The sequence below is a fragment of the Vibrio sp. E14 genome (genome assembly GCF_020515785.1).
GTDB lineage: Bacteria > Pseudomonadota > Gammaproteobacteria > Enterobacterales > Vibrionaceae > Vibrio > Vibrio diabolicus.
Window position 1 is genome coordinate 1 of record NZ_JAHPJI010000001.1, and the last position, 57,671, is coordinate 57,671.

General features: G+C 45.1%; 53 protein-coding genes and 1 tRNA gene (1 of these 54 running past the window's edge). 33 read left to right on the forward strand and 21 right to left on the reverse strand.

Annotated elements, in window-relative coordinates; all coding sequences use genetic code 11:
- Window positions 1–97 precede the first annotated feature (97 nt).
- The 3 genes from LIX84_RS00005 (at window position 98) to LIX84_RS00015 (ending at window position 2,362) form a co-directional block, all read left to right on the forward strand.
- Window positions 98–188 (forward strand) — tRNA-Ser (locus tag LIX84_RS00005).
- A gap of 277 nt (window positions 189–465) precedes the next feature.
- Window positions 466–1,227, forward strand: coding sequence for a cytosolic protein (locus LIX84_RS00010; RefSeq protein WP_193448158.1), 762 nt, complete (start codon window positions 466–468; stop codon window positions 1,225–1,227).
- A gap of 103 nt (window positions 1,228–1,330) precedes the next feature.
- A complete protein-coding gene (locus LIX84_RS00015; protein WP_104970313.1) occupies window positions 1,331–2,362 on the forward strand; it encodes a cytosolic protein in 1,032 nt (343 codons plus the stop codon).
- A gap of 156 nt (window positions 2,363–2,518) precedes the next feature.
- Here LIX84_RS00015 and LIX84_RS00020 read toward each other — a convergent pair whose 3' ends face one another.
- Together LIX84_RS00020 and LIX84_RS00025 are read right to left on the reverse strand one after the other, a co-directional pair.
- Window positions 2,519–2,875 carry a YibL family ribosome-associated protein gene (locus LIX84_RS00020; RefSeq protein ID WP_005374274.1) on the reverse strand — a complete coding sequence of 119 codons (357 nt, stop codon included), beginning with the start codon at window positions 2,873–2,875 and terminating at the stop codon, window positions 2,519–2,521.
- 85 nt (window positions 2,876–2,960) lie between these two features.
- Entirely contained in the window at window positions 2,961–3,956 is a 996-nt protein-coding gene (locus LIX84_RS00025) for a 2-hydroxyacid dehydrogenase (protein ID WP_230417831.1), read from the reverse strand.
- Between the two features lie 289 nt (window positions 3,957–4,245).
- Between LIX84_RS00025 and LIX84_RS00030 the strand changes: the two genes are divergently transcribed.
- Window positions 4,246–4,728, forward strand: coding sequence for a L,D-transpeptidase family protein (locus LIX84_RS00030; protein ID WP_048624649.1), 483 nt, complete (start codon window positions 4,246–4,248; stop codon window positions 4,726–4,728).
- A 35-nt stretch (window positions 4,729–4,763) separates the two neighbouring features.
- On the opposite strand, the gene LIX84_RS00035 is transcribed toward LIX84_RS00030, so the two are convergent.
- The gene (locus LIX84_RS00035; RefSeq protein WP_104972991.1) at window positions 4,764–5,474 is read right to left on the reverse strand and encodes a glycerophosphodiester phosphodiesterase family protein; all 711 of its coding nucleotides are present in this window, start codon (window positions 5,472–5,474) and stop codon (window positions 4,764–4,766) included.
- Window positions 5,475–5,713: 239 nt separating this feature from the next.
- Between LIX84_RS00035 and LIX84_RS00040 the strand changes: the two genes are divergently transcribed.
- From LIX84_RS00040 to LIX84_RS00135, 20 genes are all read left to right on the forward strand, one after another.
- Window positions 5,714–6,667, forward strand: coding sequence for a lactate/malate family dehydrogenase (locus tag LIX84_RS00040; RefSeq protein ID WP_226420293.1), 954 nt, complete (start codon window positions 5,714–5,716; stop codon window positions 6,665–6,667).
- 147 nt (window positions 6,668–6,814) lie between these two features.
- The gene (locus tag LIX84_RS00045; protein ID WP_005393531.1) at window positions 6,815–7,480 is read left to right on the forward strand and encodes a response regulator transcription factor; all 666 of its coding nucleotides are present in this window, start codon (window positions 6,815–6,817) and stop codon (window positions 7,478–7,480) included.
- The gene (locus tag LIX84_RS00050; protein WP_005393533.1) at window positions 7,480–8,853 is read left to right on the forward strand and encodes a sensor histidine kinase; all 1,374 of its coding nucleotides are present in this window, start codon (window positions 7,480–7,482) and stop codon (window positions 8,851–8,853) included. Before LIX84_RS00045 ends, LIX84_RS00050 begins: the two co-directional genes overlap by 1 nt.
- Window positions 8,854–9,060: 207 nt before the next feature.
- Entirely contained in the window at window positions 9,061–11,160 is a 2,100-nt protein-coding gene (locus LIX84_RS00055; protein ID WP_193448163.1) for a TonB-dependent siderophore receptor, read from the forward strand.
- A 74-nt stretch (window positions 11,161–11,234) separates the two neighbouring features.
- Window positions 11,235–12,002, forward strand: a complete 768-nt coding sequence (locus LIX84_RS00060; protein ID WP_053807981.1) for a DUF3450 domain-containing protein — start codon at window positions 11,235–11,237, stop codon at window positions 12,000–12,002.
- A complete protein-coding gene (locus LIX84_RS00065) occupies window positions 12,003–13,370 on the forward strand; it encodes a MotA/TolQ/ExbB proton channel family protein (RefSeq protein WP_226420294.1) in 1,368 nt (455 codons plus the stop codon).
- Entirely contained in the window at window positions 13,370–13,924 is a 555-nt protein-coding gene (locus tag LIX84_RS00070) for a MotA/TolQ/ExbB proton channel family protein (RefSeq protein WP_006741219.1), read from the forward strand. Before LIX84_RS00065 ends, LIX84_RS00070 begins: the two co-directional genes overlap by 1 nt.
- Complete coding sequence (locus tag LIX84_RS00075) at window positions 13,921–14,325, forward strand: ExbD/TolR family protein (protein ID WP_005374257.1); 405 nt, start codon at window positions 13,921–13,923, stop codon at window positions 14,323–14,325. Before LIX84_RS00070 ends, LIX84_RS00075 begins: the two co-directional genes overlap by 4 nt.
- On the forward strand, window positions 14,325–14,945 hold the full coding sequence (locus tag LIX84_RS00080) for an energy transducer TonB (RefSeq protein WP_006741220.1): 621 nt from the start codon (window positions 14,325–14,327) through the stop codon (window positions 14,943–14,945). The genes LIX84_RS00075 and LIX84_RS00080 overlap by 1 nt, the downstream gene beginning before the upstream one ends.
- The gene (locus tag LIX84_RS00085; protein ID WP_226420295.1) at window positions 14,942–16,114 is read left to right on the forward strand and encodes a tetratricopeptide repeat protein; all 1,173 of its coding nucleotides are present in this window, start codon (window positions 14,942–14,944) and stop codon (window positions 16,112–16,114) included. The genes LIX84_RS00080 and LIX84_RS00085 overlap by 4 nt, the downstream gene beginning before the upstream one ends.
- A 133-nt stretch (window positions 16,115–16,247) precedes the next feature.
- Window positions 16,248–16,877 carry a PepSY-associated TM helix domain-containing protein gene (locus tag LIX84_RS00090; protein ID WP_085344263.1) on the forward strand — a complete coding sequence of 210 codons (630 nt, stop codon included), beginning with the start codon at window positions 16,248–16,250 and terminating at the stop codon, window positions 16,875–16,877.
- A 21-nt stretch (window positions 16,878–16,898) separates the two neighbouring features.
- Window positions 16,899–17,438, forward strand: coding sequence for a DUF2271 domain-containing protein (locus LIX84_RS00095; RefSeq protein ID WP_226420296.1), 540 nt, complete (start codon window positions 16,899–16,901; stop codon window positions 17,436–17,438).
- 15 nt (window positions 17,439–17,453) lie between these two features.
- Window positions 17,454–18,284: a DUF4198 domain-containing protein gene (locus tag LIX84_RS00100; protein ID WP_114323508.1), complete on the forward strand. Its 831-nt coding sequence runs from the start codon at window positions 17,454–17,456 to the stop codon at window positions 18,282–18,284.
- Between the two features lie 42 nt (window positions 18,285–18,326).
- Window positions 18,327–18,647, forward strand: a complete 321-nt coding sequence (locus LIX84_RS00105) for a hypothetical protein (protein WP_046873904.1) — start codon at window positions 18,327–18,329, stop codon at window positions 18,645–18,647.
- Window positions 18,644–19,198, forward strand: coding sequence for a DUF6162 family protein (locus tag LIX84_RS00110; protein WP_226420297.1), 555 nt, complete (start codon window positions 18,644–18,646; stop codon window positions 19,196–19,198). The genes LIX84_RS00105 and LIX84_RS00110 overlap by 4 nt, the downstream gene beginning before the upstream one ends.
- Before the next feature lie 22 nt (window positions 19,199–19,220).
- On the forward strand, window positions 19,221–20,147 hold the full coding sequence (locus tag LIX84_RS00115) for a metal ABC transporter solute-binding protein, Zn/Mn family (RefSeq protein ID WP_006741228.1): 927 nt from the start codon (window positions 19,221–19,223) through the stop codon (window positions 20,145–20,147).
- Window positions 20,147–20,875, forward strand: coding sequence for a metal ABC transporter ATP-binding protein (locus LIX84_RS00120; RefSeq protein ID WP_005393557.1), 729 nt, complete (start codon window positions 20,147–20,149; stop codon window positions 20,873–20,875). Before LIX84_RS00115 ends, LIX84_RS00120 begins: the two co-directional genes overlap by 1 nt.
- Window positions 20,875–21,750 (forward strand): metal ABC transporter permease, encoded by an 876-nt coding sequence (locus tag LIX84_RS00125; protein ID WP_226420298.1) that lies wholly within the window; start codon window positions 20,875–20,877, stop codon window positions 21,748–21,750. Before LIX84_RS00120 ends, LIX84_RS00125 begins: the two co-directional genes overlap by 1 nt.
- Window positions 21,751–21,772: 22 nt before the next feature.
- A complete protein-coding gene (locus tag LIX84_RS00130) occupies window positions 21,773–22,642 on the forward strand; it encodes a metal ABC transporter solute-binding protein, Zn/Mn family (RefSeq protein ID WP_226420299.1) in 870 nt (289 codons plus the stop codon).
- A 215-nt stretch (window positions 22,643–22,857) separates the two neighbouring features.
- Window positions 22,858–23,853 (forward strand): porin, encoded by a 996-nt coding sequence (locus tag LIX84_RS00135; RefSeq protein ID WP_006741232.1) that lies wholly within the window; start codon window positions 22,858–22,860, stop codon window positions 23,851–23,853.
- A 215-nt stretch (window positions 23,854–24,068) separates the two neighbouring features.
- On the opposite strand, the gene LIX84_RS00140 is transcribed toward LIX84_RS00135, so the two are convergent.
- From LIX84_RS00140 to speA, 4 genes are all read right to left on the reverse strand, one after another.
- A complete protein-coding gene (locus LIX84_RS00140) occupies window positions 24,069–26,234 on the reverse strand; it encodes a S9 family peptidase (protein ID WP_226420300.1) in 2,166 nt (721 codons plus the stop codon).
- A 311-nt stretch (window positions 26,235–26,545) separates the two neighbouring features.
- On the reverse strand, window positions 26,546–27,751 hold the full coding sequence (emrD, locus tag LIX84_RS00145) for a multidrug efflux MFS transporter EmrD (protein ID WP_226420301.1): 1,206 nt from the start codon (window positions 27,749–27,751) through the stop codon (window positions 26,546–26,548).
- Between the two features lie 410 nt (window positions 27,752–28,161).
- A complete protein-coding gene (gene speB / locus LIX84_RS00150) occupies window positions 28,162–29,082 on the reverse strand; it encodes an agmatinase (RefSeq protein ID WP_005393578.1) in 921 nt (306 codons plus the stop codon).
- 1 nt (window position 29,083) lies between these two features.
- Window positions 29,084–30,994 carry an arginine decarboxylase gene (speA, locus tag LIX84_RS00155; RefSeq protein ID WP_226420302.1) on the reverse strand — a complete coding sequence of 637 codons (1,911 nt, stop codon included), beginning with the start codon at window positions 30,992–30,994 and terminating at the stop codon, window positions 29,084–29,086.
- Window positions 30,995–31,317: 323 nt separating this feature from the next.
- On the opposite strand from speA, the gene LIX84_RS00160 reads away from it, so the two are divergent.
- A complete protein-coding gene (locus tag LIX84_RS00160; RefSeq protein WP_046873896.1) occupies window positions 31,318–32,043 on the forward strand; it encodes an MBL fold metallo-hydrolase in 726 nt (241 codons plus the stop codon).
- A 66-nt stretch (window positions 32,044–32,109) separates the two neighbouring features.
- Here the strand turns inward: LIX84_RS00160 and LIX84_RS00165 are convergent, their stop codons facing one another.
- The 4 genes from LIX84_RS00165 to LIX84_RS00180 form a co-directional block, all read right to left on the reverse strand.
- Window positions 32,110–32,538: an ATP-dependent zinc protease family protein gene (locus LIX84_RS00165; protein ID WP_005393584.1), complete on the reverse strand. Its 429-nt coding sequence runs from the start codon at window positions 32,536–32,538 to the stop codon at window positions 32,110–32,112.
- A 62-nt stretch (window positions 32,539–32,600) separates the two neighbouring features.
- Entirely contained in the window at window positions 32,601–33,506 is a 906-nt protein-coding gene (gene rimK / locus LIX84_RS00170) for a 30S ribosomal protein S6--L-glutamate ligase (protein ID WP_005393586.1), read from the reverse strand.
- 299 nt (window positions 33,507–33,805) lie between these two features.
- A complete protein-coding gene (locus tag LIX84_RS00175; protein ID WP_046873895.1) occupies window positions 33,806–34,714 on the reverse strand; it encodes a LysR family transcriptional regulator in 909 nt (302 codons plus the stop codon).
- A 529-nt stretch (window positions 34,715–35,243) separates the two neighbouring features.
- Window positions 35,244–35,489 (reverse strand): hypothetical protein, encoded by a 246-nt coding sequence (locus LIX84_RS00180; RefSeq protein ID WP_226420303.1) that lies wholly within the window; start codon window positions 35,487–35,489, stop codon window positions 35,244–35,246.
- A 167-nt stretch (window positions 35,490–35,656) separates the two neighbouring features.
- Here LIX84_RS00180 and LIX84_RS00185 point away from each other — a divergent pair, with 167 nt between their 5' ends.
- Complete coding sequence (locus LIX84_RS00185; RefSeq protein ID WP_046873893.1) at window positions 35,657–36,523, forward strand: helix-turn-helix transcriptional regulator; 867 nt, start codon at window positions 35,657–35,659, stop codon at window positions 36,521–36,523.
- 631 nt (window positions 36,524–37,154) lie between these two features.
- Here LIX84_RS00185 and LIX84_RS00190 read toward each other — a convergent pair.
- Window positions 37,155–37,493 carry a YggL family protein gene (locus tag LIX84_RS00190; RefSeq protein WP_005393599.1) on the reverse strand — a complete coding sequence of 113 codons (339 nt, stop codon included), beginning with the start codon at window positions 37,491–37,493 and terminating at the stop codon, window positions 37,155–37,157.
- Window positions 37,494–37,759: 266 nt separating this feature from the next.
- Between LIX84_RS00190 and LIX84_RS00195 the strand changes: the two genes are divergently transcribed.
- Window positions 37,760–39,796, forward strand: a complete 2,037-nt coding sequence (locus LIX84_RS00195; protein ID WP_226420304.1) for a PhoX family protein — start codon at window positions 37,760–37,762, stop codon at window positions 39,794–39,796.
- A gap of 99 nt (window positions 39,797–39,895) precedes the next feature.
- On the opposite strand, the gene LIX84_RS00200 is transcribed toward LIX84_RS00195, so the two are convergent.
- The 3 genes from LIX84_RS00200 to LIX84_RS00210 form a co-directional block, all read right to left on the reverse strand.
- Window positions 39,896–41,287: a glycoside hydrolase family 1 protein gene (locus LIX84_RS00200; RefSeq protein WP_226420305.1), complete on the reverse strand. Its 1,392-nt coding sequence runs from the start codon at window positions 41,285–41,287 to the stop codon at window positions 39,896–39,898.
- A 191-nt stretch (window positions 41,288–41,478) separates the two neighbouring features.
- The gene (locus tag LIX84_RS00205; protein WP_006741246.1) at window positions 41,479–42,606 is read right to left on the reverse strand and encodes a conjugal transfer protein TraF; all 1,128 of its coding nucleotides are present in this window, start codon (window positions 42,604–42,606) and stop codon (window positions 41,479–41,481) included.
- 213 nt (window positions 42,607–42,819) lie between these two features.
- A complete protein-coding gene (locus LIX84_RS00210) occupies window positions 42,820–44,892 on the reverse strand; it encodes a sensor histidine kinase (protein WP_164665359.1) in 2,073 nt (690 codons plus the stop codon).
- 169 nt (window positions 44,893–45,061) lie between these two features.
- Here LIX84_RS00210 and LIX84_RS00215 point away from each other — a divergent pair, with 169 nt between their 5' ends.
- A complete protein-coding gene (locus LIX84_RS00215) occupies window positions 45,062–46,411 on the forward strand; it encodes a sigma-54-dependent transcriptional regulator (protein WP_006741248.1) in 1,350 nt (449 codons plus the stop codon).
- 45 nt (window positions 46,412–46,456) lie between these two features.
- On the opposite strand, the gene LIX84_RS00220 is transcribed toward LIX84_RS00215, so the two are convergent.
- Together LIX84_RS00220 and brnQ are read right to left on the reverse strand one after the other, a co-directional pair.
- Complete coding sequence (locus LIX84_RS00220) at window positions 46,457–47,665, reverse strand: GGDEF domain-containing protein (RefSeq protein ID WP_226420306.1); 1,209 nt, start codon at window positions 47,663–47,665, stop codon at window positions 46,457–46,459.
- Window positions 47,666–47,768: 103 nt separating this feature from the next.
- Window positions 47,769–49,079, reverse strand: a complete 1,311-nt coding sequence (gene brnQ / locus LIX84_RS00225) for a branched-chain amino acid transport system II carrier protein (RefSeq protein WP_226420307.1) — start codon at window positions 49,077–49,079, stop codon at window positions 47,769–47,771.
- Between the two features lie 836 nt (window positions 49,080–49,915).
- Between brnQ and LIX84_RS00230 the strand changes: the two genes are divergently transcribed.
- The 5 genes from LIX84_RS00230 (at window position 49,916) to LIX84_RS00250 (ending at window position 55,320) form a co-directional block, all read left to right on the forward strand.
- Window positions 49,916–50,926: a TAXI family TRAP transporter solute-binding subunit gene (locus LIX84_RS00230; protein WP_010453237.1), complete on the forward strand. Its 1,011-nt coding sequence runs from the start codon at window positions 49,916–49,918 to the stop codon at window positions 50,924–50,926.
- Between the two features lie 88 nt (window positions 50,927–51,014).
- A complete protein-coding gene (locus LIX84_RS00235) occupies window positions 51,015–53,138 on the forward strand; it encodes a TRAP transporter permease (RefSeq protein WP_226420308.1) in 2,124 nt (707 codons plus the stop codon).
- 8 nt (window positions 53,139–53,146) lie between these two features.
- On the forward strand, window positions 53,147–54,379 hold the full coding sequence (gene lhgO, locus LIX84_RS00240) for an L-2-hydroxyglutarate oxidase (protein WP_226420309.1): 1,233 nt from the start codon (window positions 53,147–53,149) through the stop codon (window positions 54,377–54,379).
- Between the two features lie 144 nt (window positions 54,380–54,523).
- Window positions 54,524–54,841, forward strand: coding sequence for a GrpB family protein (locus LIX84_RS00245; RefSeq protein WP_226420310.1), 318 nt, complete (start codon window positions 54,524–54,526; stop codon window positions 54,839–54,841).
- Window positions 54,838–55,320, forward strand: a complete 483-nt coding sequence (locus LIX84_RS00250; RefSeq protein WP_226420311.1) for a hypothetical protein — start codon at window positions 54,838–54,840, stop codon at window positions 55,318–55,320. The genes LIX84_RS00245 and LIX84_RS00250 overlap by 4 nt, the downstream gene beginning before the upstream one ends.
- Window positions 55,321–55,360: 40 nt before the next feature.
- Here LIX84_RS00250 and LIX84_RS00255 read toward each other — a convergent pair whose 3' ends face one another.
- The 4 genes from LIX84_RS00255 to LIX84_RS00265 form a co-directional block, all read right to left on the reverse strand.
- Window positions 55,361–55,759 (reverse strand): hypothetical protein, encoded by a 399-nt coding sequence (locus LIX84_RS00255; protein ID WP_046873883.1) that lies wholly within the window; start codon window positions 55,757–55,759, stop codon window positions 55,361–55,363.
- Between the two features lie 75 nt (window positions 55,760–55,834).
- Window positions 55,835–55,933 (reverse strand): DUF2474 family protein, encoded by a 99-nt coding sequence (locus LIX84_RS23545; protein ID WP_074189740.1) that lies wholly within the window; start codon window positions 55,931–55,933, stop codon window positions 55,835–55,837.
- The gene (gene cydB, locus LIX84_RS00260; RefSeq protein ID WP_134645373.1) at window positions 55,933–56,931 is read right to left on the reverse strand and encodes a cytochrome d ubiquinol oxidase subunit II; all 999 of its coding nucleotides are present in this window, start codon (window positions 56,929–56,931) and stop codon (window positions 55,933–55,935) included. Before cydB ends, LIX84_RS23545 begins: the two co-directional genes overlap by 1 nt.
- Before the next feature lie 10 nt (window positions 56,932–56,941).
- Window positions 56,942–57,671, reverse strand: partial view of a cytochrome ubiquinol oxidase subunit I gene (locus LIX84_RS00265; protein WP_226420312.1) — the 3' portion only. Its footprint extends 659 nt past the window's final position; the window shows 730 of its 1,389 coding nt (coding positions 660–1,389); its start codon lies off the right edge, out of view — the gene reads right to left on this strand; it ends in the stop codon at window positions 56,942–56,944.

A 57,671-nucleotide genomic window follows, 5' to 3' on the forward strand; every position in this document is an offset into this window, starting at 1 on the left:
AATATCGCTTTCAAGTTTTCTTTTTAATTAAGATAACTGAAGGCAAAACTAAAAATTAGCATCGATAGTATAAGACTAAGTTTTAGTGACAATTTATGGAGAGATGGCTGAGTGGTTGAAAGCACCGGTCTTGAAAACCGGCATACGTTAATAGCGTATCTAGGGTTCAAATCCCTATCTCTCCGCCACCTTTAAAAAACCGCTGTTCTTACAGCGGTTTTTTTGTATCTGCTGTTTTTTAACAGCTGTTATCGAAAACTTCTAATTGGCTTTTCTCCGGCCCTTTCTCTAAGTTCTTTAGCGTACTCACTTTGGGTGTAGTTTACGCAGTAATATCTTCAATCGAAGACATTTCCATAGGTCATTTGGGCTTTAAGTAGAGCTTTGTTAAGTCTCAACGTGGGATGCTTAAAAGCATTTTGATAGAGTTTCAGTCTAAATACTGCTGACGTACTTGGAGAAAAAATGAAGCTACTTTACTGGTTAGATGAATGGCAAGCGCTTACTCAAAAAGAGCAAAATGCTGCTTTACCAATTTCTGGCTACGATTTACTTGATGATGTTTTTGTGAAGTATGAATTCGTCGATCTTAACAAGCCATTGTTGTTCACATTTTCTCCTTCCGGTACTGATGCTCAGGTACAAGACTTAACTCCGGATTTTTCTCCTTGGGGCTACGACCTCGGAATACAACAACAAGTAAATATTATTGCCTTTCAACATTTAGGTAAAAGCAATTGGTTCCGTAGCCGGAATTTGATTTTCTTTCTGGAGCAGTTGTCTGAGTTGCTTAAGCCCTTCAAATGTCGTTTGGGTTATGGGCAGAGCCGAGGTGGTTTTGCTATTGGCGCATTCGCTGACTTACTGAAGTTGGAGCGTCTTTTGTTGTTTTATCCTGTTAGCACAAAAAATAAAGCGTTAGTGCCATGGGATGATCGGTCGAGCACTGAGCTTGCTCAACAGTTCGATTGGGAAAGCGGCTACCATGATCGAAATTTGGGCAATGCCAAAGGTTACATTATTTATGACCCCACCAATCGTATTGATCGTCTTCATGCTGAACGTTATCCAGAGCTTACTCATTTAAAAGTCGTCGGTATGGGGCACGGCACTCAATCCACACAATTAGATAAATTAGAATTTTTTAATCTGGTGGCGAAGGAGTTTGTTCGTCATCAAACCATAGATATTGACCAATTTAATAAGCAAATTCACGCTTTGTTTTAAAAGAGGACTGATATCAGAGTCCCCTGTAATTAGGGGGAGATGATCACACACTAAAAACTAGATTTTTAACACAATTGCTAGGCGCAATTTAGATGGAGGATTAATGAAGTTACTGTACTGGTTGGATGAATGGCTGGCTCTTTCTCGTGAAGAACAGCAAACCAGGCTACCGATGTCCGGGGAGGACTTACTTGATGATGTGTTTGTTAAGTATGAGTTTGTCGACCGCAATAAACCGCTGTTGTTCACCTTTTCCCCTGCTGGTACGAATCTACAAGTACAGGACTTACACTCAGACTTTGCGCCTTGGGGCTATCGCTTAGCCCAGAAACAAAAAGTAAATATTATTTCTTTTCAGCACCTTGGGAAAAGTAACTGGTTTCGCAGCCGTAATTTGATTTTCTTTCTAGAGCAGTTATCGACATTACTTGAGCCTTTTGAATGCCGTTTAGGTTATGGCCTTAGCCGCGGTGGTTTTGCTATTGGCGCTTTTTCCAATCTATTAAAGTTGGATCAAGTATTGATGTTTCACCCGGTCAGTACAAAAAACAAAGTGCTAGTGCCATGGGATGACAGGCCAAGTACTGAACTTGCCCAACAATTTGATTGGGAAGGAAAGTACCACGACCTCGACCTTGGAGATGCAAAAGGTTACATCATTTATGATCCAACCAATGAAATCGACCGCCTTCACGCCAAACGCTACCCAGAGCTCACTCACTTGAGAGTCTTCGGTATGGGACATGGTACCCACGCGACGTATTTGAATAAATTCGGTTTTTATAAGCAAGTGGCTGTAGACTTTATACGTTATCAGAAGATAGATATAGCGCAGTTTCGTCATCAGACCAAAACGCTGCGATTAAAAGAAGATTACTATCAGTGCCTTAACAAGGCGAATGCGAGTTCACAGCATCGTTTGAACTTACTGAGTACCGCTCATAATGTGTTAATTGAAGAAAAGAAAGAACATGTGAAGGAGCATCAAGCGCAAATCGATATTCAGCCACTTGTTGATATTGCGATGAAGCATGAGCATGATAATCCGCAAGATGCATTACAACTTTTGGAAGTGGCTCAGCAGTTAGTTCCGAATGACCCCGTTGTGGAGCACAAGTTGCAGCAACTGTCGTAGGCGAGTAATGCAGACTGGCATTTTGAATTTGGTCAGTGGCTTTTGTCGCTGGCCTTTTTAAGAGCTTATGGGTTGATATTTCGATGAAATTTAATGAAGCAGTACAAAATAAAAAGCCCAAGCAAATGCTTAGGCTCAACGAGTATTAATATGAGTTTAAAACTCTTTTGGCGCAAAGCCTGTCATGACATCGAGGCGAAGCTCTTTACCAACTTTTGTTAGTGGGTGAACGATTACTAAGCCGCGTACGCGTTTTTTCAGTTTGCCGATGTCCGCTTGTTCTGCTTTGGTGATTTCACGAGAGAATGGCATATCAAGTAAGCTTTTACGTTCTTTGTTCAGCTCATAGTTTTGCTTATGCTTTAACTGATTAAGCTTTTTGGTTAGCTGTTCTACTTCATCCGTGAACTTTGTAATCATTTCGTGATCACCACGAGAACGTGCCGCATCAAGTTTACGTTGGCATGTATCTAAACGGTTGTGCAGCTTTTGAATATCAGTTTTTATGCTCATGGTAATTTGGCTCAAATTTTAAATAGTCGAGAAGTATAGCATAGCTGAGATCACACGCTCTACTATACTTCTCGATTGTCTGGCTTTAGTTAATCAGTTCATTGCCCGATACGTTACCAGAGAAGAAGGTTTCGACGTTATCAAGGGTCACAGAGGCAATATTATTAAGTGCTTCGTGAGTCAAGAATGCTTGGTGGCCAGTAAACAGCACGTTATGACAAGCCGATAAGCGACGGAAAACATCGTCTACGATGACATCGTTAGATTTATCTTGGAAGAACAAGTCTTTTTCATTGTCATACACGTCTAGACCAAGCGCGCCAATCTTACCTTGTTTCAATGCTTCTATCGCTGCTAGTGAATCCAGCAACTCGCCTCGACTAGTGTTAATGATCATCACACCATCTTTCATTTGTGCGAAGGCTTTTTCGTTCAATAGGTGATAGTTTTCTTCACTCATTGGACAATGGAGAGAGATAATATCCGCACTAGCGTAGATTTCTTCAAGCGAACAGTAACGCGCTCCCATTTCTAGTGCTAATGGATTTTCGTAAGGATCATAGCAAAGCAGCTCCATGCCAAGCCCTTTGAAGATACGCATCGTCGCGATACCAATCTTACCTGTACCAATGACACCAACGGTTTTTCCGTAAAAGTTAAAGCCAACTAGGCCCTCTAGCGAGAAGTTGGCGTCACGTGTACGTTGGTAGGCTTTGTGGAGGCGACGATTTAGGCACATCATCAAACCGACTGTGTGCTCTGCCACCGCCTCTGGTGAGTAAGCTGGAACTCGAACTACTTGTAAGCCAAGTTCTTTAGCAGCTTGTTGATCCACTTTATCAAAACCCGCGCAGCGCATGGCAATAAGCTTAGTTCCGCCTAGAGAAAGCTGTTTAAGAACGGGAGCTGAAAGGTCATCATTGACGAAAGCACACACGACATCGCAACCATGTGCCATTTTGGCGGTTTTTTCGGTTAGCCGGAAGTCGTGATAGTGGAATTCAAAATCTCGGTTATTTTTAATTTTATTAAAAGAGGCCTCGTCGTAGGATTTTGCACTAAAAAAAGCAATATTAATCATGGTTCCCTCTCAAAAAGTGCGGACTTTATAAATAAATATACTTATAAAGTAATGCAACTTCGCCGGAATGAATAGAGAAATCTTCTCTTTAACTTTTGCCATATCAAACAACGATAACGATCACGCCTTTCAATGAGTATTATCTTACGATTCTGCACTTGTGCGTTCATCACATTAGCTCCTGGGGTAATACAGGTTTTACTCTAGATACTGTTTGCTTTACGGGCGCTAACTGACTAGCATAATCGCTCTTTTCTTGTTCACTTTAGTTAGGTTAGGCGTTCCGGCAATGTCAGTAAAATGGTGCTCTATGTTCTTGTGTTGCGTATTGGCTTCTGGCGTCCATGCAGCTGTAGATTTTGTTAAAGTCGACAAGTCAAAGCGTCGAATGTATTTAATGGAACAAGGCACAATACTAAAAGAATACCGCATTGCTTTAGGAGCGAACCCTAAAGGGCATAAACAAGAAGAGGGAGACAATCGTACACCTGAGGGCGAATACACCTTAGATTACGTTATAGAAGACTCTGCTTTTTATCGTTCTGTGCATATTAGCTACCCTGATGCGATTGATACGTTGGAAGCGAAGCGCCGAGGTGTGTCCCCAGGAGGGAACATCAAAATTCATGGTTTAAAAAACGGTGAGAGCCAGTTGCCGATTTATATCCAAAGCTTTGATTGGACCAATGGATGTATTGCGATTACCAATGAAGAGATGGATGAATTTATCCAGCTTGTAGAGATGGGGACACCAATTCAGATTGAGTGGTAACGAAATGGTGCCTCTAAAGCTCAAGGTGGTATGTGCTATGGCATAAAGCGTTGTGGATGATCACTGAATATACCGTCTAACTGAGGTAGGTACTTCAGTTTGTTTGGATTGTTCACTGTATAACACATCACTTTGTAACCCGCCTGCTGGAGTTTGTTTATTTGGCGCGAGCGAACCCAGTTAATGTTTAGGTTGCAGCTATAGGCGTTAACTTCTTCCAAAAGGCGTTTATCTTTTCTCGTTAAGAATTCACTCAATACACCTAATCGATACTCATTGCAGTATTTATGCAGCGCTCTAATGACATCATGACTAAAACTGGAGAGTAGTACCTTCTCTTGCGGCATGGGACTTTTTGCTAGTACGTTTGCGAGAATTTGTGCCACTTCTTCTGCTGGGTGGCGATCTACCTTAACTTCAATATTCAAGTTAAGCTTATGCTCAGTAGCTAAAGTGAGCAGCTCATCTAATGTCATGATTTTCTCACCTGAAAAATCTGCGCTGAACCAGCTACCAAAATCCAACGCCTTTAACTCTTCCAGAGTCAGTTCATCTATACGCCCTTGTCCATTACTGCATCGATTTATGGTGTGATCATGGCAAACCACTAAAACATTATCTTTGGTCGGTTGTACATCAACTTCAACCCAATTTAATCCGAGGTCAATGGCGGCCTGAACGCTCACTTTTGTATTTTCTGGGTATGAGCCAGCAACACCACGATGACCAATTACTAATGTTTCCATGTTCTTCATCTTCTGCTTTGTGATGAGCAGATTGTACTCGTTTTTTGCTTTGAAGATATACCTCAAGGTGCATGTTGTAAGATCGTCTTAATAAAAGCTACATCGCCCATTCGTCAAGGTAGGTCGTTGGAAGCACTCCTGTCGAATCATGAACCAAAGTTGGACTTTTATTCTCCTGCCGCTCATTTTTAAAGAGCAAGGTAGTTGCGAGTGCATCATGGTTATCGGGAGAGAGAAATATGAAGATCGGTGTTATTGGTGCAGGAGCTGTTGGTGTGGGAGTATGTAATTACTTACTCACTCTGGGTGGTATTAGTGAGCTTGTTCTACTTGATAAAAATTTAGAACGTGCCGAGGGTGAAGTGTTTGATTTTCGTCACACGATGGCACTGACTTTTTCAAAAAACACACGCATTATGCCGTCGGATGATTACTTAGATTTACTCGAAGCCTCTCTTGTTGTTATCACCGCTGGTACGCAGATTAAACAAGGACAAACTCGTTTAGATATTGCTGAGGTTAATGCTCAAATTGGAGTTGATATTGCGCGTCAAATAGAACGCGTAGCGCCAAATGCGGTGTTGATTGTTGTGTCAAACCCATGTGATATCGTGGCGCACTTTATTGTCACCAACACCGGTTTTGAGCCTAGTAAAGTTATTAGCAGTGGCTGTGTAGTTGATACCGCTCGTTTAATGAGTATTGTTGCTGGCCGTGTAGACCTAGACCCGAAGAACGTGTTTGGTTATGTATTAGGAGAGCATGGTAGCCATTGCTTTACTCCTAAGAGCTTAATTTCTATCGCTGGGCAACCGGCCGACTATTACTGCGATACCCATAACATTGAGAGAATTGATCCGCACGCACTTCTTGAGGCGGTGAAACAGGCGGGATACGAAATCTTTCGGCGTAAGCAGAACACCGTTCATGGCATTGCCGCCAGTGTCTTTCGAATCATTCAAGCTGTGACGATTAACGAACGATCGGTGTTGCCCGTCGGTACGATGATGTCGGGGCAATATGGTTTGCATGATGTTGTTCTCAGCCTACCTATGGTTATTGGAAAAAGCGGAGCAAATTCAGTTCTGATGCATCCCTTCACTGAAGAGGAGCTTGTCACATTAAAAACGATCAGCACCCATTTAAAACACATCGTGGAAAATGTCGCTAAGCAGACGAATCTAATGCCCTGATCTACCCTCATTATCAGGTGCTAGTTAACTTAGCACTCCGGTCTACTGCTATAGAGCTATTTGTACTAAAGCCCTAGGATGTGTAGTTGTTTAATTTGTAAATGAGTAATAGAATGCGAACCATTTTTATTTGAATGGTGAGTGGTAATGTCTCGAGTTTTGATAGTGGATGATGACGTTCCTTTGTGTGAGCTATTAGAAGCAGTTTTGCAAGAGGAGGGCTATATTGTCTCTTCTGTACATTGCGGTGAAAGTGCTTTGCAATATATGGAAAAAACGCCGGTAGATCTTGTACTGCTTGATGTCATGTTACCAAACCTTAACGGCATGCAAGTTGCCCGTAGAATCTGTCAACGCTTCGCGACACCTATTCTAATGCTTACTGCTCTTAATGATGAAAACTCGATGCTTGATGGCTACCAAGCGGGAGCCGATCAGTACATAGGAAAGCCTTTTAATGTTGCTGAGCTTCTGATGCGCATCAAAGCGATTCTTCGTCGTGTTGGTTTAGAGCGCCAACGTCAGGCGATGTGCAGTACCGTTCAAACGATCAGTGCTCAGCTCAATAGCTTACCACTCACAAGCACGGAAGCCGAATTACTGAGCTATTTAGTCAAAAACCAAGGTGTGGTGATTTCAAAAGCGGAACTCCAAACCGAAGTATTAAAGAAAGAGCTAAGCCCTTTTGACCGCAACCTTGATATGCACATCAGTAATATACGTCGCAAGCTAGTAGAAGCAGGGCTCTCTAAGCAACATATCAAAACCTTCCGTGGCAAAGGTTACAGCTACCTAGAGGCTGTAAACAATTAATGAAGCTCACGTGCCCACCTTTTATCGCGAAACGTAAAGATAGCTTAGCGTTTAAGTTGTTTAGTTATATGACTGCAATTGTGATAAGTATTTTGGTCGTACAAGCAATGGCTGAGCAAGCTCTCGTGAAAGCCATGCTAAAAGTGCCGGACAGTGTGCGAGAAGAAATGCTCGATCTTGCACATCAAGCCAATGTGCTGATTGAGCACGGAGATATGGACGAACTTGCGGATTGGGCGAACGCGCAAAACTTTTATCTGTTTGTGTTGAATGAGCACCAGCAACCCGTCACTCACCGTTTAATGCATCCACACTTCGAGTTCAAACTTCAATTTAAAAGAAGTATTGATGATCAACTTGAGGGAAAGGTAAATCGCCCGATTATCAATATCCCTTTGGTAAAAGATAATAGCTTGGTAATTCAACTGCCACATCGACTGCATCCCGCACATGACTTCATTTTATATTTCTCTATTCTCAAAGTGGTGATTGCGGTAGTTATTTTGGCGTTGTTCTCATTGCTAATGGCACGCAACTTACAACAGCCGCTTGATCGCTTAAGAGAGGCAAGCAAAAAGCTATCTAACGGTGACTTTAATGTCAGTGTGGTGAAAGAGTTAAAATCGAATACGCGCGAGTTTAACGAGCTGGCGCAAGACTTCGACCACATGACACAGCAAATTCATTCTCTTGCCGAAAAGCAGCGATTGCTTATAAGAGATGTCTCCCACGAGCTCCGAACGCCGTTAGCAAGACAGAATTTAGTTCTACACCTTTTGCGGAAGCGAGTTGGGGAGAACGAGCAAAGCTTGGTGACCAGGTTAGAAGACGAAGCTAAAGAGCTAAACCATTTGATAAGCGATATCTTGGAGTTCAGTCGCTTGGAAAATGCGCGTTTCGACAAAGGTGCGAAACGCCGTGATTTAGAGGTGTTGCTCGCACCGCAAGTAGAGCGGTGCAAAATCGATTTAAAACCAGAACAAACATTGTCATTCCGTTCAGAAGCAACATGCGCCAAAGCTTTTTGCGAAGAAACGCTCATCATTCGTTGTTTGAATAACCTTGTTGGAAATGCCATCAAATATTCAGGGCAAGCATCTCAGATAGAAGTTTCTCTGGCTAATCATGTCAAAGATGGGCAGCAATTGATTTCCATGTCTGTATCCGACAATGGGCCAGGTATTCCAGAGAACAAGTTGGTCGATATTTTTGACCCGTTTACTCGCTTAGATGCATCAAGAGATAAGAAGCTTGGCGGCTATGGTTTAGGTCTCGCGATTGTCAAAGAATCCATGCGCATTATGGGTGGATCCGTTACGGCGAAAAATCGTGAACAAGGAGGTCTGAGTGTTACTTTGGTGTTCAAGCAGTAAGTATGGTTAAGTCTTATTAACTGTGATATTTATCACGTTATTGTGGCTCATCATCAGAGAGTACTTTACAAAAGTTTGCAAATGCAAAGAATGTAAATTTAATGCAAATGGTAATACTTATCACTTATATTCACCCGCGAAATAATTAAGAGGGAATCGCATTCAACAAGCATGTGACCCGAAAAATAATAATCGGAGTGAAAGGATATGTTTACTAAGAGCCATTTGGCGCTAGTGATCGGTGCGGTGTTAGCAACACCTGCAGTGGCGGACGTTCAAACAGACGAACATGTAGTTGTAGAAGGTCGAGAGTTCGGCTACAAGGCGGATACAAACAGTACAGCAATGCGCATGGAAATGACGCAGCTGGAAACGCCAGGACAAGTAGCGGTTATCGATGAAACGGTAATTGATGAGCAGCGTGCAAGTACACTTGGTGAAGTGCTACGTAACGATGCAAGTGTTAGCGCGGGTGGTACAAGCCGTAACCGCGAACGTTTCTCTCTACGTGGTTTTGAACTTAGCAGTTCAGACGGTTTTCTTCGTGATGGCCGTCAACACTGGTCACACTACCGTCAGCCAATTGAGCTTTTAGAGCGTGTTGAAGTGCTTAAAGGTCCATCAGGCTTGCTATACGGTAAATCTGAGCCGGGTGGCTTGGTAAACATGGTTTCGAAAAAACCAACAACTCAAACACAAGCTAGTTTGAGTCAAGATCTAGGTTCGAATGATCACTCACGCACGGTGCTTGATGTGAGTGGCGCGCTAAATGATGCAGAGACACTGCGCGCGCGCGCAATTTTTGCCAAAGAAAGCTACGGCTCTTGGCGCAGCTACGGCGATGGTACCGAGCCAGAAACGGATCGTACGGTTGCGGGCCTAGTGGTTGAGTACGACATCACCGACAACTTTATGGTGTCAGCGCATTACGATCGCACGAAAGACGATGGTAGCGTGGATTCTGGTGCTTACATTGTGGATGGTAAAGCGGTTCGCGGTGACAAGCACATCTGGGATGCCCAGTGGTCAAAGATTGACAACGAAGTAGAAAACTACGGTATCGATATTAATGCTCAAGTGACTGACAATGTAAACGTAAAAGCGGGTTACAACCGTCAAGACTTTAAGCGTTTTGATGTAGAGTCTTACCCAGGTTTCGATACTTATGACCAAGATACTAAGATCGACCATTCTGGTAACGAACGCAAAGATAATTGGGTGTTTGATACTGCATATATAGATGTGACGACGGACTTTTCTCTGTTTGGTACAGATAACACGTTTTTGGTAGGTGCGAACTATCTAGAGTATACCTATGACCGTTTCCAAAAGTATTACAACCCTATAAGTATAGAAGCTGGTCAGTCAGTGCCTCGTCCTGGCTACTCTGGGAAAGTTAAACAGTCCACAAGCGAGCACGACACTTGGGGTATCTACGCGCAAAACATGATGACGATTAATGATTACTGGCAAGTGCTTGCAGGTGTTCGTTATGACGAAAAGCGTGATGATGACCTGACTGAAAACCAGGTTTCTCCAAAATTTGGTGTAATTTTCCACCCAGCGACGAATGGCTCGGTTTACGTTCAGTACTCTGAAAGCTTTATGCCGCAAGGTGAAGTCAGCAGTGGTCGTGGCAAAACTTACGTGAACGATGGCGAGAAGCTAGATGCAGAGCGCGGAATTTCTTATGAAATCGGTACGAAGTGGGAACTGTTTGATCAGCGCTTATTTGTATCAGGTGCTGTGTTTGATATCACATTAGAGAACATGTCGCTAGATGTTGAAAGTGGTAAAGATGCTAGTAATAAGGTTCTACATAAGAAAACTCAAGGTGGTGAGCAAGTACACAAAGGTGCTGAGCTAATGGCCCAAGGTTTTGTGACCCCTGAGTTGTCGCTAACCGCTTCTGCAATGTATTTGGATGCAGAGTTGACGAAAGCGGATAAAAAATTCGAGGGTAACCGCCCTGTAGATGTGCCAGAGTTCTCGGCAAGTCTATGGTCTAGCTACAAGGTTCAAGACAATACGAACCTAAACCTTGGTTTGATTTATGAAGGTGATCGCTACGGTGATGCAAAGAACACCTTCAAGAAAGATGGCTACGCTCGCGTTGATATGGGCGTGTCATACAAACATAAGTACGATGAAAACTTGGATATCATTGCTCGATTCAATGTCGAGAACTTATTCGATACCGACTACTTCGCAGGTGGCGGTAGCACGAATAGCGAGCAAAAAGGTGCGAGTGGGGTTGTGGTTGGAGAAGACCGCAACTACATGGCAACAATCCAGTTCAAGTACTGATAACAATTTGATTATTAAAGGGGAAGGGTAGTCTTCCCCTTTGGTCGTTTTTGGAACACAGAAATATAACTCGTATGAATCTAATGAAATCAAGTATCGCTCTGTTGATATCATCGGTTTTGATTCCCGCTCACGCGGCGAACTTAAACGATGCACAAGCTGTGCAGAGTAAAACAAACCAGTCGTCGGCGGTAAGCCAAAAACGTATTGATGCAAGCGCAGAAAAATCACTTACTCTAGAAGCTGAAATTGAGCAGCTGCAAGAGGAAGTCGGTAACTTGAAGATTTATCGCGATCATCTTGCAAGCCTTGTTGAGAGCCAAAATCAAGAAGTTGATAGCTTGAACGAGCAAATTGAGCAGATTGCTCAAACTCGTCAAGGTGTCGTGCCTTTGATGTATCACATGCTTGAGGGCTTAAAAGTGCTCGTCGCTAACGACAAGCCTATACGCAAAGCGCAACGTGAGGAGCGAATTGCAAAGCTGGATTCCATGATGACGCGTGCAGACGTTGCGGATGCAGAGAAGTTTCGTCGTATTTTAGAAGCGTACCAAATTGAAATGGATTACGGCACCAAGCTTGGCGTTTACCAAGGCAAGATTAACCTGGGTGACAATGAAGCTGTGGAGGCGGACATTCTCTATTTAGGGCGTTTGTCTTTGGTAGCACGTAGCTTATCTGGTGAGACATTCTGGAGCTGGTCACAGCAACAACAAGCATGGCAACAAGTGGGTTCTGAGCAAAAATCAGAGCTAGATAAAGCGTTCGCTATGGCGAATAAACAGATCGCGCCGAGTATGTTAACTCTGCCAGTGTCGTTAACCGCTGCGGAGGGCAAATAAATGATGAAAAAATGGTTATCGGTTGCATTAATCTCGACAGCCGCATTAATGCCTCATACAACTTTTGCTAGTGATGCGTTGTTACAAAAGGCGCAGCAAGAAAATCGTCAACAGCAATCGCACAATGTCGCGCGTGAATCAGGTTTCAAGAAAACAGAGCAAGAGCTACAGGCTATAAAGAATAAATTGGCTGCAGAGCGGGCTGCTCTTCAAGCAGAAGCGGATTCATTAAGTGTTACTTTCGGTGAAAACGAAGCGGAACTGGCGCAGCTAGAAGAAAAGCTACGTCTAGAAACCGGGAGCTTAGGTGAGCTATTTGGCGTCGTTCGCCAGAACGCAAAAGAGCTAGAGTCAGAGCTCAAGAGCTCAGTAACGGGTGTTGATGCAAACTCATATCAGAAAGATATCGATGCTATTGTTGCAGCTAAATCACTGCCAACGTTGACCCAACTTCAGGCGATGTGGCGCAGCATGGAAGAACAAATCAAAGCAAGTGGTGAGATGGCAAACGTCTCTTTCACACTGCTAAATGGCGAAGGTCGTGAACAAACGGTTAATGGTGTTCGTCTTGGTTCTATGGCGCTGCTGGATGACACTGGCTACGTTAAGTGGAATGGTCAACGCGGAGATGCGGTAAACTATCTTCGTCAGCCTGAAAGCGGTCCAACAGCGAATACTATTTCCTCTGGTGACATTGATGCGCTTGTCATTGACCCGTCACGCGGCATTCTTCTTGAGCAGCTCGCAAACTCACCGACTTTGGCTGATCGCCTAAATGCAGGCGGCGTTGTCGGTAAAATCATCCTTGGTTTATTAGCTATCGGCCTATTGATTGCTCTCGTACGTGGTGCATCTCTGATGATTTCGCGCCAGAAAATCATGAAGCAACTGAAAACTCCAGCACAGCCAGGAGACAACCCTTTGGGTCGTGTGCTTGCGGTGTATCAGAAAGATAAGCATCGCAGCGTAGAAGCGTTAGAGCTACGTCTTTTGGAAGCCGTTGTTGATGAGCAAACCCACCTAGAAAAAGGGTTGTCGATGCTTAAGCTTCTTGCTGCTCTAGCTCCTATGCTTGGCCTACTTGGAACGGTAACGGGTATGATCGAAACCTTCCAAGTCATCACTCAATTTGGTAATGGTGATCCGAAAGTAATGGCGGGTGGTATTTCGATGGCACTTGTGACTACCGTACTTGGCCTTGTCTCAGCCATGCCTTTGCTATTAGCGCACAACGTATTGAGCTCTCAAGCGGAAAATATTCGCAGTATCTTAGAAAAACAAGGCATCGGTTTAGTTGCAGAACAAGCTGAGCGTGATATGCCGAGTCACAAAAATCACTCTAACACCTTAGCGGAGAACGCAGCGTAATGGAGCAGATCCTACTCAACACATTGGGTTTGATCAGTGAGGATTGGGCCACAACCTTGATGAGCTTTATGCAGCAAGGTGGTCAAATCCTATGGTGGCTGGCTGCCGTCGTGGCGGTGTGCTGGCTGTTGGTTATGGAGCGAGTTATTTATCTCACAACGGTTTTCCCTGGGGTAAAGAAACAGCTTTGTGAGCAGTGGCAAGCAAGATCAGAGCACCACTCTTGGTACGCGCATCAAATCCGTGAAGGATGGATTGCAAAAGCGCAAATCGAACTGCGCCAAAACCTATCGACTATTAAGCTGCTTGTGGCGGTTTGCCCAATGCTAGGGTTGTTAGGGACGGTGACGGGCATGATTACGGTGTTTGACGTAATGGCATCGCAAGGCAGCAGCAACCCGAAATTGATGGCTTCAGGTATCTCACTTGCTACGCTGCCAACCATGGCGGGTATGGTAGCAGCGCTGGCGGGCATGTTTATTCATGCTCGCCTTAGCAAAGTGTGTGAACGAAAAGCTATCCAGTTAGAACAATCTTTAAGGAGTCAAAAGTGAGACTCGGACGCAGACCTAACCAACAAGATGAAGCTCAAGTCGATTTAACGTCGATGCTTGATATCGTCTTCATCATGTTGATCTTCTTCATTGTGACCAGTTCGTTTGTACGTGAATCCGGTGTAGAAGTGAACCGCCCTCAGGCTTCTAATGTGGTAAGCCAAAAAGATGCGGGCATTTTTATCGCGGTAACGGCAGCAAATGACGTGTACATCGACAAACGAGTGGTTGATATTGAGCGTGTTGAGGCCTCTATTGAGCACTTGTTACTTGATCAGCCTGATGCTTCGTTAGTTATCCAAGCTGACGAGCATGCTTATAATGGCACTGTCGTGAAAGTGATGGACGCTGCAAAAGCGGCGGGCGTGAAAAACATCGCATTGGCGGCGGAGAAACCTTAATGGGCAGGCTGTTACTTGCACTACCAGCATCACTGTTAATTTCTGTGAGCCTGTTTAGCTTTATGGCGTGGATGGTTGATAAAGGCAACCAGCGTGCGCCAGAAGCTTCGGAAGCGGTTCGTTTTGATATGGTGATGGTAGAGAATGAAGCAGACGTGCAGCGCCGTCAACGTTCAGTGCCGGAGCAACCAGAACCACCCCAAGCGCCGGAGCCAATGGATCTGTCTCAAGCTGACACTCAAATGGAGCCAATGAGCCAGATGACGCCAGTCAGTGCTTTAGGTTTGAACACTGCCCTTGAAGGTATCGCGATCAGTGCGCCAAACTTGAAGGGAACAATGGGCAACCAACAAGCACTGCCGTTGTATCGTGTTGATCCTCGCTATCCAAGTAAGGCGCTGAAACGTAGAGTTGAAGGCTATGTCATTATGCGTTTCACGATCGATGCAACTGGACGACCAAAAGATATTGAAGTGATCGAGGCTGAGCCACAGCGTATGTTCGAAAGAGAAGCGATTCGTGCGCTTAAAAAATGGAAGTATCAGCCAAAAGTTGAGGATGGTGTGTCAATTGAGCAGTATGGACAAACCGCTAAAGTGGAGTTCAAGTTAGCCAAATGATGAAAAAATTCTTAATCGGTACGGTATTAAGCCTGAGTGCACTTTCAACCATTGCCAGTGAGTTAAGCCAATACACTGCCGCGAGAGTTCAACGAGCACACAACTTGGCTCAAGAGGAGAAACTAAAAGAAGCGATTTTATCTCTTGAGGCTATGGAGCTTTCTCGTGGATATGACCAAGCTTATGTCGCTCGAATGTTGGGTATTTTTTACTGGCAGAATGAACAAACTCAAGCAGCAATTAAGCAACTTGAGTTGGCAGTCAATAGTGGTTTGCTACAAGATGAGCAAGCATGGCAAACCCGAAAAATGTTGGCAGATATACTGCTGAACGAGCAACGCTTTTCTAAGGCGTTACCTCATTACTATGCCTTGAGCAAAAACATTCCTAAAGGTCAAAAAGCGCATGAGCTATGGCTGCGTATTTCCCAATCTCATTATCAACTGAGTCAGTGGCAAAAAGTGCTTTCAGCAATGGCACGTTATGAGAAGTTTGGTCAGCCAGACAAGCTTGGCGCATTGTCGATAAAGCTTTCTGCTGAGCTAGAACTGAAAAAGTGGAAGCCGGCAATCTCGACCATCAAACGCTTGATCGCGATTGAACCTGAGCGAATTGAATGGTGGCGCCAGCTTGTTGCTCTTTACCTGCGTGTTGATGACAACAAACGTGCTCTGGACTCTTTGGCGTTGGCAAAACTGAAAGGGTTACAACTTAGCCAAGATGACTTAAAGCTGCTGGCACAATTGTACGCTAAACGAGGTATTCCTGAGAGAGCTGCGTTGGTGATGAACGAGCTAGAGGATGTAAACTCGAATAGTAAACTGAAAGCTCAGCAAGCGACGTATTGGCAAATGGCAAAAGAGTGGGAAGAGTCTATCGATAGTTGGCGTGTTGCTGCTCAGCTAGACCGACAGTATTACTGGAACTATTCTCAATTATTGGTGCAAGAAGGCCACTATAAAGATGCCCTTGCCGCGCTCGATAAGGTCAGAGGTCGTAAAGCGGATGTTGCACTTATCAAAACTCGCGCTTACTACAAACTTAAGCGGTTTGACGATGCGCTCGCTAATGCCAAAAGAGCGAATGAGATTAAACCGTCGAATCAGGCAAAAAGTTGGGTTAAGTATCTATCACAGCTACGCAAAGTAGAATCGACGCAGAACTCATAGCGAACATTTTTATTAAATACCCGAGCTCAGTCTCGGGTATTTTTTTGTCTAAAGTAAACAATGTAAATTAAATGCCAATACGAATGATTATCACCTAAATTATGCCCCACATTTATTGGTGATGATTGTTTCTATGTTGCTTAAAAGCAAAGGTGTTCAAACTTGGGCTCGCCGCCTACATATCTATATTTCGATGGCTCTTCTCTTAGTTACGCTGTTTTTTGCAATAACTGGTATTACCCTCAATCGCCCCGAATTATTTGAACGCCGTGAACCTATCATTCAACAACATACTCTTACGGTTCCACACTCAGTTCTATTCTCACATTCAGATACCTTTCAACCTAATCGTGAAGGGCTGGTGGCTTTCTTGACTAAAGAAACCGAGCTTCGCGGCACTCCCTCCGCACTAGATGTGTATACCGAAGTTGAGCAAGGTGAGTTGTTACTCGGAGAGCTGTCTATGGATTTTAAAGGCCCAGGTTATAACGCTACGGTCTTTATTGATATGACCACCGGTGCGGCAGAGGTTGAAACGACGCACTACGGTATTGTTGCGCTGCTGAACGATCTACATAAAGGACGCAACAGTGGTGGGATTTGGAAGTGGTTTATCGACGTCACTGCGCTTTTGATGGTGTTTTTTGTTCTAACAGGTGTGTGCTTATTACTGCCTAAGAAGAAGACGCTTAGAACGTCAATGCAATGGATGAGCTTTGGTACGTTACTGTCGCTCGTGATTTATTTTGTTGCTGTTCCATAACAGCTTTTTTAGAGAACACTTATGTTGAACACAGGAAGATTTTTCCGCCGTAATCACTTTTGTAAAGCCGCTTTGATCGCGGCTTTTGCTCCTTTCTCTCTTTCTGCGGCTCCTCTACCAGATAACGCGAAGATCGATTTCGAACTCGAACTTCCAAAGATAGACACTTCAATGTACGCACGCCCTTATGTGGCGGTTTGGGTTGAAAACGACCAGCGTAAACCGGTTAAAACCATTCAGCTATGGGTAGGAAAAGACGAATGGCTAAAAGACCTGCGCAGCTGGTGGAGAAAAGCGGGTCGTTATGATCGTGAACTTGTTGATGCGGTGACGTCTGCAACGCGCCCTGCTGGACAGTACCGTTTTGTTTGGGACGGAACCAATGATGCAGGAAAGCGTTTGGAGCAAGGAAATTACACGTTGTACGTCGAAGTTGTTCGTGAACATGGTGGGCGAAACTACTTACGTCAAAAAATAACGCTAGCGGACAGTGACGTGCGCTATGAGCTTAAACCAACACAAGAGACGGGTGTCATCACCGTCAATTATCAAGTTAAGTGATTAAAGGACACAACAATGAAAACCAAAATCAAAGCAGTGGCATTGGCGAGTGTAATGGCAATGGGATTAGCTGCAACAACCACCGCACAAGCGCATCCACGTTGGGTTCTGCCTTCTCACTTTACGGTTTCAAAAGAAGGCGGTGACTGGCTGACATTTGATGTTACTGCTTCTCACGGAACGTTTGTTTTTGACAAGCCTGCGGGTAGTGACCAAGCGTTCGTGGTGATGCCGGATGGCCGTTCTGAGCGTCCTAACTTTGTTGTTCGTGGCAAACGTCGTTCTATGTTTGATTTCTTTTTTACGGAAGAAGGTACGCACAAAGTCGCGATCAATAATCAGCCGAGTTACTACACCCAATACAAAGCGGGTCGTCGTGATACGGTGAAGTGGGCGCGAGCAAACAAAGCTGAGCGTGGTGATGTGCTTCCCGAGCAAGCACGTGATGTGGTTACTCAACTAAGCTACACCCGAGCAGAAAGCTACATTACGGTTGGTATGCCAACGGACAAAGCGTTGGAGATTGAAGGCAAAATGCTGGAGATGAAACCGATCACGCATCCATCGGACATCATTGAAGGTGAACCAGTCACTTTCCAGTTTTTCTTCAATGGTGAGCCACAAGAGGGCGTCACAGCGGAGATCACACGTGAAGGCACCATGTATCGAAACCATCAAGAACAAATCGATGTGGTGAGTGATAAAGATGGCAAAGTGATCTTCACGCCAGAGGTCGCAGGGCGCTACTTAATGAAAGCGAACTACAAAGGTGAATTAAAAGATAATCCATTGGCGGATAAAGCGAGTGCCAATGTTCACCTTACGTTTGAAACTCAACTTAACTAATCGAATTAGGCTCAGCAATCGCTGGGCCATTTTGGAATCATCATGAATAACACTTCTCTTCTCAAAGCTGCTTTGCTTTTTTCTGGATTTGCTTCTTTTCACGCTGCTGCACACTTCCCTCTGATGAGTTGTCACTTGGCGCAAGATAAAGTGATTTGTGAAGCGGGCTACTCGGATGGATCGACAGCGGTCGACTACGATGTCGAAATGTACGATTACGACGACAATCTGATCGCCAAAGAAAAAACAGATAAGCGTTCCATCGCAGAATTTACTCACCCTGAAACAGATTTCTATTTGGTATTTGATGCCGGACATGAAAGCCCGGTGGAAGTGGATATCGTTGAGCTGAAAGAGAAATGAGTGTACAGAAAGTTCGCCCTGATGATGGTAACCGAGAAGGAAAGTGGGTCGCACTGACTATAGCAGTGATTCTCGGTTCTGCAGCCATACTTATGCCCTACCATCAGGTCGCGAATGAAAAGCCAGACATACAGGCTCATCAAGTTTTAATCACGGACTTACATCAAAACGAGTTGGGTTTGATCGCTGAACTTAAGCTTGCTCATGAAGAGATTCGTGATTTGCAGCTAGAAACTGGAACTTGGCCTGAGGTCTCTGACATGGAGGCGCTTTGGGTTGCTCCATTCGTAAAAGACCAAAATTGGAAGCGCAAAGGGTCTCATCAGTGGAAACGAATCGATGACGGAGTCTACATTGGCATGAAGAAAAATGCCCAAGGTTCTGCCTCTATGCTTCTGGATAGCCGTGGCTCTCAAGCTGATATTTGGTTTAGTGATTCTAGCCGATCGTTAAATGCGGAGGTACTAAGCGATCTAGCAAAACGCCGCCAGCATGGCTGGCAACAAATCGTTCTGTCAGATTCCTCTTCTTCCCATTCTCACGCCCATTAAGACAACATAATTGATAAGTACTATGATCAAACGCTCTCTTTTACGTCGTATTCTTACAGCCACCGTGTTATTGACGGTGTCTTCTACAGGCTTTGCTGCCGATAAACTCAGTATTGGTATTACGCTTCAACCTTATTACAGCTATGTCAAAGCTGTTGTTGATGACAAGGCGAACATCATTCCTCTGGTCGATGCTGGTTTTAACCCTCATAACTATTTACCGCAACCCAATGATCTTAAACGTTTGAATGAAATGGATGCGATAGTGATCAATGGTATTGGTCATGACGATTTTGCACTGAAAGTGATCAAAGCCTCTCAGCGTGATGATCTCGTGGTTATCGAAGCGAACAAAGAAGTGCCTCTGTTACCGGCGATGGGGCAGTCAGTTGGTCAAGGTGCAGTGAACCCTCACACCTTTGTTGGTCTATCGACCACTATTCAAAAGGTTTACACCATCGCGAGTGAGCTAAGTAAACTGGACCCAGACAACGCTACTTTTTATCGCCAAAATGCTCGTAAATATGCGAAAACTTTCCGCCTGATGAAGCGTGATGCAATGTTGTCTCTTGGTGAGTTGGACACAGCTGGTATGAAGGTGGCGACAACCCATAATGCTTACGGCTATATCCTTCAGGAGTTTGGTGTTGACGTCGCAGCTGTCATTGAGCCTGCTCATGGCGTTGAACCAAGTGCCAGTCAGTTGCAGGAAACGATTGAGAAAATTCGTGAATCGGGCATTGATGTGCTGTTTTATGAGCTCAATATGCCGAACCGTTTTGTTGATACTATCGAAGAGGCGACAGGGGTGCAGCTTTATCGCTTTTCTCACATGACTCACGGTGAGTATGAGGCTGATAAAGTCGAGGTTGAGATGCGAGATAACGTGGAAACGCTCATTGAAGCAATGAAGTTTGTTGCGAGCAAGCGAGCAGGGGAAAAGGCGTAATGACAGGTCCTTCCGTTTCCTTAAATAACGTGGGCCTGAAATACGCCGACAATATTATTTTGCAGAACATCAGCGCTGAATTCGAGAGCGCGAAATGCCACGTTATCATGGGGCCGAATGGTGGTGGGAAAACCTCTTTGCTTCGTTCGATACTTGGGCTAACACCATTTTCGGGAAACATTGCACTCAATTGGCCAGAGCAATCAGCTGCATCGGGTAAGATAGGATATGTACCACAAAAGGCGATGTTCGAGGCAAGCCTCCCGTTAACCGTGATGGATTTTGTGCTGCTTAATCAAACCCGTATCCCTCTATTTTGGCGACGTAAAACAAAGCAAACTCAACATGCTCTGGCCCAGCTTGATCGTGTGGGCATGGCAACGCGTTGCGATCGTCGTATGGGGCAACTCTCTGGCGGAGAGCAACAGCGTGTTTTGTTTGCGCAAGCTTTACTGGATGAGCCCAATTTATTGGTTTTAGATGAACCTACAACTGGCATGGATGAGCAAGGTGTTCGATATCTTGAAGGTTTGATTCATGAAGTCGTTGGAGAAGGCAAAACGGTACTGGCAGTACACCATGACGTGACCGCAGTGCGCCGTTTAGATGCGCAGGTCCATGTTGTAAATCGTCAAATTGTGGCGTCAGGGCACCATTCAGATGTGCTAAGTCCTGATCGTATAGAAACATTATTCAAGCACTACACAGCAAAAGTGGAGGCTGCATAATGGATTGGTTACGAGAGTTAGCGGTTAGCGGCGTTGAAGCTGGATGGTTAAGCGATAGCTTTTCTTATGCCTTTATGGTGAACGCAATTGTGGCAGCGCTGATATTAGGACCGTTACTTGGTGGTCTTGGGACATTAGTCATCGCCAAGCGACTGGCTTTTTTCTCTGAAGCGGTTGGGCACGCTGCGCTTACCGGAATCGCGATTGGTGTGTTGCTCGGTGAGCCGCCAGAGAATCCGATCATCGGATTGTTTAGCTTTTGTATGATTTTTGCGCTGTTGCTTCACTTTGTTCGTAATCGTACGAATGTACCTTACGACACACTGGTTGGGGTTTTTCTTGCACTAGCGTTAGCGGTTGGTGCTGCGCTGTTAATGTACGTTGCTCGCAAGATCAACATTCACATGTTGGAGAACGTGTTGTTTGGCTCGATCTTGACTGTGACGGACAACGATATCATTATTTTAGCGATCAGTTGTTTGATCATATTACTGCTTCTTATTCCAACGTTTAACCGCATTTTGCTAACTTGTATCAGCCCGGATATTGCACGTGTACGCGGCTTTAATACCAGCTTTTATGATTACTTATTTGTCATGATGATCACCTTGGTCACCATCGCCGCGGTAAAGATTATTGGCGCGGTATTGGTTGGTGCATTGCTACTGATTCCTGGTGCAACGGCTAGGTTATTGACTAAACGCATGGGTAGTTTCGTTCTCCTTTCTTCTTTATTGGCAACCATTGCGTGTTTAGTAGGAACCATACTGCCGATGGAGCTTGAGCTACCAGTGCCATCAGGCGCATCCATCATCATTGTTTCTGCGGCATTTTTCCTAACAGCAACGGTTTACCGAATTATCCAAAAAGCGTAACCCTTTTTATAAAGTAATGAACATGAAGATAAAAAAATTAGCGATAACTTTTGGTTTGGTTATAGCGACGACACTTCCATCGTGGGCAAGCGCCAAAGACATTTTAACCAGCACTCCCGTCACGTACATGTTGTCTGAGCAACTCATGAAAGGTACAGGGATAGAGACTCAGTATCTGCCTCCAAAGCGTTACGGCGTTGAGCGTCTTGAGAACTGGTTCGCAAATAAAGGTACAGAGCAAGTTAAGCAAGCGGGTCAAGCCGCGACGGTTGCTATTACTCTTGGTGCGATTTGGAAACAAGACCCGACTTATGTTTACGCTCGACAGGGCAACATTCACTTGATTGAAATCGATGCATCGCAGGCCATTTCTCCTAGAGCTCAAGGAGTTGCAGTACTGACATTGGGAAATGGGTCAACATCGAAGTACGCATGGCTTAACCCTACAAACTTAATCCGAATGGCGGGCATTGTTGGAGAGGATCTACAACGTGTATATCCTGAACACCAAAAGGCGATTCAAACGAATCAACAGGCTTTTATGCTCAATGTGCGTGAACTGATCAACCAACAACAGGCAGAGATCTTCGATAAAGGCATCGATTCAGTGGTACTGATGAGTGAGTCACTAGAGGACTTTGCCTCTGGCAACCAATTGTTTGTGGTTGGGCGCGAATTTAAGCCAGAACTCGAGTGGACAGAAGAAGACAAATTATCTTTAAAAGCTCAGTTTGAACAAGATAAAACGCTATGGTTAGTGACGGATAAACGACCGTCGAAAACCTTGACATCGCTTATTAAACCGAGTCGTATACTGCAAATTGATGTTGTTGACCGCTGGGGCAGTAAGGGTATCAAAACTGAGAAGCCACTCGCACGTTGGGAGATGTGACACGTAAAAAGCCACAGATTTTATGATGGGGAATGAAAAGTTCCCTATTTTTTTGTGACTTAGTTCAAAATGTGAACATTAATACCACTGGTTGCATAAGAAAGTGTTTGTTTCATTTCTATTTCATTACTACTTTGTTATGTGTTCGTTGCGATTGATTCGGATTTAATCTGTCTCTAAGCGAACCGGTACAAACAACTATACGGATGTTAACAATGAAAATGAAAACTCTAGCCGTTGCAGTGGCGGCACTAGCATGTGGTTCACAGGCCTTCGCAGCAGAAGTTTATAACAGCGATGGTACATCTTTATCGATCGGCGGTCACGTTTCAGTTGGCGTGGGTGAGTACTACGAGGAAGATGTGAAAGTTCATCAAGTGTCTCCACGTATTAACGTCGCGGGTAAGAAAGACATTGGCAACGGTATCACTATCGACGCTAAAGGCGAATGGGCGCTTAACTACCTAAATGGTGGTGAACAGTCATTCAAAACTCGTCTAGGTTACATCGGTGCAACTCACGAGCAGTACGGTCGCCTTGTTGCAGGTACTCAATGGTCACCTTACTACGATGTCGCTGGTGTTGCGGATCTACCAATCGCGTTTGCGAACGACTTTTTGTACGACAACCACGGCAACCTAGGCTCAGCTCGTGCTGATAAAATGCTTAGCTACCGTAAAGGTTTTGAATTTGGTGAAGGCTTTGCTTTCAACCTAGGTCTAGGTTGGCAAGGTGAGCAAACTTCAGATGCAACAACATACGAGCAACGTGGTCAAGTTGCACTGAGCGGTTCTGTTGCTGGCTTTGGCCTAGGCTACGTATACAGCGGCGGTGATGTTAAAAACGCGACTCTAGGTACTAAGAACGCTGAATCACACCTATTCTCTGTAAACTACGGTCAGTACGGTTCAGGTCTATACGCAGCAGTAGTATACGGTATGAACGATTACTTCTACGAGATGCGTAAAGAGACTTCTCAAATTGAAGCTCTTTTGGCATACGGCGTGAACGATTGGACATTCAGCGTTAACTACGAAGGCGTAGAAGACGAAGAAGACAACAAGACAGTTTCAAGCGAAACTGCGCTACAAGCAGAGTACGCTGTAACTCCTGCTTTCGTAACGTTTGCTGCTTACCAGTTTGACCTAGGTAACGATTACACTAGCGAAGAGAACGACTACTGGACTCTAGGTGCTCGTTACTACTTCTAATAAATAGGCCAGTTTCTACTGCCTAAACACATTTATTGTGTTAACGCCTACTCGTTGTGAGTAGGCGTTTTTCTTTCTGCTTTCCGTTGGCTATAAGAGACACTGGTAATGATGTGCTTAGGTACCCCAACTCTCTGTTTAGAGAGCGCGTCTATAAAAAATGCCCGCAAGTTGCGGGCATTTTTGTTGTTAGAGATGCAGTTCTATTAATACGCTTATTTTTTATCGAGTAAATCGAGGAAGAACGCGTACTCTAACGCATCTTCTTTCAAGCGCTTAAATCGACCAGATGCGCCGCCGTGTCCGGCTTCCATATCGGTTTTGAACAACAAGACGTTATCGTCTGTCTTCATTTCACGAAGTTTGGCGACCCACTTCATTGGTTCAAAGTACTGCACTTGAGAGTCGTGCAAGCCAGTCGTTACCAACATGTTCGGGTAGTTTTGTGCCTTAACGTTGTCGTAAGGCGAGTAACTCAACATATAGTCATAGTATGTTTTGTTGTTTGGGTTACCCCATTCATCATATTCATTGGTGGTCAATGGAATCGATTCATCGAGCATGGTGGTTACCACGTCCACAAACGGAACGTGTGCACCGATACCGCGATACAGTTCTGGTGCTTGGTTGATGACAGCCCCCATTAAGAGACCACCTGCAGAGCCACCAACAGCGAAGACTTTATCTTTCTCGCCATAGCCTTGTTCAACCAAACCTTTAGTCACATCAATAAAGTCGTTGAAGGTATTCTGTTTGGTGAGTTTTTTACCATCCTCATACCAAGGTCGGCCAAGCATTTCAGATCCACGGATATGAGCGATGGCGTAAACAAAGCCGCGGTCTAATAGACTCAAACGTGTCGAGCGGAAAGTTGGCTCAATGGTTGCGCCATAAGATCCATAACCATATTGGTAGAGTGGATTCGTACCATCCTTCTTAAATAAGTCTTTACGATACACCAAAGAAACGGGTACTTCTTTACCGTCACGGGCTGTGATCATAATGCGTTCTGATTGGTAATTGTCAGGATTAAAATCACCAAGTACAGGTGTTTGCTTCATGATTTCTGACTTGCCCGTTTTTAGATCGAAATCGTAGTAGGTTCCTGGAGTGGTTAAACTGCTGTAATAAATACGAACTTTCTCGTTATCCAGCTCTAGGTTGCCTGTCAAATAGGCAGCAAACGCATCGTCATTAAATGTGAGGGGGAGTTCTTTTCCTGTTGAGAGCTGACGCACAGTGACGCTTGCTAGACCGTTAGAGCGCTGCTCATAGACGAGGTGATCATCGAATAGCTCGAAGTCGACAAGTTGAGTGTTGTCGTCTGCGGCAATCACGTCTTGCCACTTAGAGCGATCGTGCATCTCTTCTTGCTTAACTTTCATCAAACGGAAGTTCACGGCTTGATAGTTGGTATAAATGTAATACCAATCGCCTAGCTTAGAAATGCTGTATTCAATGCCATTTTCACGAGGATAAAAAGGCTTCGCCTTTGCTTTAGGGTTGCTCGCATCGATGATGGAGACGCCGCTGGTTTCTGTACTGGAATGCCAGATATAAATATCTTCGCCATCTTTGCTTTTGCTTAGTGAGGTGTAATAGGCGCTGTCGGTTTCTTCAAAAATCAACTCATCGCTGCTTTGTGGCGTGCCTAAGACATGACGATACACTTTGTAGCCTAGCAAGGTCTGTGGATCTTTTTTGATGTAGTAAAAGGCGTTATTATCGTTCTGCCATGCAATCGCGCTTGAGGCGCCTTCGATTTCATCTTGTAGGTAATTGCCTGTTGTCAGGTCTTTGATCTTAAGGGTGTAAACACGGCGGCTTAATGTATCTTCGCCATACGCCAGTAAGTTTTCATTCGGACTAACGTACAAGCCGCCAATACTGAAGAACTCATGTTCTTTTGCAAGTTCATTGACATCTAAAATGACTTGCTTGTCTTTGCCTGCAAAGTCTTTAGTTCGAAGGTGAACTTCGTATTCGTTATCTCCGGTCACTTCACTTGAGTAGAAGTAGTTGCCTTTACGCACAGGAACGGAGTTGTCGTCTTTTGCTATACGACCTTTAATTTCTTCAAATAGCTCATTTTGAAGAGCTTCAGTGTGCTTGAGAACGGTTTCCGTATACTGATTTTCGTGCTCTAGGTGCTGCAAAATTTCCGGATCTTTACGCTCGTCGTCACGCATCCAGTAGTAGTTATCAACGCGAGTATCACCATGAATAGTCATCGCGTGAGGGACTTTTTTCGCAACCGGAGCTTGAGTTTGTTGAGCAACGATCTGTGATTGGGAGTATTGAGTCATGCTGGGAGTTCCTTGATTGCTGCATCCGGCGACAAGCGCGACCGAGACGGCCAACGTAGTTAAAGTGAAACGCATCTGTTTTTATCCTTATTGTACACCCAAGTGGCCTCATCCTGAGGGCTGGGCTTTCATTTCGTTAGTGGTTTTCAGTTGTCCATTCTTTGTTATGGGGTGTGCCGAAAAAGTGAGAATTCTCAATATTTTCGAGTTGGCTACTCAATTTGAAGGGAGCTGAAAACACATTGTGTAAGCAGCTGTTATTTTTAACAAATATCAATTCGAAAGTTAAATCATTCTCATCGGTAAATCGATATAGTGTGATATGAAAAAAGGGACACACTAGTTTAGTGTGTCCCTTTTGGATTTTGAACGTTAGTCGATAATGATCAGATGACTTGCGGCACTTCGTTTGAGTGGTTGTGCGCTCGATTTACCCACATGAGCCCAAGCATTGCAATTACCGACATTGCCATCATCAAAACACCTAGTGGCATCTGGTTATGCGCTGGAAATAGTGATGCAAGCAAGGTCGCAATACCTGCTCCCAAGTTTTGCATGCCACCCAATGTCGCGCCAGCTGTTCCTGCATGATATGGGAATGGCGCAATTGCTCCGGTTGTTGCTGCTGGGAATAGGATACCCGCACCCAAAAAGTACACGGTTGCGCCACCAACCAGCGTTAACGCCGTGGTTAAACCAAACAAGCCAGGGGTGAGCACAATAGCAGAGCCAACAAAAATCGATACCAAGCCCACATTTAAAGCACGACGCTCAGAGCGACGCTGCGCGATGTAGCTAGATAAGCCGGCACCCACCAAGTAACCCGGGATCGGTAAGATAAACAGTAAACTTACCGTTGTTGCTGGTAATGCCAATACACCACCTAGCAATACCCCAGCTGCTGCCTCGAACACACCTACGCCAGCAAACGTCGCAACTAGGCAGATCAAAAAGCCTTGGAAGCGGCGATCTGATAAAACGTGTTTGTAGCTTTTGGCTACTGGTTCGAACTTGCGTTTCTCTTTTGGTAGCGTCTCCATCATGCTGGTCATCATGGTAATCACCACTGCAATGCCAAACAGCGCTAAGAATAGGTAGCTAGAGCGCCAGCCAAACGCTTCGGTTAAGTAGCCGCCAAGTACGGGAGCCAACAATGGTGAGAAAATCACACACATGCTGATTAAGCTATTTGCTCTGTGTAGCTCAGAACCTTCAAAGCAGTCGCGAGTCAGAGTACGTGACATCGCACCACCGCAGCCAATACCTAAACCTTGGATGAAACTACCAATCAAGAACCATTCAAATTGGTGTGCAAAGAGCGCCACCAATGTACCTACGATGTAGATAAGTAGGCCTGCTATGATGATTGGCTTGCGACCTAAGCGGTCCGATAGCGTACCGTACACGAATTGCGATAAGCCATATGGAATCAGGTAACAAGCCATCACAGCTTGAAGTGATGACGCAGACACCAAAAACTCACCCGCCATATGACCGATTGAAGGCACGTACATTGTTTGGGTCATTTGACCCACGGCAGTCAATATTGCGATTAAAAAGGTAAGTTTCGCTAATGGAAACGAAGCAGACATTTGCGTATCTCTCCAAAAAATTTAAGAAATAAAAACCCTTAGCGCTATATGCAGAGTGCCAACAGACTTTTTGTGTTACGGGGCTATTTGCGCGAGATATTAGTCTTTGCGTGTACAATTAGCAATCGAAAAGTGTGAAGTTGAGTAAGATAAAAATCTATAATATGCATTAGAAAAAATAATCTGAATTTGCATTCGGAAATAGGCTGCTTTTCTTTGTTGAATTACGTTAAATCTCTTATTTGTTGTGAATGTAAATCCACTTATAGGTCATTGGTTTTTATGGTTAAAACTGAGGTGAGAAGAATTGTTTTGGTTAGCCAGAGCAAGACATGGTTCGAACGAAGAAAAGACTGAAGAAGGCACCATGAACAAAAAGGGAGCCGAAGCTCCCTTAGAAATGATTATGTTTATTCTCGGCCAGATGCGTATGCGTAAAGCATTTCTAGCGCGATGGTTGCTCCCGCTAATGCGGTAACATCACTGTGGTCGTACGGAGGCGATACTTCTACAACATCCATACCCACAATATTCATACCGGCTAAGCCACGAATGATCTTCAGTGCTTTGTCTGAGTTCAAGCCACCACAAACGGGTGTACCTGTTCCCGGCGCGAAGGCTGGGTCCAAGCAGTCGATGTCAAAAGTAACATACACTGGCTTATCTGCGACGGTACGACGAATCTCTTCTAAGATCTCGTTCACCGACATGTCATTCGCTTGCATCGCATTAATCACATTAAAGCCGTGATCCTGCTGTTTGTATTCAGTACGAATACCGATTTGTACGGAGTTCTTCGCAGAGATCAAACCTTCTTTCGGCGCATGGTAGAACATTGTACCGTGGTCGTATGAACTGCCATTTGCGTAGGTATCCGTATGAGCATCAAAGTGAATCAGAGCCATTTGACCATGATGCTTCGCGTAGGCACGCAGGATAGGCAGTGTGATGAAGTGGTCACCGCCCAATCCCAGCATGGTTTTACCGCTTTTTAGGATTTCACTGGTTGCCGCCTCTAGACGGTAAGTGAAATCTTCCGCATCACCGCAATCGAACACGAGGTCACCCGCGTCGATCACTTTCAGCTTATCCAATACGTTGAAGTCCCACGGGAACTTCTTACCTTCCCATGCCAAGTTGACTGAGGCACGGCGAATCGCATCTGGCCCCATGCGTGCGCCTGGACGACCAGATGTAGCCATGTCCAGAGGAACCCCTAGCACCACAACGTCTGCGTCTGCCGATACCGGATTACGAATGTACGGTAGACGTAAAAACGACATAGAGTTGGAGTAAAGCGAATAATCGGTTTTAGTAAACAAATCATTCATATCAGAAGTCCTCTAAATAGGTGTATCCCGCTAGACCTTGTTCTAGTTCTGCTAGGATTTGTGCTTGTTCATTGGCTTCAACTCTTTGGGAAACCAATTGTTTGTAATTGTCACGAATCGCATCCACGTCGATATGAACGTAGCGCATCATGTCTTCTACACTATCACCTTCATTGATGTAACTGATCTCAAATTGACCGTGTTCATCAACATTGACTACTGCACTGTGGGTGTCACCAAATAGGTTGTGCATGTCACCAAGGATTTCTTGGTATGCGCCTACTAGGAAAAAGCCCATTAGGTACGGTTTGTCTTTGCTCCAAGCCGGCACAGGTAGCGTGCTCTCGATGCCTTGACCATCAACGTAGTGATCGATCGCTCCATCAGAATCACAGGTGATGTCCAACATTACCGCACGACGCTCTTCCGCATCGCCAAGACCAGAAAGTGGCAGAACAGGGAACACCTGATCAATACCCCAAGCATCTGGTAGAGATTGGAAGAGAGAAAAGTTCACGAAGAACTTATCTGCAAGACGTTCGCTCAACTCGTCCAGAATCGGACGGTGGAAGCGATTCTTAGTGCTCATCTTGCGGCTTAGTTCGAAGTAAATGCGCAGTGACAGTTGTTCTGCCCACGCACGTTGCTCCAAGTTAAGCACGCCAGTTGCGAATTGAGAGTGTACCTCTGCCAAATCACTTTGGGTATCGTTGTAGATCTCAATTAACGCACGAGCGTCGGTACCATCTTGTAAGTTTTCCCAGTTTCGCCACATGTTTTGTAGTAAAAGTGGAGCATCTGCGCCAAGTTCATGCACTTCTTCCGGTTGGTATGTTTCTGTACCAATTACGTTAGAAATCAACACAGCGTGGTGCGCTGTCAGTGAACGACCGGATTCAGATATGATCACTGGCATCGGTTGTTCGTATTGCTGACACACGTCGCCCACTGTGTTGACGATATTACGTGCGTACTCTGCAAGGCCGTAGTTCATCGAGTTCGATGATTGGTTGCGTGTGCCGTCGTAGTCGACTGCCAAACCGCCGCCCACATCGAAGTATTCGATGTTTGCACCCAGTGCGCGCAGTTCGCAGTAGAAACGTGCAGACTCATTCACACCATTACGTACGTCACGGATGTTTGCCATCTGTGAGCCAAGGTGGAAGTGAACCAGTTGCATCGCATCTAGGCTGCCTTCGCGTTTCAGACGTTCAATAACGCTAAGCACTTGCGATGCAGACAAACCAAATTTCGATTTTTCACCGCCACTTGCTTGCCATTTCCCCGCACCTTGAGAGGCGAGGCGAATGCGCAAACCAAGGCGCGGTTTTACGCCCAAGCTTTTCGCTTCTTCTAGCACCAGATCCAGCTCAGAAAGCTTCTCTAGTACGATGAATACTTTGTGGCCTAGCTTTTCGCCGATCAGTGCAAGACGCACATACTCACGGTCTTTGTAGCCGTTACACACGATCACGGAGCTGCCTTGTTGAGCCAATGCAAGTACTGCCAACAATTCTGGCTTGCTACCCGCTTCAAGACCAAGCTGTTTGGTTTCTAGTTGAGCTTGGCTCGCTAGAATTTCATCCACCACTTCACGTTGCTGGTTTACTTTAATTGGGTACACCAACAGGTATTTGTTTGGATATTGGTATTCTTCAATTGCTTGGTTGAAAGCGTGGCAAATTCCATGCACACGTTGGTGCACGATTTGCGGGAAGCGCACTAATACAGGCAGATTTAACTGCTTCGCTTCTAGCTCGTTTACAATGGCACTGAAAGGGATTTGATGTGCACGATCACTACGAGGTGATACGTAAACCTCGCCTTGGTCATCAATACCGTAGAAACCTTGGCTCCAGTAGTGAACGTTGTAGTCCGCGCGGATGCGGTCTAATTTAGTTGCTTTTTCCAACTCGATTCTCACAAAAATGTACTTAAGTCCTTAATTAATTAGAAGGAAAAGTACAAAAAAGCAAATCATGAGGCATTAACCTCATACCCTGACACGAACTCCGTGTGCGCGCATTAACGGATAAAAGTGCCGCTGAGTCTAATGATTAAAATCTATCATCTCGATTATGATTTCTTGTCGTGCGCTGATGTGAACATTTGTTTACCAGTGCGTCCATTCAGCTGTTATAGTTGGTCTGACCAGCATGGAAGCGGTCATGAAAAATCTCACTCAAATAAGGACATATTTTGCAGCTGCACAGAATTCAGGGATACATTCAGACCATGTATCTCGCCGAATATCCCGATAAATTAATGTTGCTTGATGGTGCAAGTCGAGCAGACATTCCTCACCTTAAAGATTTTATTGAACATCAACTCCATCGTCCTTTTTCTGACCTAAAGTTGGTCGTTGTAACTCACATGCATCCAGACCACGCTGGTGGCGCGCACAAACTGCGTGATTTAACTGGATGTAAGCTATTGGCCGCAAAGCGAGAGAGCCAATGGTATAGCGGTGTAGACGGTTGGCTAATGCATTTGACCGATTTGATGTTAGCGCGCTGGATGGCGAACCGGATGCGTAAACCAAAGCAAAACCTGTGGTATTCGCGCAAGTTAAAGCCCGATATAGAACTCATCGATGGTGAATGTATTCCGGGGTTTGATGATTGGCAGGTGCTAGAAACGCAGGGACATACCGATAGAGATTTGTCGGTTTATCATTCTGAACAAGATGTATTGTATGTGGCGGATTTGATGGTGCAGGTTAAGAAACATCTTATTGCGCCGTTTCCCATATTTCATCCAAACCAATATCGCCAATCATTAAAGCGTGTGTTTGAGATGAATCCGCAATGTTTGCTTTTGGCGCATGGGGGAGAGGTGACTTTTGATGAGAAAGCGTATCAGCACATTCTGCATACTGCGCCAACTAAGCCGATGACCCATTGGCGCGTTACAAAGGTCAAAGCGAAGGGATTGTTGTTTGCGCTATTTAGTAGGAAGTAGGCGAAGATAAAGCCAGACGAGTGATGCTCAACAAAAACGTTCGATCACTCATCTGAAGCTACGGGGTTAAGATGCCAATAAATGAGATTGGCTAGGGTCTACCAGCACTTTGTCTGCCATGCCCTGACGACCTAACAGCATCATGTAAGTCATTTTTTCACGGTTGGTCAACGTAATGTCGATTGGCCATTGTTTGTCACCCATGCGCAGCATGGTGGTGATAACGCAGCGATGTTCAAAGGTACCGTTTGAAGATTTCACTTTACGGTTTGCCTTTAGCTTCGCTGTGCAGCGAACCACTTGTTCTAAATGATAAACATCCGGGTGCAGATCGAATGCAACGTAAGACTGACCATCTTTTTCAAAGCAATCAATGTTATCTACATGCAATGAAGATGTTTGTGCGCCCGTATCAATGCGCGCTTCAAGGTGAGTAATCCCTAACTCAGGTAAGCAAATAGCTTCGGCGTTCCCAATGATCATTTTCTGATTCATAGTGTCATCCTAGCGATGAGTAATACGAGAGCCTACTAAGCAGGCTCTCACTCAAACAATTATCAACCTTTACCACGAGTACGGTTTGCGTGTGGTTTTGCGTTTTTCTCGATAAAGTCGAAAATCATACCAGCAACGTCTTTTTCTGTAGCGAGCTCGATACCTTCAAGACCTGGTGAAGAATTCACTTCCATTACCACTGGGCCGTTTTTAGATTGAAGGATATCTACACCGCATAGGTTTAACCCCATGACTTTTGCCGCGTTAATCGCAGTAGCGCGTTCTTCTTTGCTTAGTCGCACTAACTGTGCAGAGCCGCCGCGATGTAAGTTAGAGCGGAACTCTCCTTCTTTCGCTTGGCGCTTCATCGCTGCAATCACTTTATTACCGACAACAAAGCAACGTATGTCTGCGCCTTTAGCTTCTTCGATGAACTCTTGCACCATGATGTTTGCTTTCAACCCCATGAATGCTTCGATCACGCTTTCTGCTGCTTTGTTGGTTTCAGCAAGCACAACACCGATGCCTTGAGTTCCTTCTAGTAATTTAATCACTAGAGGTGCGCCACCAACATTTTTGATCACGTCCTGAATGTTATCAGGGTGGTGAGCAAAGCCAGTGCGCGGCAAGCCGATGCCTTTACGCGATAACAGTTGCAACGAGCGTAACTTGTCACGAGAACGACTGATTGCGACCGATTCGTTGACACAAAATGTGCCCATCATTTCAAACTGACGTACAACCGCGGTACCGTAGAATGTGATGGATGCACCGATGCGAGGAATCACAGCGTCGTATTGTGGCAATTCTTCACCCTTATAGCGGATCTTAGGGTTGTTGCTCGTAATGTCCATATAACAGTGCAGAGTATCGATGACGTCTACTTGATGTCCACGCTCTTCACCTGCCTGTTTTAGGCGCATGGTTGAATATAAATTCTCATTACGAGAGAGAATAGCAATACGCATGGCAATTCCTTAGTAAGTCAGTACCAAATTAAAAATATAAGTATAGAGTATAGAATGCAGCAGGTATGTGATATTTAGGTGATATTACCTACTGACTTCAACGATTTAGATGTGTGGTTGGACAACCACTTCGTTAGAGGTGCGCACCTTAGGTTTTTTTCTCGCGAGAAGAAAACGAAAAAAACTCGTCGTTACGACAAAAATAATTTGTTGAATCATCGGGCATTCTCAGCGTCGTAAGCCGGAAGTTGTCTGTGGACTTTTTTAAGCAAACGGATTACGACGATTAAAACGCTAGGCTATTCTGTAGTTTGTTTTGAGTTTGTGATGACGTCCAATAACACATCTTTAATTGTTTGATAGCGCAGTGGCAGAACACGACTTCGTTTGCGAACTAAAAATAACTCTTCACACACGGTGTTTTTCAGTTGTGCGATGTGCAAGGTATCTTTTTGTGGGAAGTTGTCGACAGCACTTTGAGGCAGCACGGTGAAGCCGAGTCCTTTACTCACAGGTAGTAAAATTTGGCTTAATTGATTCACGTAGCCGGATAATGGTAAATCGCTCATCTTAATTTCTTGGAGCTCTTGTTCCGCGCATTGGTCAAAAAATAGCGTCATGTAGTGCTTGGCATCAGGATGGGCAATGACACCACAGTCGTGCAAGAGTTGTGGTGTTATCTGCCTTTCGCGGTATTGATTAGGTAGGACTAAGCACAACTGCTCCTTACCAATTCTTTCACTGTGAAATAAACCTTTGTGAGGAACATCAGTTACGATTCCAATATCAATGCTTCCTTCCGTTATTGCATTGAGAATCGAGTGATTGGGTGCGGCTTCTAAATGCAGCGATAAGCCTGGGTGCTGTTTTTGCTTTTCTAAAAGAGGGCCATACAGCATCAATGCCATTGCGCCAGAACAGGCCAGTTTACAGTGACCTGAAAATGCATCATCAAAACTGAGTTCTTCGAGCAACGCTTTCTCTCTTTCTTCTAACTCCAGCGCGTAGGCGTAAACAATCCGACCTTGCTCTGTTAATTCGAAGCTTTTGTTTTCACGTTTGATCAGCGCATGCTGACAACTTTGCTCTAACTTTTTGATGTGTTGGCTGACACCAGGTTGGGTCATAAAAAGTTTTTCTGCCGTTTGTGTGAAATGACCGACTTCAATCAATGTCTTAAATGTATGTAACCAAACAGGATTAAGCATAATGTGAGATTTGCTGTGAGCTTGCTGAAAGACGTAGAGAAAATGATAGCACGGCACGAAATAAATCGACGCAAGAGAATCGGGTACCTCGTGAATAATAAATAGCAGGCAAAATAAAACCCCGCCTGGTTTCCCAGACGGGGCTTATTCTCTTTCGCAGCAATCCGGCTACTATAGGTGCTCCCTGCATCTATCCTTGATTGTGGTTAAGTCCTTTAACCGAGTTCCTTGTTCATCGCCTTCCTAGCGGTGTCCATTCTTGCCTATCATCCTGACGGGCGAACTCTATCCTAGAGCTTAACTACATCCTTGCTGATAACTCATCCTAAGCTACCAAATCTTCATCCTGAAGATACCTAGTCCATTAGGCTTTTTTCCTGTTCCCGCCAACATCCTGTCGACACAATCAGTATTGATGTTTTGCTGATTACTCTCAATTAGCTAGGTAAAAAAACTTTGGCAGTGAATATTGTGTGAAATGGAATAAGTGATAATTTTCAATTTCTTATATTTATTTTTCGATTTTGTCTTAGTCAATGATGGTCGTTTTGCTTACATTGCTTGTGAGAGATCTCGCACAAGGTGTCGAGCAAATATCCGAATTGGCGTCGTTTACATCCTGTTTAAGAATTTGCTCAAGATCACAACTCGATTTGTAGCCATAAAATTTGGCGATAGTGTTAGGTGGAATTTCCATTTCTTTGATGGCGAATGTTGCCCATTCATCACGTGTTTTGTGCAGGACTTGGCGTAGCTTGACAGTGAAGTGACTCATGAAAGCCTCCTTAGTTATCTTGTCTTTCAAGGCAACAATAAGGAGCGTGACGACACAAAGTTGATAGTATGCCGCTTAATATCAATACTATTTCGGCGTGATGAAGATTAAGCTGGCAATACTGATATTATTTGAGCGTGAAACAATACTATTTTGTGGAGTAGCCAATGGCACACATCGAAAAAGTACCACAAAGACCAGGTTTTTCTTGGCGCTATCGTCGCATTGATGAGCCAGAAAAAGAGTACGATCTCCATTTTCACGATGATGTGTTTGAATTAGTCATCCATCGCCACTTCACTGGTAGTTTGCATATTGGTCATCACGAATTAGAAGTGACTCACAACCAAATGCTATTGATCGCGCCTGGTGTGCCTCACTCTATTCACTCCACATTGGTCGAAAGCAAGTGCGAGACTCATGTGATTTGGTTTAAGCGTGAGTGGATTGCCAATTTGATGTTCTATTGCGCAGAGCTTAGAAAGCTTGATCCGCTTTTAAAAGCGGCCAACAAAGGTGTGATGTTTTCTGAGCGGACAGCTCAGCACGTTGTGGATCTTTTGCATGAGCTCATGACGTTTCCTGCAATGGAGCAACTCTCGAGATTTCTCCATGTTTTGTCTTTGATTGCTCACGATGAAGGGGCGAAAACACTGATGACTCACTCTTACTTATCGATGAGTGAACACGAATTACAGGAAAGAGAACGAGTGGCAAGTGTCAACGCATATCTCGAACAGCACTTTGCTAGCAAAGTGACGCTCGCGAACTTGGCGAACCATTTATCACTGAGTGACAGTGCGGTCACAAGATTGTTTCAAAAGCACTTTAAAGAGCCGTTTAGCCAACGCCTAATGAAATTGCGGATCAATCATGCCGCAGATTTGCTGCAATCAACGCCTTTGCCGATTGGAATTGTGTTTGAGAGAGTAGGGTATCGAAACCAAGCCCTGTTTAATCGTCACTTCAAAACGTATAAAGGGCTTACGCCACGCGAGTACCGCCAGCAATATCAACAGCGAATCCAGCCGTAATTGGGTTGCACACAACTGCGATCACGAACGCGAAAAGAGTTACTCGGCTGAAAGTGATGGGCAATTGATATCTTACTTGCAAAATTTTTCAGGAATCATTATTAAGATTCAGTGACAGATAATATAGGGAACTTGATTGCCATTTTTCTGTCATATCTGGTGAGTAAGTTAACCGTGTCAGAGAGATAATACGCCGTTTACTAGCCAAAGATGACTGCAAGAAATCGGTAATTATCATTATGTTGTGAAATTGGTCACGGTTAAATAATTGGTTCCCTTATAGATTGAAGGGGATTCGACCTTAGACAATAAGCTCCATAAGGAGCGTTACTTATATAAGATGAGGGATTTTACTATGAAAAAGACTAGAAGAGCTCAGCTACATCGTGTGCGCATTCAATACTGGAAAGACACGAAAGACGCACCAGCTAAAAAATCATAGTTAATGATACCTAAAGGCACGAGCTGGCAGTGGAACGCCGTTTCCCGCTGATTGCCAGCTCAAAAACGCCACAATCACATTCACTCCGCACAACCTCCCAGAACTCTACTTTTACTATCACACATTTCCAAAAGTAAAAAAGCCAGTCCGGAGACCAGCTTTTTATTATTGTCAGTATGACTCTGTTACTTACAGGTAGTTTGCGTCAACCAAGTCGCCAGCTTTTGCGCTTTTCACTTCTGGACGTGCTTCTAACCATGCAATAACTTGTGCTTTTTGCTCTTCAGTAGCACTGCCGTAACGGTCAGTAGAGCATAGGAAGCCTTCAAACAGTTCTAGACCACCGCCGCCGAAGCAAAGGCCAAGCCCATCAATGTAGTCGATAAAGTCATCAACGAATGCATCGTAACGGTCGAAGTCGTTGATGTCTGTTTCACAGCTGATCTCGAAACCTAGGATTGCGAACTCACCTAAGAACAGCTTTTTACGGATACGACGGCTCTTGTTATCGATCTTGTCTAATTTCATGATTATCTCTCGTAGATGATTTGAATTCGTACACCTTATACCTTCTATCACACTTTAGCCCAAGTAAAATCAGAATGAAGCGATACAGTTGGTGGTTATGTGACCAAAACTTAATTGCTCAATTGGTAACGCTGCTGAGTTTGCTGCACTGCTGAAACACAAGTTTCATATGTTTTAAGCACTTTTGTCATTTTTCTTCTCCAAACTTCTTGCCGTTCAACTAATCACTTATTTATTAATTAAACTATAAGATCGGGAAAGTAAAAATGAGCAAGGAAACCTTTGACGCGACGCGTTATAACCAAAGTGAAAACAAACCATTTGAAGAAGTATTAGAAGCGAGCCTATCTCGACGCAACATTCTGAAAGGTGGTTTAGGCATCAGTGCGATGACAGCGTTTGGTGCTTTCGGGTTGGCTGGTTGTAATTCATCGGACTCAGGGAGTACAGTAAGCAGTGGCTCGGGCGTATCTAAAGCCGTTCTTAACTTTGAATCTATCCCTGGCTCACTCACTGACGCCGTTTCAATTCCACAAGGCTACACTGCACAAGTATTGGTACCTTGGGGAACACCACTTAATGCACAAGGCAGCGCATGGCAAAATGATGGTACCAACACCAGTACCGATCAGTTAAATGCGCTAGGCATGCACCATGACGGCATGCATTTTTTCCCATTGAACGATAGCACCACAGATGGCTTGCTATGTATTAACCACGAGTACATTGATACATCAGCACTGCATCCAAACGGTCCGACGGTTGAAAATGGCGTACGTACCATTGTAGATGAAGTGCGTAAAGAGATTAACGCGCACGGTGTGTCAGTGGTTCGTATTCAGCTTGAAAATAACATGTGGAAGCTAGTCGATACCGATCCACTAAACCGCCGTTACACTGGTGCGACAGCAATGGACTTATCTGGCCCAGTGGCGCACACGTCACTAACTGTCACTCGTTTCTCGCCAGATGGCAGCCAAGCACGTGGTACGTTAAACAACTGTGGCAACGGCTACACGCCATGGGGCACTTACTTAACTTGTGAAGAGAACTGGCCAGGTTACTTTGTTAACGCCGGGACTCGTACAGAAGAACAAGATCGCATTGGTGTTGATGACCAAAGCACACGCTACTTGTGGGAAACACTTGCAGGAAATGCAGAAGAGCGTCTCGATGAGTTCTCTCGTTTTAATGTGGCTCCAACAGGAGCAAGTGCAATGGATGATTACCGTAATGAAGCCAATGGTCACGGTTACATCGTCGAAATTGACCCTTACACGCAAAACTCGCGTGCGAAGAAGCGTACTGCACTAGGTCGTTTCCGTCACGAAGGCTGTACTTTTGGTAAGCTTGAAGAAGGCAAACCAGTGGTATTCTACTCTGGTCACGACTCTCGCTTTGAGTACCTATACAAATTTGAATCTGCGGCAGCGTGGGACCCTGCAGATGCAAACTCGGAAAACCGCCTAGCGGCAGGCGATAAGTACATGGACGAAGGCACACTGTATGTTGCGCGTTTCAATGAAGACAGTACAGGTACTTGGTTGCCGTTGACGCTTGATAGCGTAACAAAATCTGGTGGTACGTTAGCGGATCACTTTAACTCATTGGCTGAAATTATCATTAATACGGCAGGCGCGGCTGACCTCGTTGGGGCAACTCCAATGGATCGCCCAGAGTGGTGTACGGTTGATCCATTCACAGGCTCGGTTTACTTAACATTGACGAATAATACGCGCCGTACTGATGAAACCAATCCTGCGAACCCACGTTTGAACAATAAGTTTGGTCACGTTATTCGTTGGGATGAAGGGGCTTCAGCTACAGACTTTACTTGGGATATCTTTGTCTTTGGTTCGCCAGCACATGGTGATGCAGATACTAACCGTTCTGGCCTGAATGAGCTAAACCAGTTTGCTAGCCCTGACGGATTAGCGTTTGATGGCCGTGGTATTTTGTGGATTCAGACCGATAACGGCGCAGATGAAGTTACGTCTTACACTAATGATCAAATGTTGGCCGTTGTGCCATCTAAGCTAACAGATGAGAATGGTGACCAAGCAGTGATTGGTGCGGATAACCAAGCGGAGCTTAAACGCTTCTTTGTTGGACCAAATGGTTGTGAAGTGACAGGCTTTACTATCAGCCCTGATTACAAATCATTGTTTGTGAATATTCAGCACCCAGGCAACTGGCCATACAGTGAAGATGCCGCCGAAGAAACGCCTGCTGGTGTTTCTGTGCGTCCACGAGCTGCGACGGTTGTCATTCGACGTGAAGACGGTGGAGAGATTGCAGTTTAATCTCTAAATGCATTAACACCTTAAAATTCAAGCCCTGCAAATGCAGGGCTTGATGGTTTAGGCGAATGCCTAGTCGCACTTTATATCCAGACAACAGGCTTAGCTTTTCAATGAACCGCCTGAAGTACGAATCACGTCTTGATACCAGTAGAAGCTCTTCTTGCGTTTACGCTCTAGCGTTCCTTGCCCATCATCATGACGATCGACATAAATATAACCGTAACGCTTGCTCATTTCGGCTGTTGAGTTAGCCACCAAGTCGATAGGCCCCCAGCTGGTGAAGCCCATCAACTCAACGCCATCAAGAATCGCTTCGTGTGCTTGAACCAAATGATCATTAAGGTATGAAATTCGATAATCGTCTTGGATTTCCCCGTTTTCATCGAATTCATCACGAGCGCCTAAGCCATTCTCGACGATAAATAGCGGTTTTTGGTAACGATCGTGAAGGAAGTTAAGCAAAACGCGCAGGCCTTTTGGATCGATCAACCAGCCCCATTGGCTCTTCTCAAGATATGGGTTTGGTACGCTATCGACGATGTTACCCACTTCCTTCTGTTTCGGGTCCGCACTTGCACAGCCACTTGCGTAGTAGCTGAATGAGATGAAATCGACACTTGCCGATGCGATCTCTTCTAAGTCGCCTTCTTCCATCTGAATTTCAATGCCATTTTCACGGAAGTAACGCTTCATGTAGCCAGGGTACTGACCACGTGTTTGTACATCACCGAAGAACAACCACTTGTTGTTTTCATGCATGGCGGCTAACACATCATCAGGGTTACAAGTGTATGGGTAGTTGATTGCGCCAAGCAGCATGTTACCAATCTTGCCGTTTGGTACGATTTGCTGACACAGTTTTACCGCTTTCGCGTTTGCGACTAGCTGGTGGTGAATCGCTTGATAAATGTCTTGTTCACTGGCGTCTTCTTGCAAGCCCACTCCCGTAAATGGCGCATGAAGTGACATGTTGATTTCGTTGAACGTTAACCATAGCTTCACTTTGTCTTTGTAGCGTTCCAGCACGGTGCGAGCGTAACGCTCGAAAAACTCTATCACTCGACGATCGCCCCAACCACCATAATTCTCAACCAAGGCGTAAGGCATCTCGTAATGAGAAAGCGTCACAAATGGTTGAATGTCGTGTTTGGCTAGCTCATCAAAAATTTTGTCGTAAAACGCCAGTCCTTCTTCATTTGGCGCAAGCTCATCGCCATTAGGAAAAATACGGCTCCAAGCGATGGATAAGCGCAGGCAGGTGAATCCCATCTCTTTAAACAGGGCAATATCTTCTGGATAGCGATTGTAGAAATCGATAGCAAGATCTTTGATACCAGGCGTTCGTTCTTCACGCGTTTGATGCGGGCTCAGAATGCCGTTTGGCAACATATCTGATGTTGATAAACCTTTCCCCCCAAGGTTGTATGCCCCCTCTACCTGGTTTGCCGCAATGGCACCACCCCAAAGGAAATTATCTGGAAACTTAATCATGTTTCTCACTCTTTATATTTAGGAAATGTTTGTGGATTTATTGCTTGAGAATAGTGTAGGAGACATCTCGATACTTGTAGCGAGATCGTGTTTTTATCAGTTCATCACCAAACGTCAGTAATGATAAACATTGAGATATAGGATGGTTGTTAACAATGCCAACCTAAGTGAATTTAGGTTGGCATTCGTATTCAAAACGTAAATGCTAAATTCGCCGCCGCGCCAAACTGGTTATCGCCAGCGTAAGACCCTGCTAGGTCTACACTGATCACATCAAAAGGACTGATGCCAATGCCACCTGTCACCGAGTTATCGAGGTTATTTTCTAGGTCAACTTCATAACCAGCGCGGAGTTGAGCCCATCCCCAAGCATTCCCCTCGATACCAACGCGAATAAACTGCGTGTCATCGTCGAGCTCTTTAAAGCGCTTTTGTTTGGTGAGATCGGCGTCTAGGCTCAGAGCTACATAGTCCCCGACATAGCCGATACCAAGGGTCGCTTGTGGCGTGAGTTCGTAGGTGTAGTTGCCTAGTTTTGTTTCTATATCTTGTTCGAAGACGTCTTTTAACGAGAGACCAGCTCTAAATGCGTTGTGATACCAAGCGACCCCAAGATCCATATTGAACGTGTTCTTTGATACTTCACTTTTGTCGTAATCCTCGATATCAAAGTCATCTAGTGTTGTACGCTGCGTATAGGTTTTAAGCTGTTGGTATTTGGGCGTAATACCAAATGCGAATTGCTGCCCACCTATCGTGTAAGCGCGAGCCAAGGCAACGCCATATTCCGCACTACCGAAAGCCGCTAGGTCGACGGCAGAATTGAGGTATCGATCTGCGGTGTTTGTTGAATCTGAGATATCGGGTGCCGCAAGTATCTCCACATAACCAGCGCTAAAAAGGTTTACCGACATGTAGCGTGTCGGAATCGCAATCGCGAGGCTCAGACCTCCGTTAATGACGACTGGAGCACTCTTATCTAATTGATCGAGTAGTCGATTAAGTTCGGCTTCGTTCGCAGGTGTGGGAATGCCCTGAATACTATCGTAAAGGTCTTGAACATCATCAACGGCTGATAAAGCTTCATCCTCATCGTGAATATTGACGCCGAGAGCAGGAATGAGTAGGCCGATATCGTCATTTTCTCGATAGAGAGCGCCTAGGGCTGGGTTGTGTAGAGGAGCGGTTAAATAGTCAGCGGAAACGACGCCTGTATTTCCCATTCCGTGACTTCGAGCGTCTGCTGCGTAAGGTGCTGCAAAAGCGTGAGGTGATAAAATAAAAAGCGCCCCTGTTGCTGCTAAAGTTAGTTTTCTCATAACGCATCCATTCTTACTTTAAATAATTACTTATCAATAAATTAGATGGTGGGAGCTAAAACTTGGTGTCAACCACCAAAAATTGCGCTGATGAATAGCATGTGGCGATTCATCAAGTTAAGCGTAGGTTAGGCAACTCGCTTTATAAAGTCGATCAGGGTTTATTGCTCTTTAATTGCGTGGAGAAAAGCTGGAGAGGTGGATGGCGTTGGATTAGCTACGATGAGGAGCGAGCTCAAACATTAAGGTGAAGGACATGCCTTTATCAGCGTTGAGCTGCGCACTGATTTTCCCTTGCATATCTCGCATATTGTTGGCGGTGATGGAAAGTCCTAACCCCAGTCCTTCACCAATTTTTTTACTGGTTTGGAAAGGCTCGAACATGGTATCGAGTTGGTCTGAAGGTACCCCACACCCATTATCACTTACCACGACCTCAACATTATCGGTAGTGGGTGTAACGGCAATCATTAACTGGGGATCTTGGGTCTCTTTCATCGCATCTAATGCGTTGGAAATTAGGTTGCCGAGCACTTGTTGTAGGCGTTGCTCTTCACCAATGATATTGGGTAAATCGTTGGGAATGCGTACCCGAACATCTACCTTCGCGAGTTGAGATTGATAGACGCGTAGCGTCTCTTCTAAAGCGTTTGTCAGCGATATCTCGTGCAGTGTCTCTGGTTTATTGTAGGCAAACGTTTTTAGCTGACTGGTCATGCTTGCCATGCGGTCAATCAACTTTTGAATCAACTTGTTATTGGCTTTCATCATGTCTGTTTGTCCACGTTCTGCTAGCAACTCGTTGGTGGTTAAAAGGGTACGCAGGCCAGTCAATGGTTGGTTTAACTCGTGGGTAATCGCGCTCGACATTCTGCCCAATGCTGCCATTTTGCTTGATTCAATCAATTGCTCTTGGGCTTGTTTTAAAGCTTGAGTTCGCTCTTCCACCCTTTGAGCGAGCTCTTGGTTAATCAGCTGCAGCGATTGTTCCGCTTTTTTACGTTTGCTAATGTCGATTATGGTAGCAAGGAAATACTGCTCACCGTGCCATGGGAAGCTAGTGAGTGAAAATAGTACAGGAAATACGCTGCCATCACTGCGTCGCGCCATGGTTTCTACAGCGCTAATCTCTGCTAGTTCCTTATGCTTTGGCAGATCTCTAAGCAAAGTGAGTGTGGTCGAATTTGAATTACCCGCATCAAATAACTCCCAGGCGAAGGTATGACGATTCACACTTTCAGGAAGACAAAAAAGGCGTTTTGCCATTGGGTTGAGGTCGAACAATAGACCTTGTTCATCAATCAACAACAAACCAACATGTGTTTTATTGATCATCTGTTTAAGTCGGCGTTGCGATTCTTCTAGTAAAGCTTGAATACGCTGCTGATTGAGATGTTTTTGTCGACGCTGTAAACCAATGATCACCAATAGAATAAGGAGCAGGAGGAGCGCTGCGATGCTCCATCCAATGACACTAATCGTTTGCTGAACAGGTTTGGTCGGAATAAGGTAACTGACAAACCAGTTTAAGTCGTCCAGCTTTACTGTGTGTGCAAAGTAGCGCTGCTGATTGAGAGTCCAGAAATGAATCACCGTATTGTCATACAGTGTTTGAGTTTCGACTTTGACTTGGTTATTCGGTTCATTAAACCAGTCGGCGTTATAGTTTGTACTGCTGGAGAGGAAGAAGCGTTGATGGCGATTTTGTAGCGTGATGATGTCTTGGCTGGTGATGGTCTGCTCCGTTAGCAAACTCAGGTTGATTTGAACAACAACGATGCCCGCTATCTCCAAACCATCAAAAATTGGTGCAGAGAGGTAGTAAAGTGGACTAGAACCTTTTGTTTTATTCACTAGTGAGACGCCTTCTCCCTGACGTTGTATTTGTTCGACAATCGCACGGCGGTCAGAGCGACTGAACCGTTCATCGATCAGACTCGATACCAACACTTCTCCCGAGGTTGAAAGTATCAACCAACCCTCTGTATTCGCGGCTTTATCGAGCTGTGTCAGTTGTGCTTGAAGTGGCTCGTAGTAGTTTAAATTGCCTTTAACAAACGCAATTGTTTCTGGGTTATTCGTGACGAGATAGGGAAGGTGATAGAAACGTTTTAATGCTCGGCGGACTTCACCAATGTAGTCGAGGAGTTTCTGTTGTGCTTCTTGTTGAGTTTGGACGCTCAGCCATTGATGGGCCACCTCTCGGCTAGCACCGTAGAAAAAGATCACCAGCGCACTGATCAATACGGCGGTTAGCCACATTTTCCCATTCTTAGTGCGCTGCATTCGGACTCCGTTTGGCTGAATATAGTTATCGTAGTTGGTAGTGAAAGAGTGCGCTTAACTGATTGGATGTTAAAGAATTGTGATTAAGAAGTGGGATCTAGCTCCTTTTCTATAGCATGGTTTTTGCTAACTTTAGCAAAGACTTCTATCACCGATCAGGCAGTAACTCATGACTTTTGACGACATTCCGCGTATCGCCCTAATTGAAGATGATGACATCGTTCGTCAAGCAACAAGCCAATGGCTGCAATTGGCGGGGTTTGACGTCATAGCTTTTAGCTCGGGGGAGGAAGGCAAAACCGCCATTCTGAACCAAGAGTTTGATGCGATAGTTAGTGATGTTCGTTTGCCAGATACTGATGGAATTTCGATTTTAGAGAGCCTTATTGCGAATCACATTCCAACACCAATGATACTAATTACTGGTCATGGTGATGTGGATATGGCGGTGAATGCGCTACAAAACGGCGCGTTTGATTTTATTGAAAAACCTTTCCAGCCGGAGCGTTTGTCTCAACGTGTGACAGATGCGGTCGAGAGCCATCGCGCGCAAACATCGACGCTTCACCGCCAAGAATATCTAGCTAGCGTGAGTGGTTTAGAAGAGGTGCTCATTGGTCAAAGTCGAGTGATGCAGCAATTACGCGAGCAAGTTGCGAAACTGGCGAAAATCGATACTAACGTGATCATCTACGGTGAAACGGGTTGTGGTAAAGAGCTGGTGGCGACCAGTTTACATAATGAAAGCCAAAGAAAACCTCATCACTTTGTGCCGATAAACTGTGGTGCGATTCCAGAACACCTTTTCGAGAGTGAGTTGTTTGGTCACGAAGCTGGGGCGTTCACTGGTGCAAACAAACGACGCATCGGCAAGTTGGAATACGCCGATAAAGGCACGTTGTTTTTTGACGAGATAGAAAGCATGCCGTTGTCGATGCAGGTGAAAGTGCTGCGGGCGCTTCAAGAGCATACCGTTGAAAGAGTGGGGGGGAATCAGCAGATCGGCGTTGATTTACGAGTGATCGCGGCGGCGAAAGAAGATCTCAATGATCATGAAGAGTTTCGGCAAGATTTATACTATCGGCTCAACGTCGCGCAAATTTATTTGCCGCCACTCAGGGAGAGAGAAGAAGATTCACTGATTTTGTTTGAGCACTTCACCTTGCAAACTAACCCTGAAACCCGACCATTGAGTGATGCAGATAGAAACGCTGTGCTTTCCTACGCTTGGCCTGGGAATGTTCGAGAGCTGCGAAACGTGGCTATGCGTTTTGCTTTGGATGAAACGGTATCTGTGATGGAAATTCTCTCTAGCCGTCCTTCGTCAACCACGGAGGAGACGCAAGTGGGTGTTCCACTGGTTATTCAATTACACAATTTTGAGCGCAAGGTGCTGCATGATTCATTGGTCAGGCATCACGGACGCATTAACGAGGTGATGCAGGAGTTGGATTTACCTCGTCGAACTTTGAATCAAAAGATGCAAAAGTTTGGTTTAAATCGCTCTGATTATACTTAACGCCATTTTTAAGCTGATTTACCGCTATGGGCGTCACAAATATGATTAAGCGCTCTTCGAGGGAGTCGGGACAAACTTATAAGTTAGGCCTTTCCCTTCTCCAAACAAGGTGACTTGGTTTCTGCCCGTATGTTTAGAGCTATACAGCGCTTCGTCAGCTTCAGCAACGACCTCGTGGAGTGATTGTCCCTCAGATAACTCACTGATTCCAAAGCTCATGGTGATCTCATTTTCGAATGACTGCAATGAGGTATCAGTTTCCACCGCTAGACGAATTTGCTCGGCAACAATTTTGGCTCGTTGTGCTTTTTCAAGTAAAACAATCATGAATTCATCACCACCAAATCGTACTGTGCAAGCTGACTCTGGGAGGTGTTTCTTAAAGATAGCGGCAATCGTAGCCATGACGGAATCGCCTACCGTATGGCCATAGTGATCATTAATCGCTTTAAACTCGTCCATGTCGGTCATGATGATGCTTATTGATTGGTTCCGTTTGTGCGCTTGATTAACAAGATTTGGAACAATTTCTTCCATCGCGCGACGATTATGAAGCCCTGTGAGGGCGTCTAAATGTGAGAGATCATTGATTGACTGTATCAAGCGGCCATTAATTAGCCACAACATGCTAAAGCTCATAGCGACAATCAGACAGATGCTAAGTAAAAACGTCATCTGGTGGATAAAACCTGCGGTCATAAAATTTGGCACTTCATTGGCGAAAGCGCTCCAAAGTGCTCTGAAGCCCATAAAAATACTGAAGCAAAAGAAGGAGCACGCCATCACTATGGTTGGGAGTTTTTGGTCTTGCTTGGTGCCTTTCAGCATGGCGATCCCACTAAAAAACGTAACGATGCAGATATAAACACTTAAGTAAATGATACGGCTTTTAATTGAATGGTCATGGAAGGTGAAATAATAAAACGAACCGCTGAAAATGGGCGTTAAAAAAGCGAGTGAGTGGGCCAGTTTTAGAGGGAATTGACGAAAAATGCTCACGCTGTAAAGCGTAAGCAAGAAGCCGATTAATATGAGCGTATTAGCAATGACGATGGTAAGCCAATCTGGTGCGGAGCCTCTAAATCCCAGTAAAAAAGGCCCAAAGCCAATAAATAACAGCGAGAGAGAAAAAGTCTTTAAGCCTTTGATTTTTTTCTGTGTGTATTGGTAACAAAGTAGACTGATTGAGTAAATGCAAGAGAACAGAATAACGATAAAGTTGAGCGTTCTGATGTCTAAATACTGATTGTCCATAAGCGCTCCACATCAATCCATAGTTCAGGCAACTCCTTTGCCTGATATCAATAAGCGAACTACATATTAACTTACTTATTGAGTGATGTCTTATGTTAAACGGCTATTCATTTACCAGCTCGAATTGTTCGGCTTGGTTGGTTTTCGTCGTAAATAGCAGACCAACAATCATCATAAATACGCTAGGTATAATCCAGCTAGCAAAGTCATTGTACAGAGGCATGTAATTACCCATCCACTCATCGGTGGAATCTGGCATGTAACCTAGGATGTGCAGCGCATCAACACAACCAAACGTTAGAGCAGTGAACGCCGTCGCGACGACCATGATTTGCGACATCTTGTTGCACACTGGTGCCATGATCATCAATGCAATCGCGACTGGGTGAAGCGCCATAACCGCTGGCAATGTGATAGCCAATAGTTGCTCTAGACCTACGTTGGCGATCAAACCAGCCAATACCATGGTTGTGATCACGCAGCCTTTGTAGTTCACTTTGCTGAAAGTGTTGTCGTAGAACTCACTGCCTGCGGTGGTTACGCCGATAGCAGTAGTCAAACACGCCAATACCATCACGGCACCTAGTAATAGTGAGCCAAATGCACCGAAGTGGCTGAAGGTGAACGCCGTTAGAATATCGCCACCGTTACTGAACTCAGAACCCAAGTACGAGCTCGTCGAACCAATGTAAGCCAATGAGATGTAAACAAATGCCATGGCAACTGCATACATCAAAGCAGCAATTAGTGTGTACTTTGCAGTGGCTTTCGGGCAATCCACACCCATGCTGCGAATCGCGCGGAAGATAATCCAACCAAAACCGATAGAACCTAGCGCATCCATGGTCATGTAGCCTTGGGTTAAGCCTTCAGCAAATGCGCCAGATACGTATGGTCCCGTTGCGGCAGTTAGCTCGCCTGCAGGAGAAACCAAAGCCGTCACAGACATGATGATCAAGATACCCATCAAGGCAGGCGTTAAGATCTTGCCTAGGTTGTCGACCAACTTACCCGGATATAGGGCAAATAGAATGGTGATAGCACAGAAGGCAATAGTGAAAGGCACCAAAGCGGCATCACCAAACATTGGTGCAAAGCTAAATTGGTAAGCGACGGTAATCGCACGTGGTATTACGAAAGCAGGGCCAATCACGATAAATACCATTACCCAAAAACTGGTCGCCAAAGGTTTAGGTAGGGCAGCGGTTAATTTGTCTGAACCGTTTACGATAGCCACCATCACCAGTGCCATCGCAGGCAGACCTACGCCCGTTAAGAGGAAGCCAGACATCCCGCTCAGAAAGTTTTCACCTGCTTGATAACCCAAAAATGGAGGGAAGATCAGGTTACCCGCGCCTAAGTACATGGCGAAAGTCATGAAGCCCAAAGCGGCGATATTGCGTGCGCTTAACATTGTTATTCCTCTTATGTTTCGCTTGGAAGAAACTGAAAGGAATGGGAGGAGTATGTGGTGTTCCCGTCAGCTTCTTCTCAAGCTGACAGAAAGTTTAGATATAGCCTGTCAGCTCTGAATCAGTTCCAGAGAGAGCAGGAGGATCGCAGCAGCAACGCCAGATGGGCGTTTTAAAGCGAATTGTGATTGCGCAGTTGCTGACATGAGTGACCCTTAGTGACAAAAAAGCACCAAGGAATACGTTTGCCTTGGTGTGTAGTTACCCTAACGAACATGAGGCTATTGGCACAACCCCGAAGTAGAAAATAAGTTGATACGGTCAATGTTTGTTTCTGAACTGGTGGATCGAACTGGTTTTTAAATTCAAAATTAGAATAAATGACTTTTCATTTCATTAACATGGCTTGTTTTGCTGTATTTTTGTGCTATTTGTAGTCGTTTAGGCTATAAGCCTCCGCTGATAAAGTGAGCAGTTTAGAATGATGCGCTTTTTCTTCTTATTGTTAAGACACTCATTAGTTGCAGTTCAATCCAAAATTGCATCGGCAAAATATTGCTTATTAGTGAATCGTGCATTTATTTTGTCTTGATCACATTTTATTAACCTTTTGCGATCTAGGCGTGCAACCTTCTTCTCTTGAATAAGCAAGATCTTGCTCATTACTTTGCTATCAAATCAGCATGATTTTGCTCATTTTTGATGTCCTTCAGCACTTAGTTCAATAAATACAAAGAGTTAAAAGTTGGCATTTCAATTGCTCTAGGGAATTTGTTGTTAATAAAGATTTAACATGATGTAAATCCCCAATCGTGAAACGACTACACGGAGAGTAATAATGAAAATGAACAAGCTGGTAAAAGCTTTGGCTGTCGCTGTGACTTCTTTTGGTATTGCTGCTAACGCTGCGGCAGAAGATCGTAGCTACATTCTTGCAACGGCATCGACAGGTGGTACCTACTACCCTGTGGGCGTAGCGCTGGCGACGTTAAGCAAAGTGAAATTGGCACCAAAGCACCACTTCTCCCTTTCTGCAATCAGCTCTGCGGGCTCTGGTGAAAACGTCAAACTGCTGAACGAAAACGAAGCACAGTTCGCGATTCTGCAAGGTCTTTACGGTGCATGGGCTTGGTCTGGTGAAGGTCCTTATGAGAAGAGCGGTCGCCAAGAACAGCTGCGTTCGGTCTCTATGTTGTGGCAAAACGTTGAGCACTTTATTGTTCGTTCTGACTTAGCAAAAACGGGCACAGTGACTGACCTGAACAACCTAGATGGCAAGAAGTTTTCTATCGGTAAGAAGAACTCAGGTACAGAGAACTCTGGTCGCCAAATCATGAAAGGTCTGAAGGTAGACCCTGATAAATTCAATCTTGCTTACATGGGTTACGGCGGCAGTGCGAGCGCACTTCAAAACGGCACCATTGACGGCATGAACACGCCTGCGGGTGTACCTGTTGGTGCGGTCACTCAAGCTTTTGCTGCGCTGGGTAAAGACATTTCGATTCTTTCGTTTACCGATGAGCAGATTAAAGAGGCGAATGGCAGTTACAACCTATGGACGAAGTACGAGATCCCAGCGAACACTTATCCGGGTCTAGATAAGCCGATCACCACCATTGCACAGCCAAACTTCTTGGCAGTTCGTGAAGATATCTCGGAAGAAGACGTTTACCAGCTAACCAAAGCGATCTACGAGAACCTGCCTTTCCTACAAGGCATCCACAAAGCAACAAAAGCAATGGCAATTGAGAAAGCGATCGCTGGCTTGCCAGTGCCTCTTCACCCAGGCGCGGCGCGTTACTACAAAGAAATGGGCATCGAAATCCCATCAGACCTAATGGCGAAATAACGCCTACTTCGCCCCGAGTTTCGGCTCGGGGCATTTTATCCCTACCGATTTCTAAGATGGAAAAAGCCGCCAGAGCTTGGAGTATGAGATGAGCGACTCAATAGAAAAGGAATTGCAGAAGTTTGAGCTGCCCACACGCACTGATTTTCCGTGGGTAATCACTACAATCACTGTGTTTGGCGTAGTGTTGTCTGCTTTGCACATTTGGTTTAATACCTTATCGACGTTACCGGAGTTATGGATTTCCGCGACCCACTTTGCTGGCTTTGCGGTGATTTGTGCGCTTTGGTATCCGGCTCATATCTCTCTCAAGCAGAGTAAGATTGCACTCGGTATCGATGTGTTAATTGCCATGGGCGCGGTCGCGTGTTTGCTCTACATTCCCTATGCCGAAGATGCGCTGTATGAGCGTGGCGTGAAGTTTGTGACCAGCGATTGGGTCTTCGCCATCATGGCAATTCTGATTGTTATCGAGCTGATTCGACGCACTATGGGTTGGTTTATTCCAGTGCTGATCGTGGTGTGTTTAAGCTACGTTGTGCTTTGGGGTAAGTGGGCGACAGGTATTTTCCACTTCCCGGGTTTGAGCATGGAAACCTTGCTCTACCGCAGCTTCTATTCTTCTGAGGGCATGTTTGGCTCTATCTCGCGCATCAGTTGGACTTTCGTATTCATGTTCATTCTGTTTGGTGCGTTTCTTGTGCGCTCTGGTGTTGGTGATTACATCATCAATGTGGCACGTGCTGCGGCTGGCAAAATCATTGGTGGTCCCGGTTTTATTGCGGTGATTGGCTCCGGTTTGATGGGCTCAGTATCTGGCTCTAGTGTGGCAAATACGGTTTCCACCGGTGTTATCAGTATTCCTTTAATGCAAAAAGCAGGTTTTCCTTCGCGCTTCGCGGCGGGCGTTGAAGCTGCGGCGTCGACAGGTGGTCAGTTGATGCCACCAGTGATGGGAGCGGGTGCTTTCATCATGGCGTCTTACACGCAAATTCCTTATGTCGATATCATCGCGGTTTCTTTCATTCCTGCTCTTATCTATTTCTTGTCTGTTGCGTTCTTTGTGCGTATCGAAGCCAAACGCAGCGGCGTTCAAAAAATCACGACCAGCGATGAATCTCTATTAAAAGTGTTGATCAGCGGTTGGCACAACCTTATCCCGCTGGCGGTATTGGTTACTTTGTTGGTTCAAGGTTTTACACCGACTTACGCTGCGGGCTTGTCGATCATCTCAGTGGTGGTGGCGTCTTGGTTCTCGAAAGATCACAAGATGGGACCAAAAGCGATCATCGAAGCACTTTCGCAAGGCGCGAAAAACATGGCGACAACTGCCGTATTGCTGGTGGGTATTGGTCTGGTGATCAACGTGATCAGTACAACGGGCATCGGCAACACGTTCTCACTGATGATCGACGGTTGGGCGAATGGCGACTTGTTCATCATGATCGTTCTGATTGCGCTCGCTTCTCTTGTTTTGGGTATGGGTTTACCTGTAACAGCGGCGTATATTGTATTGGGAACACTGTCTGCCCCTGCGCTTTACAAGTTGATTGCAGAAAACCAATTGCTTGAATTGATGGTATCGGGTCAATTGCCTGAACAAGCAAAAGCCATCTTTATGTTGGCGGTGCCAGAAAAGCTGGAACTGCTTAATGCACCAATGGCGTTGGAAACCGCGAAAGAAATGGTGGCGCTAGTGCCTGCGGACTTTATGGAAACCCTACTAGAACAAAGTTTGGGTATGGAAGCGGTAGGCTTGGCATTGCTGGCTGCTCACCTCATCATCTTCTGGTTATCGCAAGACAGTAACGTTACGCCTCCAGTGTGTTTGACCGCATTTGCAGCAGCAACCATTGCAAAAACACCGCCAATGCGTACCGGTCTGATGGCGTGGAAAATCGCCAAAGGTTTGTATCTTGTCCCGTTGTTGATTGCTTACACAGGCTTGGTCAGTTGGGATGTGACGTCGGTGATTACCGTGGGCTTCTTTGCCATCATAGGAACCTATGCATTGATTGGTTCGATTGAAGGTTACTTGGAAGGTCCTCTAAACATTCTGACGCGTCTCTTGTTGGTTGTGGTGGGTACTTTGCTGGTTTGGCACGACATCCCAATCTTGGTTTGTGTGGCAAGCTGCGCGGTATTTGTCGCGGTGTTCATTTACAGTGGTCGCAAGTTCAAATTGCAACAATCTCAACTATCGGTTTTATAAGAGGTCGTATGAAATCAGTCTATGACTACATCATTGTTGGTGGCGGTATCGTTGGTGTGTCGACGGCATGGCAACTGCAGCAACGTCATCCAGAAAAATCCATTTTATTGGTTGAGAAAGAATCCGGTTTTGCCAAGCATCAAACCGGACACAATAGTGGCGTGATTCATGCTGGGGTGTACTACGCACCAGGCAGCTTAAAAGCCGATTTTTGTAAGCGTGGGGTAGAGCGAACCATTTCGTTCTGTGCTGAGCACGATATTCCGGTGGAGAACTGTGGCAAGTTACTGGTTGCGACCAATGAGCAAGAAGTCGAACGCATGAATGCCCTCTATGAGCGCTGCTATGTAAACGGCATCGACGTAAAGCTACTTGATGAAGTTCAACTCAAGCTGGCTGAGCCAAACATCACTGGCTTGGGCGCGATTTATGTCAAAACCACCAGTATTGTCGACTATCGTTTGGTCACTGAGCAGATGGCGGAAGAGTTCCAAAAGCTCGGCGGGCAAATTAGCCTGAGAACTAAAGTGGTGGCTGCCGAAGAGAAGGACGAAGAAGTCCAATTGACCTGCATTTCAGACGATCAAACCATGCAACTTAATACCAAGTTCTTGGTTACTTGCAGTGGCTTGATGGCGGATCGCATGACTAAGATGATGTCTATTCCAACCGATTTTCAAATCATCCCTTATCGCGGCGAATACTACCGTTTGGATAGTAAGCACGACCAAGTGGTGAATCATCTTATTTACCCAATTCCAGATCCTGATTTGCCTTTTTTGGGTGTCCACCTAACTCGCATGATTGATGGCAGTGTGACTGTTGGTCCAAATGCGGTGCAAGGCTGGAAGCGAGAAGGGTACGATAAGGTCAACTTTAGCCTGCAAGATACCATGCAAATGCTCAGATTCTCCGGTTTCTGGAAAGTGACACAAAAGCATCTAAAAACCGGACTGGATGAGTTTAAGAACTCGTGGTGGAAGCCGGGCTATCTCAAACTGGTCAATAAGTACTGCCCAAGCATCAAGGTCGAAGACCTCAAACCATATCCTGCGGGTATTCGCGCGCAAGCAGTGTTATCCGATGGCACTTTGGTTCATGACTTCCTGTTTGCCGAGAGCGCAAGAAGCCTACACGTTTGCAACGCCCCCTCTCCCGCAGCGACATCGGCAATGCCGATTGGGGAGTACATTTGCGATAAAGTGAATGAGAAGATAGAGGCGAAAACCGAGACGGTTTAACAGTAGAAAGCCAAACCAAAAGTACACCAGAGATGACTCTATTTGTTGGGTGATTATTGTCGGGTGTGCCGGAAGTTTGGCTTTTACTTTGGTGATTGGATAATTTCCTTCTTATGATATTTGGGTTTATTAGGAGAGGGATGGATGAAATTAGGTTTAGCCAATCACAAAGTCGACGTCGTTAAACATGACCCTGCATGGCGACAGGAGTTTGCACGCAGCCGCTCTGAACTGGCGTTAGTGATGGAGATGATGTCAACTCAAATCGAGCATATTGGCAGTACTGCCATTTTGGATATGCCTGCCAAACCTATTATCGATATGGTACTAGGTATTGCGCACTTTCCTCATGTTTCTCTAAAACTTTCTTTGGTGGAACAAGCTGAAATTACCATCGAAAAATATACGGATGCTAAGGCAAACTTCGTACGTAAAGTCATAAATGAGTTGAAGACAAAATGAAGAAACGGCTTGGATTCATTTTACTTTGTAGTGCATTTCATTCTTTTGCGTATCAACTGCATGAGCGCGACGAGAGCTATGTATTAATTGGTCATGAGCTCAGTGCTGGCTATGTCGTTTATGTACCAGGCTCTATGGAAGCAGAAATTACCAATGTGTTTAAATTTGATTGTGAAGGCAGTCGTGTTGAAGCTGTGAAAATTGGTAGCGAGATTAATAACGCTGCGACATATGGCGAGCATCTCCAATACTATTTCTTTCTCGTGAGAGATCATCAGTTTCACGTTCCTCTAAGAATTATTGAATCTTTTAAAACGGTTGATAAAAAGTCAAAAGAGGTTCTATCAGAACATTTACCTTCCACAAAGCATGATGACCTTGGGTTAGCTTGTGATTTGATTAGACCTCAGGTTAAAAGCTATTACTTTTCCCAAGCTTTTGAAGCGATACCTAAACATACCCACAGTAAAGGCGACTGACTCAGTCGCCTTTACTGTTTTGACTGTAGAGCTGTAGTGTTTATTGCTCTTTGGAGCAAAGCTCACCTTTCTTGGCGTGCCTTTCGATCATGTAATCGCCTCGGGCACTGTGCAACACAATCGCATTCCAGACTTGGCCATCTTGCAACTCGAACTCAAATGCATAATGGGTGCCGCCGACCATTTTCGTTCTCACCTCATGAATTGCTTTCAATTTATCATCGGCATTCATTTGATAAAGCACCATGTTGAGTGAGCGTCTGGCGTCAGGAGTTGCTTCAGCAATTTGCCAATGGCCCTGTTTGTCTGTTGTGGAGCAAATAGACCGCATTTTACTTTTCATGGCGGATGACATCTGCTTGTCTACGGACAATGCATTTGGTGAAAACAGTAGACCTGTCAAAGGAATCAAAGTTGCCAGAATCTGCTTTAAGGTCATAAAAACACTCCGTTGTTTACTCTTGCTTGAGTATAGACCTCAATGACTTCAGATGTGGTGCAGTAGACTCTTGGCCTACAATATCGCAGCTCGTATCAACGAACTGATGATAAACAAGGCGACCACGCTTGCCAGCCAAATACCAATGAACCACAAAATGGGTTTTAGTTTCATTAGTGATATCCCTCTCCACGTTTCATCTTACCGCGGAAAACCCAATACGAATAAGCCGTGTAGGCTATGATCAGAGGAAGTAATACCACCGCACCGGCAAGTAAAAATGCCAAACTTTTATCTGGCGCGGCGACGTCTTGATAAGTGAGTGCGAAGGGAACCAAGTAAGGAAATGTACTGACACCGAAACCCATCGCGGAAACAAGAAACAGGCCGATGGCAAGTACATAGGCACGAACAGCTTTGTGGTCGAGTAAGGCTTTGAATAGCTGCCAAATGAGTGCCGCTGCAATGATTGGTAAAATGAAAAACAGCAGCGAGTTTGGTAATGAGAACCAACGTTCAAATACGATATTTTGGCTCAATGGCAGCCACAAACTGGCGATGAATATACAGGCTACCATCGCTAGTCCCCATCGTCGCGCGACCACGTAATAGCACCCCATCAGCTCTTCTGGAAGCTTGATTAATAACCAGCATGAACCGAGCAGAATATAAGCACAGACAAGCGCCAAGCCACAAAATACGCTAAATGGCGAAAGCCAATCAAACCATCCACCTGCGTAAGCTCGTTCACTAACCTCTATACCTTGGAGCAGGGTTCCAAGCATAATGCCTTGCATCAATGCCGCGGTGAGTGAACCAATGAAAAAAGCGCTATCCCATAAAAACTTTCCGCGTTGTGTTCGGAAGCGATACTCAAAAGAAACCCCGCGCAGAATTAACCCGAGCAGCATTAAAATCAGGGGAGCATAGAGTGCTGGCATAATGACCGCGTAGGCGAGGGGGAACACGGCAAAAAGCCCACCACCGCCAAGAACTAGCCAAGTTTCATTCCCATCCCAAACAGGAGCGATGCTGTTCATCATCATGTCGCGCTCTTCATCGTCATTAGCGCTAAGGAATAGGATACCAATACCGAGATCAAAGCCATCTAACACGACATAAATCAGAACGGCGAGCCCAATCAAAGCGTACCAAATTAATGCGTAATCCATGAGTTAGCTCCTAGGTTAGATGGTTAGAATGTGTGATGGCATCGGTTTTCGTGCCATCAGGAAGTCGGCTATCTAGACCTTCTTCATATCGAGTTGGAGACTTGCGCATCAAACGTAGGAGATAGAAAAAGCCAGCTCCAAAAACCACAAAGTAAACCACGATGAACGCCGTCAGGGAGACGCTCACCGCGGCGGCATCAATAGGCGATGCCGAATTGGCTGTGGTTAAAAGACCGTATACGGTGTAAGGCTGGCGACCGACTTCGGTGGTTATCCAGCCTGCTAAAACTGCAATGAACCCCGCTGGGGCAAACAGGACACAAATACGTTGAAGTGCCCTTGAATCAAAAAGTTTGCGACGTTTTCTTAACCATAGGCTCCACAAACCAATAACAAGCATGCCAAAACCAAGCGCGACCATTACTCGGAAAGACCAGAAAACGATAGAGACAGGAGGGTGTTCCTCCTCTGGAAAAGCATCTAATCCCTTCACTTCACCGTTGAGGTCATGAGTTAAGATCAAACTACCGAGTTTGGGGATTTCCAGTGCGTATTCCATGCGTTTTTCTTCATCGTTAGGGATACCGAAGAGGATCAATGGCGCGCCTTGGTGAGACTCATAGTGCCCTTCCATCGCGGCGACTTTGGCGGGTTGATGTTCAAGGGTGTTTAAACCATGCATGTCTCCAGCAACGATTTGAATTGGTGTCACGATGGCAGCCATCCACATTGCCATCGAG

What these genes read in the sequence shown, in the direction of transcription:
- LIX84_RS00010 (WP_193448158.1), top strand. Translation starts at nt 466, where the DNA reads ATGAAGCTACTTTACTGGTTAGATGAATGGCAAGCGCTTACTCAAAAA.
- LIX84_RS00015 (WP_104970313.1), top strand. Translation starts at nt 1,331, where the DNA reads ATGAAGTTACTGTACTGGTTGGATGAATGGCTGGCTCTTTCTCGTGAA.
- LIX84_RS00020 (WP_005374274.1), bottom strand. Translation starts at nt 2,875, where the DNA reads ATGAGCATAAAAACTGATATTCAAAAGCTGCACAACCGTTTAGATACA.
- LIX84_RS00025 (WP_230417831.1), bottom strand. Translation starts at nt 3,956, where the DNA reads ATGATTAATATTGCTTTTTTTAGTGCAAAATCCTACGACGAGGCCTCT.
- LIX84_RS00030 (WP_048624649.1), top strand. Translation starts at nt 4,246, where the DNA reads ATGTCAGTAAAATGGTGCTCTATGTTCTTGTGTTGCGTATTGGCTTCT.
- LIX84_RS00035 (WP_104972991.1), bottom strand. Translation starts at nt 5,474, where the DNA reads ATGGAAACATTAGTAATTGGTCATCGTGGTGTTGCTGGCTCATACCCA.
- LIX84_RS00040 (WP_226420293.1), top strand. Translation starts at nt 5,714, where the DNA reads ATGAAGATCGGTGTTATTGGTGCAGGAGCTGTTGGTGTGGGAGTATGT.
- LIX84_RS00045 (WP_005393531.1), top strand. Translation starts at nt 6,815, where the DNA reads ATGTCTCGAGTTTTGATAGTGGATGATGACGTTCCTTTGTGTGAGCTA.
- LIX84_RS00050 (WP_005393533.1), top strand. Translation starts at nt 7,480, where the DNA reads ATGAAGCTCACGTGCCCACCTTTTATCGCGAAACGTAAAGATAGCTTA.
- LIX84_RS00055 (WP_193448163.1), top strand. Translation starts at nt 9,061, where the DNA reads ATGTTTACTAAGAGCCATTTGGCGCTAGTGATCGGTGCGGTGTTAGCA.
- LIX84_RS00060 (WP_053807981.1), top strand. Translation starts at nt 11,235, where the DNA reads ATGAATCTAATGAAATCAAGTATCGCTCTGTTGATATCATCGGTTTTG.
- LIX84_RS00065 (WP_226420294.1), top strand. Translation starts at nt 12,003, where the DNA reads ATGATGAAAAAATGGTTATCGGTTGCATTAATCTCGACAGCCGCATTA.
- LIX84_RS00070 (WP_006741219.1), top strand. Translation starts at nt 13,370, where the DNA reads ATGGAGCAGATCCTACTCAACACATTGGGTTTGATCAGTGAGGATTGG.
- LIX84_RS00080 (WP_006741220.1), top strand. Translation starts at nt 14,325, where the DNA reads ATGGGCAGGCTGTTACTTGCACTACCAGCATCACTGTTAATTTCTGTG.
- LIX84_RS00085 (WP_226420295.1), top strand. Translation starts at nt 14,942, where the DNA reads ATGATGAAAAAATTCTTAATCGGTACGGTATTAAGCCTGAGTGCACTT.
- LIX84_RS00090 (WP_085344263.1), top strand. Translation starts at nt 16,248, where the DNA reads ATGTTGCTTAAAAGCAAAGGTGTTCAAACTTGGGCTCGCCGCCTACAT.
- LIX84_RS00095 (WP_226420296.1), top strand. Translation starts at nt 16,899, where the DNA reads ATGTTGAACACAGGAAGATTTTTCCGCCGTAATCACTTTTGTAAAGCC.
- LIX84_RS00100 (WP_114323508.1), top strand. Translation starts at nt 17,454, where the DNA reads ATGAAAACCAAAATCAAAGCAGTGGCATTGGCGAGTGTAATGGCAATG.
- LIX84_RS00105 (WP_046873904.1), top strand. Translation starts at nt 18,327, where the DNA reads ATGAATAACACTTCTCTTCTCAAAGCTGCTTTGCTTTTTTCTGGATTT.
- LIX84_RS00110 (WP_226420297.1), top strand. Translation starts at nt 18,644, where the DNA reads ATGAGTGTACAGAAAGTTCGCCCTGATGATGGTAACCGAGAAGGAAAG.
- LIX84_RS00115 (WP_006741228.1), top strand. Translation starts at nt 19,221, where the DNA reads ATGATCAAACGCTCTCTTTTACGTCGTATTCTTACAGCCACCGTGTTA.
- LIX84_RS00120 (WP_005393557.1), top strand. Translation starts at nt 20,147, where the DNA reads ATGACAGGTCCTTCCGTTTCCTTAAATAACGTGGGCCTGAAATACGCC.
- LIX84_RS00125 (WP_226420298.1), top strand. Translation starts at nt 20,875, where the DNA reads ATGGATTGGTTACGAGAGTTAGCGGTTAGCGGCGTTGAAGCTGGATGG.
- LIX84_RS00130 (WP_226420299.1), top strand. Translation starts at nt 21,773, where the DNA reads ATGAAGATAAAAAAATTAGCGATAACTTTTGGTTTGGTTATAGCGACG.
- LIX84_RS00135 (WP_006741232.1), top strand. Translation starts at nt 22,858, where the DNA reads ATGAAAATGAAAACTCTAGCCGTTGCAGTGGCGGCACTAGCATGTGGT.
- LIX84_RS00140 (WP_226420300.1), bottom strand. Translation starts at nt 26,234, where the DNA reads ATGCGTTTCACTTTAACTACGTTGGCCGTCTCGGTCGCGCTTGTCGCC.
- emrD (WP_226420301.1), bottom strand. Translation starts at nt 27,751, where the DNA reads ATGTCTGCTTCGTTTCCATTAGCGAAACTTACCTTTTTAATCGCAATA.
- speB (WP_005393578.1), bottom strand. Translation starts at nt 29,082, where the DNA reads ATGAATGATTTGTTTACTAAAACCGATTATTCGCTTTACTCCAACTCT.
- LIX84_RS00160 (WP_046873896.1), top strand. Translation starts at nt 31,318, where the DNA reads ATGTATCTCGCCGAATATCCCGATAAATTAATGTTGCTTGATGGTGCA.
- LIX84_RS00165 (WP_005393584.1), bottom strand. Translation starts at nt 32,538, where the DNA reads ATGAATCAGAAAATGATCATTGGGAACGCCGAAGCTATTTGCTTACCT.
- rimK (WP_005393586.1), bottom strand. Translation starts at nt 33,506, where the DNA reads ATGCGTATTGCTATTCTCTCTCGTAATGAGAATTTATATTCAACCATG.
- LIX84_RS00175 (WP_046873895.1), bottom strand. Translation starts at nt 34,714, where the DNA reads ATGCTTAATCCTGTTTGGTTACATACATTTAAGACATTGATTGAAGTC.
- LIX84_RS00180 (WP_226420303.1), bottom strand. Translation starts at nt 35,489, where the DNA reads ATGAGTCACTTCACTGTCAAGCTACGCCAAGTCCTGCACAAAACACGT.
- LIX84_RS00185 (WP_046873893.1), top strand. Translation starts at nt 35,657, where the DNA reads ATGGCACACATCGAAAAAGTACCACAAAGACCAGGTTTTTCTTGGCGC.
- LIX84_RS00190 (WP_005393599.1), bottom strand. Translation starts at nt 37,493, where the DNA reads ATGAAATTAGACAAGATCGATAACAAGAGCCGTCGTATCCGTAAAAAG.
- LIX84_RS00195 (WP_226420304.1), top strand. Translation starts at nt 37,760, where the DNA reads ATGAGCAAGGAAACCTTTGACGCGACGCGTTATAACCAAAGTGAAAAC.
- LIX84_RS00200 (WP_226420305.1), bottom strand. Translation starts at nt 41,287, where the DNA reads ATGATTAAGTTTCCAGATAATTTCCTTTGGGGTGGTGCCATTGCGGCA.
- LIX84_RS00205 (WP_006741246.1), bottom strand. Translation starts at nt 42,606, where the DNA reads ATGAGAAAACTAACTTTAGCAGCAACAGGGGCGCTTTTTATTTTATCA.
- LIX84_RS00210 (WP_164665359.1), bottom strand. Translation starts at nt 44,892, where the DNA reads ATGCAGCGCACTAAGAATGGGAAAATGTGGCTAACCGCCGTATTGATC.
- LIX84_RS00215 (WP_006741248.1), top strand. Translation starts at nt 45,062, where the DNA reads ATGACTTTTGACGACATTCCGCGTATCGCCCTAATTGAAGATGATGAC.
- LIX84_RS00220 (WP_226420306.1), bottom strand. Translation starts at nt 47,665, where the DNA reads ATGGACAATCAGTATTTAGACATCAGAACGCTCAACTTTATCGTTATT.
- brnQ (WP_226420307.1), bottom strand. Translation starts at nt 49,079, where the DNA reads ATGTTAAGCGCACGCAATATCGCCGCTTTGGGCTTCATGACTTTCGCC.
- LIX84_RS00230 (WP_010453237.1), top strand. Translation starts at nt 49,916, where the DNA reads ATGAAAATGAACAAGCTGGTAAAAGCTTTGGCTGTCGCTGTGACTTCT.
- LIX84_RS00235 (WP_226420308.1), top strand. Translation starts at nt 51,015, where the DNA reads ATGAGCGACTCAATAGAAAAGGAATTGCAGAAGTTTGAGCTGCCCACA.
- lhgO (WP_226420309.1), top strand. Translation starts at nt 53,147, where the DNA reads ATGAAATCAGTCTATGACTACATCATTGTTGGTGGCGGTATCGTTGGT.
- LIX84_RS00245 (WP_226420310.1), top strand. Translation starts at nt 54,524, where the DNA reads ATGAAATTAGGTTTAGCCAATCACAAAGTCGACGTCGTTAAACATGAC.
- LIX84_RS00250 (WP_226420311.1), top strand. Translation starts at nt 54,838, where the DNA reads ATGAAGAAACGGCTTGGATTCATTTTACTTTGTAGTGCATTTCATTCT.
- LIX84_RS00255 (WP_046873883.1), bottom strand. Translation starts at nt 55,759, where the DNA reads ATGACCTTAAAGCAGATTCTGGCAACTTTGATTCCTTTGACAGGTCTA.
- LIX84_RS23545 (WP_074189740.1), bottom strand. Translation starts at nt 55,933, where the DNA reads ATGAAACTAAAACCCATTTTGTGGTTCATTGGTATTTGGCTGGCAAGC.
- cydB (WP_134645373.1), bottom strand. Translation starts at nt 56,931, where the DNA reads ATGGATTACGCATTAATTTGGTACGCTTTGATTGGGCTCGCCGTTCTG.